This window comes from Streptomyces sp. E11-3, from assembly GCF_046540415.1.
Taxonomy (GTDB): Bacteria; Actinomycetota; Actinomycetes; order Streptomycetales; family Streptomycetaceae; genus Streptomyces.
Genome location: NZ_JAZGRL010000002.1, coordinates 1864527 through 1921479 on the forward strand (window position 1 = coordinate 1864527; position 56953 = coordinate 1921479).

At 71.8% G+C, this 56953-nt stretch carries 49 protein-coding genes and 3 tRNA genes (1 of these 52 running past the window's edge); 35 read left to right on the plus strand and 17 right to left on the minus strand.

What is annotated here, in order from left to right; all coding sequences use genetic code 11:
- Window positions 1-549, minus strand: a 549-nt coding sequence (locus U9R90_RS27560; protein ID WP_411059382.1) for a pirin family protein, incomplete at its 3' end; no start/stop codon positions are given.
- Window positions 550-588: 39 nt separating this feature from the next.
- Here U9R90_RS27560 and U9R90_RS27565 point away from each other — a divergent pair.
- The 5 genes from U9R90_RS27565 to fabF all read left to right on the plus strand — a co-directional run bounded on the left by U9R90_RS27565 (window position 589) and on the right by fabF (window position 5594).
- Window positions 589-1893, plus strand: a complete 1305-nt coding sequence (locus tag U9R90_RS27565; protein ID WP_411059383.1) for a PucR family transcriptional regulator — start codon at window positions 589-591, stop codon at window positions 1891-1893.
- Window positions 1894-1982: 89 nt separating this feature from the next.
- Window positions 1983-2903: an ACP S-malonyltransferase gene (locus U9R90_RS27570; RefSeq protein ID WP_411059384.1), complete on the plus strand. Its 921-nt coding sequence runs from the start codon at window positions 1983-1985 to the stop codon at window positions 2901-2903.
- A 17-nt stretch (window positions 2904-2920) separates the two neighbouring features.
- Entirely contained in the window at window positions 2921-3931 is a 1011-nt protein-coding gene (locus U9R90_RS27575) for a ketoacyl-ACP synthase III (protein WP_411059385.1), read from the plus strand.
- Between the two features lie 64 nt (window positions 3932-3995).
- Window positions 3996-4244 carry an acyl carrier protein gene (locus U9R90_RS27580; RefSeq protein ID WP_411059386.1) on the plus strand — a complete coding sequence of 83 codons (249 nt, stop codon included), beginning with the start codon at window positions 3996-3998 and terminating at the stop codon, window positions 4242-4244.
- Between the two features lie 87 nt (window positions 4245-4331).
- Window positions 4332-5594 (plus strand): beta-ketoacyl-ACP synthase II, encoded by a 1263-nt coding sequence (gene fabF / locus U9R90_RS27585; RefSeq protein ID WP_411059387.1) that lies wholly within the window; start codon window positions 4332-4334, stop codon window positions 5592-5594.
- An 85-nt stretch (window positions 5595-5679) separates the two neighbouring features.
- Here fabF and U9R90_RS27590 read toward each other — a convergent pair whose 3' ends face one another.
- Window positions 5680-6174, minus strand: a complete 495-nt coding sequence (locus U9R90_RS27590) for a DUF3145 domain-containing protein (RefSeq protein WP_411059388.1) — start codon at window positions 6172-6174, stop codon at window positions 5680-5682.
- A gap of 261 nt (window positions 6175-6435) precedes the next feature.
- Here U9R90_RS27590 and U9R90_RS27595 point away from each other — a divergent pair, with 261 nt between their 5' ends.
- Window positions 6436-7305: an SGNH/GDSL hydrolase family protein gene (locus U9R90_RS27595; RefSeq protein WP_411059389.1), complete on the plus strand. Its 870-nt coding sequence runs from the start codon at window positions 6436-6438 to the stop codon at window positions 7303-7305.
- A 44-nt stretch (window positions 7306-7349) separates the two neighbouring features.
- On the opposite strand, the gene U9R90_RS27600 is transcribed toward U9R90_RS27595, so the two are convergent.
- A complete protein-coding gene (locus U9R90_RS27600) occupies window positions 7350-9821 on the minus strand; it encodes a beta-glucosidase family protein (RefSeq protein WP_411059390.1) in 2472 nt (823 codons plus the stop codon).
- Window positions 9822-9969: 148 nt separating this feature from the next.
- Here U9R90_RS27600 and U9R90_RS27605 point away from each other — a divergent pair, with 148 nt between their 5' ends.
- Window positions 9970-10539, plus strand: a complete 570-nt coding sequence (locus tag U9R90_RS27605; protein WP_411059391.1) for a TetR/AcrR family transcriptional regulator — start codon at window positions 9970-9972, stop codon at window positions 10537-10539.
- A 48-nt stretch (window positions 10540-10587) separates the two neighbouring features.
- Here U9R90_RS27605 and U9R90_RS27610 read toward each other — a convergent pair whose 3' ends face one another.
- The gene (locus U9R90_RS27610; RefSeq protein ID WP_411059392.1) at window positions 10588-10968 is read right to left on the minus strand and encodes a RidA family protein; all 381 of its coding nucleotides are present in this window, start codon (window positions 10966-10968) and stop codon (window positions 10588-10590) included.
- A 13-nt stretch (window positions 10969-10981) separates the two neighbouring features.
- Window positions 10982-11785: an NAD(P)-dependent oxidoreductase gene (locus U9R90_RS27615; protein WP_411059393.1), complete on the minus strand. Its 804-nt coding sequence runs from the start codon at window positions 11783-11785 to the stop codon at window positions 10982-10984.
- Between the two features lie 48 nt (window positions 11786-11833).
- On the opposite strand from U9R90_RS27615, the gene U9R90_RS27620 reads away from it, so the two are divergent.
- On the plus strand, window positions 11834-12808 hold the full coding sequence (locus tag U9R90_RS27620) for a LysR family transcriptional regulator (protein WP_411059394.1): 975 nt from the start codon (window positions 11834-11836) through the stop codon (window positions 12806-12808).
- Window positions 12809-12898: 90 nt separating this feature from the next.
- Here the strand turns inward: U9R90_RS27620 and U9R90_RS27625 are convergent, their stop codons facing one another.
- Both U9R90_RS27625 and U9R90_RS27630 read right to left on the minus strand, forming a co-directional pair.
- Window positions 12899-13324 carry an organic hydroperoxide resistance protein gene (locus U9R90_RS27625; protein ID WP_411059395.1) on the minus strand — a complete coding sequence of 142 codons (426 nt, stop codon included), beginning with the start codon at window positions 13322-13324 and terminating at the stop codon, window positions 12899-12901.
- A gap of 69 nt (window positions 13325-13393) precedes the next feature.
- A complete protein-coding gene (locus U9R90_RS27630) occupies window positions 13394-14413 on the minus strand; it encodes an NADP-dependent oxidoreductase (RefSeq protein ID WP_411059396.1) in 1020 nt (339 codons plus the stop codon).
- A gap of 136 nt (window positions 14414-14549) precedes the next feature.
- Here U9R90_RS27630 and U9R90_RS27635 point away from each other — a divergent pair, with 136 nt between their 5' ends.
- Window positions 14550-14981, plus strand: coding sequence for a MarR family winged helix-turn-helix transcriptional regulator (locus U9R90_RS27635; RefSeq protein WP_411059397.1), 432 nt, complete (start codon window positions 14550-14552; stop codon window positions 14979-14981).
- Window positions 14982-15307: 326 nt separating this feature from the next.
- Here the strand turns inward: U9R90_RS27635 and U9R90_RS27640 are convergent, their stop codons facing one another.
- Together U9R90_RS27640 and U9R90_RS27645 are read right to left on the minus strand one after the other, a co-directional pair.
- Window positions 15308-16594 carry a helix-turn-helix domain-containing protein gene (locus U9R90_RS27640; RefSeq protein WP_411059398.1) on the minus strand — a complete coding sequence of 429 codons (1287 nt, stop codon included), beginning with the start codon at window positions 16592-16594 and terminating at the stop codon, window positions 15308-15310.
- Window positions 16595-16599: 5 nt separating this feature from the next.
- Window positions 16600-16752, minus strand: coding sequence for a hypothetical protein (locus tag U9R90_RS27645; protein ID WP_411059399.1), 153 nt, complete (start codon window positions 16750-16752; stop codon window positions 16600-16602).
- Between the two features lie 242 nt (window positions 16753-16994).
- Between U9R90_RS27645 and U9R90_RS27650 the strand changes: the two genes are divergently transcribed.
- The 10 genes from U9R90_RS27650 (at window position 16995) to U9R90_RS27695 (ending at window position 29188) form a co-directional block, all read left to right on the plus strand.
- On the plus strand, window positions 16995-17972 hold the full coding sequence (locus tag U9R90_RS27650) for a DUF3068 domain-containing protein (RefSeq protein ID WP_411059400.1): 978 nt from the start codon (window positions 16995-16997) through the stop codon (window positions 17970-17972).
- Between the two features lie 202 nt (window positions 17973-18174).
- The gene (locus U9R90_RS27655; RefSeq protein WP_411059401.1) at window positions 18175-19350 is read left to right on the plus strand and encodes a glycosyltransferase family 4 protein; all 1176 of its coding nucleotides are present in this window, start codon (window positions 18175-18177) and stop codon (window positions 19348-19350) included.
- Between the two features lie 252 nt (window positions 19351-19602).
- Entirely contained in the window at window positions 19603-20274 is a 672-nt protein-coding gene (locus U9R90_RS27660) for a class I SAM-dependent methyltransferase (RefSeq protein ID WP_411059818.1), read from the plus strand.
- Entirely contained in the window at window positions 20271-24911 is a 4641-nt protein-coding gene (locus U9R90_RS27665; protein WP_411059819.1) for an alpha-(1->3)-arabinofuranosyltransferase family protein, read from the plus strand. The genes U9R90_RS27660 and U9R90_RS27665 overlap by 4 nt, the downstream gene beginning before the upstream one ends.
- On the plus strand, window positions 24908-25093 hold the full coding sequence (locus U9R90_RS27670; protein ID WP_411059402.1) for a hypothetical protein: 186 nt from the start codon (window positions 24908-24910) through the stop codon (window positions 25091-25093). The genes U9R90_RS27665 and U9R90_RS27670 overlap by 4 nt, the downstream gene beginning before the upstream one ends.
- Window positions 25090-26514, plus strand: a complete 1425-nt coding sequence (locus U9R90_RS27675) for a condensation protein (RefSeq protein ID WP_411059403.1) — start codon at window positions 25090-25092, stop codon at window positions 26512-26514. Before U9R90_RS27670 ends, U9R90_RS27675 begins: the two co-directional genes overlap by 4 nt.
- On the plus strand, window positions 26511-27242 hold the full coding sequence (locus U9R90_RS27680) for a class I SAM-dependent methyltransferase (protein ID WP_411059404.1): 732 nt from the start codon (window positions 26511-26513) through the stop codon (window positions 27240-27242). The genes U9R90_RS27675 and U9R90_RS27680 overlap by 4 nt, the downstream gene beginning before the upstream one ends.
- Before the next feature lie 14 nt (window positions 27243-27256).
- Entirely contained in the window at window positions 27257-28162 is a 906-nt protein-coding gene (locus tag U9R90_RS27685) for a hypothetical protein (RefSeq protein ID WP_411059405.1), read from the plus strand.
- Window positions 28152-28379 (plus strand): Trm112 family protein, encoded by a 228-nt coding sequence (locus U9R90_RS27690; RefSeq protein ID WP_411059406.1) that lies wholly within the window; start codon window positions 28152-28154, stop codon window positions 28377-28379. The genes U9R90_RS27685 and U9R90_RS27690 overlap by 11 nt, the downstream gene beginning before the upstream one ends.
- Entirely contained in the window at window positions 28376-29188 is an 813-nt protein-coding gene (locus U9R90_RS27695; RefSeq protein ID WP_411059407.1) for an FkbM family methyltransferase, read from the plus strand. The genes U9R90_RS27690 and U9R90_RS27695 overlap by 4 nt, the downstream gene beginning before the upstream one ends.
- Here the strand turns inward: U9R90_RS27695 and U9R90_RS27700 are convergent.
- Window positions 29097-29756 (minus strand): hypothetical protein, encoded by a 660-nt coding sequence (locus U9R90_RS27700; RefSeq protein WP_411059408.1) that lies wholly within the window; start codon window positions 29754-29756, stop codon window positions 29097-29099. The two genes, U9R90_RS27695 and U9R90_RS27700, sit on opposite strands and share 92 nt — an antisense overlap.
- 136 nt (window positions 29757-29892) lie before the next feature.
- Between U9R90_RS27700 and U9R90_RS27705 the strand changes: the two genes are divergently transcribed.
- The 6 genes from U9R90_RS27705 to U9R90_RS27730 all read left to right on the plus strand — a co-directional run bounded on the left by U9R90_RS27705 (window position 29893) and on the right by U9R90_RS27730 (window position 40852).
- Entirely contained in the window at window positions 29893-31182 is a 1290-nt protein-coding gene (locus U9R90_RS27705) for an AMP-binding protein (protein WP_411059409.1), read from the plus strand.
- Window positions 31175-32518, plus strand: coding sequence for a carboxyl transferase domain-containing protein (locus tag U9R90_RS27710; RefSeq protein ID WP_411059410.1), 1344 nt, complete (start codon window positions 31175-31177; stop codon window positions 32516-32518). The genes U9R90_RS27705 and U9R90_RS27710 overlap by 8 nt, the downstream gene beginning before the upstream one ends.
- Window positions 32519-32620: 102 nt before the next feature.
- A complete protein-coding gene (locus U9R90_RS27715) occupies window positions 32621-32962 on the plus strand; it encodes a CU044_2847 family protein (protein ID WP_411059411.1) in 342 nt (113 codons plus the stop codon).
- Window positions 32959-34716, plus strand: coding sequence for a trypsin-like peptidase domain-containing protein (locus tag U9R90_RS27720; protein ID WP_411059412.1), 1758 nt, complete (start codon window positions 32959-32961; stop codon window positions 34714-34716). Before U9R90_RS27715 ends, U9R90_RS27720 begins: the two co-directional genes overlap by 4 nt.
- 42 nt (window positions 34717-34758) lie before the next feature.
- Complete coding sequence (locus tag U9R90_RS27725; protein WP_411059413.1) at window positions 34759-35784, plus strand: AAA family ATPase; 1026 nt, start codon at window positions 34759-34761, stop codon at window positions 35782-35784.
- Window positions 35774-40852, plus strand: coding sequence for an SAV_2336 N-terminal domain-related protein (locus tag U9R90_RS27730; protein ID WP_411059414.1), 5079 nt, complete (start codon window positions 35774-35776; stop codon window positions 40850-40852). The genes U9R90_RS27725 and U9R90_RS27730 overlap by 11 nt, the downstream gene beginning before the upstream one ends.
- Before the next feature lie 32 nt (window positions 40853-40884).
- Here U9R90_RS27730 and U9R90_RS27735 read toward each other — a convergent pair whose 3' ends face one another.
- Window positions 40885-42168 (minus strand): MFS transporter, encoded by a 1284-nt coding sequence (locus tag U9R90_RS27735; RefSeq protein WP_411059820.1) that lies wholly within the window; start codon window positions 42166-42168, stop codon window positions 40885-40887.
- A gap of 263 nt (window positions 42169-42431) precedes the next feature.
- Here U9R90_RS27735 and U9R90_RS27740 point away from each other — a divergent pair, with 263 nt between their 5' ends.
- Genes U9R90_RS27740 through U9R90_RS27750 form a run of 3 tightly spaced genes read left to right on the plus strand, consistent with a single transcriptional unit; the run spans window position 42432 to window position 45384 of the window.
- Window positions 42432-43469: a rod shape-determining protein gene (locus U9R90_RS27740; RefSeq protein WP_411059415.1), complete on the plus strand. Its 1038-nt coding sequence runs from the start codon at window positions 42432-42434 to the stop codon at window positions 43467-43469.
- A gap of 17 nt (window positions 43470-43486) precedes the next feature.
- Window positions 43487-43735 (plus strand): hypothetical protein, encoded by a 249-nt coding sequence (locus U9R90_RS27745; protein ID WP_411059416.1) that lies wholly within the window; start codon window positions 43487-43489, stop codon window positions 43733-43735.
- On the plus strand, window positions 43732-45384 hold the full coding sequence (locus U9R90_RS27750) for a GAF domain-containing protein (RefSeq protein ID WP_411059417.1): 1653 nt from the start codon (window positions 43732-43734) through the stop codon (window positions 45382-45384). Before U9R90_RS27745 ends, U9R90_RS27750 begins: the two co-directional genes overlap by 4 nt.
- Here U9R90_RS27750 and U9R90_RS27755 read toward each other — a convergent pair.
- Window positions 45373-45798: a heavy metal-responsive transcriptional regulator gene (locus U9R90_RS27755; protein WP_411059418.1), complete on the minus strand. Its 426-nt coding sequence runs from the start codon at window positions 45796-45798 to the stop codon at window positions 45373-45375. The genes U9R90_RS27750 and U9R90_RS27755 overlap by 12 nt on opposite strands.
- Window positions 45799-45854: 56 nt before the next feature.
- Between U9R90_RS27755 and merB the strand changes: the two genes are divergently transcribed.
- Window positions 45855-46793, plus strand: a complete 939-nt coding sequence (gene merB / locus U9R90_RS27760) for an organomercurial lyase (protein WP_411059419.1) — start codon at window positions 45855-45857, stop codon at window positions 46791-46793.
- 54 nt (window positions 46794-46847) lie between these two features.
- The gene (locus tag U9R90_RS27765; protein ID WP_411059420.1) at window positions 46848-48533 is read left to right on the plus strand and encodes a ribonuclease J; all 1686 of its coding nucleotides are present in this window, start codon (window positions 46848-46850) and stop codon (window positions 48531-48533) included.
- Window positions 48534-48644: 111 nt separating this feature from the next.
- On the opposite strand, the gene U9R90_RS27770 is transcribed toward U9R90_RS27765, so the two are convergent.
- Both U9R90_RS27770 and U9R90_RS27775 read right to left on the minus strand, forming a co-directional pair.
- The gene (locus U9R90_RS27770) at window positions 48645-48944 is read right to left on the minus strand and encodes a hypothetical protein (RefSeq protein WP_411059421.1); all 300 of its coding nucleotides are present in this window, start codon (window positions 48942-48944) and stop codon (window positions 48645-48647) included.
- A gap of 129 nt (window positions 48945-49073) precedes the next feature.
- Window positions 49074-50723 carry a serine hydrolase gene (locus U9R90_RS27775; protein WP_411059422.1) on the minus strand — a complete coding sequence of 550 codons (1650 nt, stop codon included), beginning with the start codon at window positions 50721-50723 and terminating at the stop codon, window positions 49074-49076.
- A gap of 248 nt (window positions 50724-50971) precedes the next feature.
- Here U9R90_RS27775 and U9R90_RS27780 point away from each other — a divergent pair, with 248 nt between their 5' ends.
- Window positions 50972-52189 (plus strand): serine hydrolase domain-containing protein, encoded by a 1218-nt coding sequence (locus U9R90_RS27780; protein ID WP_411059423.1) that lies wholly within the window; start codon window positions 50972-50974, stop codon window positions 52187-52189.
- A gap of 63 nt (window positions 52190-52252) precedes the next feature.
- Here U9R90_RS27780 and U9R90_RS27785 read toward each other — a convergent pair.
- The 3 genes from U9R90_RS27785 to U9R90_RS27795 all read right to left on the minus strand — a co-directional run bounded on the left by U9R90_RS27785 (window position 52253) and on the right by U9R90_RS27795 (window position 52643).
- Window positions 52253-52326, minus strand: a tRNA-Ile gene (locus U9R90_RS27785).
- 166 nt (window positions 52327-52492) lie between these two features.
- Window positions 52493-52565, minus strand: a tRNA-Asn gene (locus tag U9R90_RS27790).
- A gap of 5 nt (window positions 52566-52570) precedes the next feature.
- Window positions 52571-52643: transfer RNA gene (locus U9R90_RS27795), tRNA-Asn, on the minus strand.
- Window positions 52644-52804: 161 nt separating this feature from the next.
- On the opposite strand from U9R90_RS27795, the gene U9R90_RS27800 reads away from it, so the two are divergent.
- The 4 genes from U9R90_RS27800 to U9R90_RS27815 all read left to right on the plus strand — a co-directional run.
- Window positions 52805-53113, plus strand: a complete 309-nt coding sequence (locus tag U9R90_RS27800; protein WP_411059424.1) for a YtxH domain-containing protein — start codon at window positions 52805-52807, stop codon at window positions 53111-53113.
- 104 nt (window positions 53114-53217) lie between these two features.
- Window positions 53218-54651, plus strand: coding sequence for an FGGY family carbohydrate kinase (locus U9R90_RS27805; RefSeq protein WP_411059425.1), 1434 nt, complete (start codon window positions 53218-53220; stop codon window positions 54649-54651).
- Window positions 54652-54793: 142 nt separating this feature from the next.
- Window positions 54794-56527, plus strand: coding sequence for an ABC transporter ATP-binding protein (locus U9R90_RS27810; protein WP_411059426.1), 1734 nt, complete (start codon window positions 54794-54796; stop codon window positions 56525-56527).
- Window positions 56527-56953, plus strand: the start of a protein-coding gene (locus U9R90_RS27815) for an ABC transporter ATP-binding protein (protein WP_411059427.1). It continues 1508 nt past the right edge of the window; the window shows 427 of its 1935 coding nt (coding positions 1-427); the start codon lies at window positions 56527-56529; its stop codon lies off the right edge, out of view. The genes U9R90_RS27810 and U9R90_RS27815 overlap by 1 nt, the downstream gene beginning before the upstream one ends.

Here is a 56953-nt window from a genome sequence, read left to right on the forward strand (position 1 = left end):
CCCCAGCGACACCGCCCCCCGCACCACACACACGTACACCCGCACAGCCGAGGGCACCGCCGCACGCTCCCCCGGACCAAGCCGCCGCACATGAAGCAGCGCCCCCGCCCCCGGCACCGCGTACGGCGTGGCATCCGAGATCCCCCGGATCACCTCGTACGCCGGTTCACCCCCCGGCTCCACCGGCGCGAGCCAGGTCTGCACAAAGACCAGCGGGACATCCCCGTCATTGCGCTCCACATGCCGCACCCCACCCCCCGAACTCAGCCGCTGCACATCGCCGGGCCGCACCACCGACTCGTGCCCCGTCGAGTCCCGGTGGGTCAGCTCGCCCTCGACGACCCAGGTGACGATCTCGGTGTGGCTGTGCCGATGCTCGTCGAAGCCCGCGCCAGGGGCGAGACGCTCCTCGTTGCAGGCGATCACGGCGCCGAAGCGCAGGTTGTCGGGGTCGTAGTGCGGCCCGAAGGAGAAGGCGTGCAGCGACTCGATGCCGCTCCCCGGCTCCCCACCCCGATAGCGCTCAGCGGAGCGTCGTACGTCTATCACACCCCCACGGTAGGGCCTGCCCGCCGTGTAGCCGCCCGGATGAGGCAGTCTTGTCCCGTGCCCCAACCCGAATCGTCGCAGCCCGAACCGTCCCGGCCGCAGCCCGCGGCACGCTCCTCCCAAGCACCCTCGCCCTCTCCCGCGCACCCGTCCTCGTCCTCGTCCTCGCACGCGCACCCGCACTCGCCCTCCCACTCGGCAACCCTCAAGCGGCTGGAGAAATCGTCCGGCAGCCTCGCCGCGCAGGCCATCGCGCGGATGGACGAGACGCTGCCCTGGTACCGGGCGATGCCACCGGAGAACCGGTCCTGGATCGGCCTGGTCGCCCAGGCCGGCATCGCCGCGTTCACCGAGTGGTTCCGGCGCCCCGACGCCCCGCAGGCGATCTCCACGGATGTGTTCGGCACGGCGCCCCGCGAACTGACCCGGGCGATCACCCTGCGGCAGACCGTGGAGATGGTGCGGACGACCATCGAGGTGATGGAGTCCGCGATCGACGAGGTCGCGGCGCCCGGTGACGAGTCGGTGCTGCGCGAGGCGCTGCTGGTCTACGCCCGGGAGATCGCCTTCGCCACCGCCCAGGTGTACGCCCAGGCCGCCGAGGCCCGAGGCGCGTGGGACGCCCGCCTGGAATCCCTCGTCGTGAACGCGGTCCTGTCCGGCGAGGCGGACGAGGGCGCGGTGTCCCGCGCCGCGGCCCTCGGCTGGAACTCCCCGGAGCACGTCTGCGTCGTACTCGGCACCGCCCCGGACGGTGACAGCGAGCTGACCGTGGAGGCCATCCGCCGCGCCGCGCGCCACGCGAAGCTCCAGGTCCTGACCGGCGTGCTGGGCAACCGCCTGGTCGTCATCGCCGGCGGCAGCGACAACCCCCTCGCCGTGGCCAAGGCACTGATCGGCCCGTACGCCGCGGGGCCCGTCGTCGCCGGCCCGGTCGTGCCCGACCTGCTGGCCGCCACCAAGTCCGCGCAGGCCGCGGCCGCGGGGCTGAAGGCGTGCTCGGCCTGGCAGGACGCTACGCGCCCGGTTCTGGCGGACGATCTGCTGCCGGAGCGGGCGATCGCCTCGGACCCTGCTGCCAGGGAGCAGCTGGTGGAGGAGATCTACAGACCGCTGGAGGAGGCCGGCTCCGCACTGCTTGAGACGCTGAGCGTCTATCTGGAGCAGGCGAGCAGCCTGGAGGGCGCCGCGCGGATGCTGTTTGTGCATCCCAACACCGTTCGCTACCGGCTGCGACGTGTGACGGACGTCACCGGATGGTCGCCATCGGACGTCCGTTCGGCGTTCACGCTGCGGATCGCGCTGATCCTGGGGCGTCTGGCAGACGGCGATCAGCCTGCCTAGCCTTTTGTCGAGGACATACAATTCCCCTCGCGGTTCTTCGTCCCTGTCCCCACGGGCGGCACACACCGTCCACAAGAGAGAGTGTGAGAGTGCTCGTACTCGTCGCTCCCGGCCAAGGCGCTCAGACGCCCGGCTTCCTGACCCCCTGGCTCGACCTCCCCGGCGCCGCCGAACGTGTGGCGGCCTGGTCGGACGCCATCGAGCTCGACCTTGCCCACTACGGCACCCAGGCCGACGCGGACGCGATCCGCGACACGGCCGTGGCGCAGCCGCTGCTGGTCGCGGCCGGACTGCTGTCCGCCGCGGCGCTCGGCGACATCAAGGACATCAAGCCGTCCGCCGTCGCCGGCCACAGCGTCGGTGAGATCACCGCGGCCGCCTTCGCCGGTGTCCTGGACGACACCTCGGCGCTGAAGCTGGTTCGGGGGCGCGGTCTGGCGATGGCCGAGGCCGCCGCCATCACGCAGACCGGTATGTCGGCGCTGCTCGGCGGCGATCCGGACGTCAGCGTGGCGCACCTGGAGAAGCTGGGCCTGACCCCGGCGAACGTGAACGGCTCCGGCCAGATCGTGGCCGCGGGCACCCTGGAGCAGCTCGCCGCGCTGGCCGACGACGCGCCCGAGGGCGTGCGCCGGGTGGTGCCGCTGAAGGTCGCGGGCGCGTTCCACACCCACCACATGGCTCCCGCGGTCGCCACACTCGAGGCGGCGGCGCGGGATCTGGCTCCGGCCGACCCGACGGTCACGTACGTCTCCAACAAGGACGGCGAGGCGGTGGCCACCGGCGCTGAGGTGATCTCCCGCCTGGTCGGCCAGGTCGCCAACCCGGTCCGCTGGGACCTGTGCATGGAGACCTTCAAGGAGCTGGGCGTGACCGCCCTCATCGAGGTGTGCCCCGGCGGCACCCTCACCGGTCTCGCCAAGCGCGCCCTGCCGGGTGTCAGGACCCTGGCGCTGAAGACCCCCGATGACCTCGACGCGGCCCGCACGCTCGTCGCCGAGACGGCCTGACAAGGAGCCCCGAGAGCATGTCGAAGATCAAGCCCAGCAAGGGTGCGCCGTACGCGCGCATCCTCGGCGTCGGCGGCTACCGCCCGACCCGGGTAGTGCCGAACGAGGTGATCCTCGAGACGATCGACTCCTCCGACGAGTGGATTCGCTCCCGCTCCGGCATCGCCACCCGGCACTGGGCGAGCGACGAGGAGACCGTGGCCGCGATGTCCATCGAGGCATCCGGCAAGGCGATCGCGGACGCCGGGATCACGGCGGAGCAGATCGGCGGCGTGATCGTCTCGACGGTCTCGCACTTCAAGCAGACCCCGGCCATCGCCACCGAGATCGCCGACAAGCTCGGCACGGACCGTGCCGCCGCCTTCGATATCTCGGCCGGCTGCGCGGGCTTCGGCTACGGCCTGACCCTGGCCAAGGGCATGATCGTCGAGGGTTCGGCCGAGTACGTCCTGGTGATCGGCGTGGAGCGGCTGAGCGACCTCACCGACCTGGAGGACCGCGCGACGGCCTTCCTGTTCGGCGACGGCGCGGGCGCGGTCGTGGTCGGCCCCTCCCAGGAGCCGCAGATCGGCCCGACCGTCTGGGGCTCGGAGGGCGACAAGTCCGAGACGATCAAGCAGACCGTGCCGTGGTCGGACTACCGCGGCGCGTCGGCCGAGGAGCTTCCCAAGTTCCCGGCCATCACGCAGGAAGGCCAGGCGGTGTTCCGCTGGGCCGTGTTCGAGATGGCGAAGGTCGCCCAGCAGGCGCTGGACGCGGCCGGAATCAGCGCGGACGACCTGGACGTCTTCATTCCGCACCAGGCCAACATGCGGATCATCGACTCGATGGTGAAGACCCTCAAACTGCCGGAGCATGTCACGGTCGCCCGTGACATCGAATCCACCGGCAACACCTCGGCCGCCTCGATCCCGCTCGCTATGGAGCGGCTTCTGGCGACCGGCGAGGCGAAGAGCGGCGACACCGCGCTCGTCATCGGCTTCGGGGCGGGTCTCGTGTACGCCGCCACGGTCGTTACCCTCCCCTAGGCACCAGCCGGACTTTCCGGCAGGACGCCGACACACCACCTGATACATACGAAGGAGCGCCAACATGGCCGCCACCCAGGAAGAGATCGTTGCCGGTCTCGCCGAGATCGTGAACGAGATCGCCGGTATCCCGGCCGAGGACGTCAAGCTGGACAAGTCCTTCACCGACGACCTGGACGTCGACTCGCTGTCCATGGTCGAGGTCGTCGTCGCCGCCGAAGAGCGCTTCGACGTGAAGATCCCGGACGACGACGTCAAGAACCTCAAGACCGTCGGCGACGCCGCGGACTACATCCTCAAGCACCAGGCCTGAGCCTGACGCGCGAGTAACGCCACCCGGCGGTGGCGCCGTCTGTTCGGCATCCATCGCCCCATTCCAAGACGTGGAGAAAGAATTCCTGTGAGCTCGACCAATCGCACCGTGGTCGTCACCGGTATCGGCGCAACCACACCGCTGGGTGGCGACTCCGCATCGACCTGGGAAGGTCTGCTTGCGGGACGCTCCGGCGTCAAGCCTCTCGAAGGAGAGCGCTTCGCCGACCTTCCGGTCCGTATCGCCGCCCCCGCGGCGGTCGATCCGGCCGATGTACTGCCCCGCCCGCTGGCCCGCAAGCTGGACCGCTCGGCGCAGTTCGCGCTGATCGCGGCCCGCGAGGCCTGGGCGGACGCCGGCTACACCGCCAAGGCTGGTGAGGACGACAAGATCGTCCCCGAGCGCCTCGGCGCGGTCATCGCCTCCGGTATCGGCGGCGTGACCACCCTGCTCGACCAGTACGACGTGCTCAAGGAGAAGGGCGTACGCCGCGTCTCCCCGCACACCGTCCCGATGCTGATGCCGAACGGCCCGTCCGCCAACGTCGGACTCGAGGTCAACGCCCAGGCCGGTGTGCACACCCCGGTCTCGGCCTGCGCGTCGGGCGCCGAGGCCATCGGCTACGCCGTCGAGATGATCCGCACCGGCCGTGCCGACGTGGTCGTCGCCGGTGGCACCGAGGCGGCCATCCACCCGCTGCCGATCGCGGCCTTCGCCAACATGATGGCGATGTCCAAGAACAACGACGAGCCCGAGAAGGCCTCGCGTCCCTACGACAAGTCCCGTGACGGCTTCGTACTCGGCGAGGGTGCCGGGGTCGTCATCCTGGAGTCGGCCGAACACGCCGCCGCGCGTGGCGCCCGGGTCTACGCCGAGGTGCTGGGCCAGGGCCTGTCGGCCGACAGCCACCACATCGCGCAGCCCGAGCCGACCGGCCGCGGTGTCGCCGCCGCGCTGCAGAACCTGCTCGACACCACCGGCCTCAAGCCGGAGGAGGTTGTGCACCTGAACGCGCACGCCACCTCGACGCCGCAGGGCGACCTCGCCGAGATCAAGGCGCTGCGCAAGGTGCTCGGCGACGACATGGACCACATCGCCGTGTCCGGTACGAAGTCGATGACCGGCCACCTGCTGGGCGGCGCCGGCGGTATCGAGACCGTCGCCACGGTGCTCGCGCTGTACCACCGGATGGCCCCGCCGACCATCAACGTCGAGGACCTCGACGACGAGGTGGACGCGGACGTCGTACGCGGTGAGGCGCGCGCGCTGCCCGAGGGCACCATCGCGGCGATCAACAACTCCTTCGGCTTCGGCGGCCACAACGTGGTCCTCGCCTTCCGAAGCGTCTGATCACGCCCTACGCACGATGAAGGCCCGCCCGGAACGATCCGGGCGGGCCTTCCGCGTTTCTGCTCTCCACCTGCGTCGCCTGTGACTACACGACCTGGTGCAGCCAGCGGACCGGCGCGCCCTCGCCCGCGTACCGGAACGGCTCCAACTCGTCGTCCCAGGGCTTGCCGAGGAGCTTGGTGAGCTCGGACTCCAGCTCCGTCTCGCCGCGCTGGGCGCGGGCCAGCGCGGCACGCAGCCGGTCCTCGGGGATCAGGATGTCGCCGTGGACGCCGGTGACCGCGTGAAAGATTCCGAGCTCGGGCGTGGCGCTGTAGCGCTCGCCCTCGGCACCGGCGCGGGGCTCCGATGTGACCTCGAAGCGCAGCAGCTGCCAGCCGCGCAGCGCGGAGGCCAGCTTGGAGGCGGTGCCCGGCTCGCCCTGCCAGGAGAACTCGGCTCTCCAGGTGCCGGGAGACGCGGGTTGTCTGATCCAGTCGAGGCTCACCCGCACGCCGAGAACGCCCGCGACTGCCCATTCGACGTGCGGGCACAGCGCGCGCGGCGCGGAGTGCACATACAGAACTCCACGTGTCGTCACCGGGACCTCCGCAAAATCCAGGAAAATCCAACAAAACGGACAGATCTGACGTGATGTAATTTAGCGGAACCGAGGCAGTGGTGGGTCACTGGGTCGACTGGGGCCAAGCTATCGTGCGGCCGCGGCCCGAGTGTGACGTACCGTCGCTCCAGGGGCGAGGAAACACCAAGCTTTCACTCGGCAGGGCGCCCTGACTGTCGCAGAGGGGACGGGAAGATGGGGAAGAACGGCATACGCCGTACCGGTGCCACCGTCACGACCATGACGGTGGCACTCCTGGCCGGGATGTTGGTCGGCTGTGATCCCAGCGGGGACGCGGCCCCCGTACCGACGAACGACTCGGCCGTGGCCAAGAGCGCGCCCTCGGCGGAACCCACGCCTCAGTGGAACCCCGAACCGGCGTCGATGGCCGCCGTGGGAGACTCGATCACCCGGGCCTTCAACACCTGCAAGGTGCTCGCCGACTGCCCCGAGGAGTCCTGGGCGACCGGCACCGACGACGAGGTGCGGAGCCTGGCGACCCGCCTGCTCGGGAAGGACGCGGCCGACCAGAGCTGGAACTACGCCAGGTCCGGGGCCAGGGTGTCGGCCCTGACGGAGCAGATGAAGCAGGCCGCCGAGAAGTCGCCCGAGCTGGTGACCGTACTGATCGGCGCCAATGACGCCTGCCGCGGGGATGTGACCGCGATGACCCCGGTGTCCACGTTCCGGGCGGACTTCGAGGACGCGATGCGGGCGCTGCGCCGCGAGGAGCCGAAGACCCAGGTGTACGTGATGAGCGTGCCGGACCTGAAGCGGCTCTGGTCCGAGGGGCGCGGCAGCGCGGAGGGCCGGAAGATGTGGAAGCTGGGCATCTGCCCGGCGATGCTGGCCGACGCGACCGCCACGGACAAGGCGTCGATGCAGCGCCGGGACACGGTACGCGAACGGGTGATGGCGTACAACGAGGTGCTGCGGAAGGTGTGCGCCGATGACCCGTACTGCCGTTACGACGGCGGGGAGGTCTTCAACTTTCCCTTCACCACCGCGCAGTTGAGCAAGGTGGACTGGTTCCACCCGAGCAAGGACGGCCAGTCCGAGCTCGCGGAGGCCGCCTACCGCGGGGTGACCGCGCGAAAGCCCCCGGCGTAGGCGGCGAGGGCCAGGCCTGCCGGGGGTGTTCGCACGTCGACCGGTCAGACGGCGAGCTCTGCCCGCAGCCGGGGGTCCGTGAGGGAGCGGCTCGCCTGGACCTCGTACGCACCGCTGACGAGGGACCAGGCTCCCGCACTCTCGTCCCAGATCTCGAAGGCGCGGCGCGGGAGTTCGATGCGCGCCTCGACGCTCTCACCGGGCGCCGCCGCCACTGAGGCGAAGCCGGCCAGCCAGCGGGCCGGGCGCTCCACGGAGTCCTGGACCGGTGCCAGATAGATCTGGACGACCTCGCGGCCGGGGCGGGTGCCGGTGTTGCGGACCCGGACGGTGGCCGATGTGGGGGTCACCTCCAGGGACTCGTACGCCCAGTCGGTGTAGCCGAGTCCATGCCCGAAGGCGTAGGACGGGGCGGCGCCGGACTTCTCCCAGGCGCGGTAGCCGATGAACAGGCCTTCGGTGTAGGGGAGTTCGCCGTCGGTCGGGGTGACATCGGTGACGGGGGCGTCGGCCAGCGCGCCCCAGGTGGTGGGGAGGCGGCCGCCGGGCTCTTCGGTGCCGGTGAGGACGTCGGCGAGGGCGGCGCCGCCTTCCTGGCCGGGGAACCAGCTGAGCAGCACGGCCGCGACATCCTCGCGCCAGGGGAGTTCGACGGGCGAGCCCGCGTTGACGACCACGACGGTGTTCGGGTTGGCGGCGGCCACGGCGCGCACCAGGTCGTCCTGACGGCCCGGCAGCTTCAGGTCGGCGCGGTCGAAGCCCTCGGACTCGACGCGGTCGGTGGTGGCGACCACGACGACGGCGGTGTCGGCGTCCCGCGCGGCGGCCACGGCCTCGGCGATCAGCGCGTCGGCGTCGTGCTGCGGGTCGCGGTGGACCAGGGAGAAGCCGACGGCCTGGATCGGGGCGTCGACCGCCTTGGCGACGGTGTACGTGAGGCTCACCTCGGTCTCGGTGCCCGCGCTCAGCTCTACCTGGCCGCGCTCGACGGGCGCCCCGAAGAACGCCTCGAACGGGTCGGCTTCGGCTCCCAGGCCCTGCGCTCCGGTGTAGAGCTCGCGGCCCCCGACGGTGAGGGTGAAGCCGCCGAGTCCCCGGGTGCCGAAGGAGTGGACGCCGCTTTCTCGCGGGGTGAAGGTGCCGGTCAGCTCGACGGTGTGCAGCGCGTCGTAGGTGACACCGTCGGGCAGGTCGCCGCCGAGCCACTGGATCATGCCGCTGGGCGCGGTGGCGGTGCCGAGGGTGCGTCCCTCGGCGTCCCGGCAGACGACGCTCAGGACGAACCCCTGGTCCGCGACGGTGAGTTCGTCGTTGGGGTCGGCGCCGACGCGGTAGCTGAGTACGTCCTCGGGGAGCGCGGCGGTCAGCCCGTCCAGCGGCGAGACGATCCGCTCGGGGAAGACGGTGGCGGAGCCGCCGCCGAGCACCCGGGCGTCCCGTGCGGCGGCGCCGCTGAGCGCGACCTTGCGTACGTGCGCGGGGTCGATCGGCAGAGCGTCGCGCTCGTTGCGTACGAGGACGAGGGAGCGGCGGGCCACCTCGCGGGCCAGCGCTGCGCCGTCGACGGCGGCGGGTGGCTGGGCGACCACCGGCTCGGCGCCGTCGAGCGCCCCGACCCGCGCGGCGAGCCGCAGCACCCGGCGCACCGCGTCGTCGACGGTGGCCTCCGCGACCTCGCCTGCCCGGACGGCGGCGGCGAGCGCGGGCCCGTACACGGTCTGGGGTCCCGGCATGGCGACGTCGAGGCCGCCCTCGATCGCGCCCTTGGTGCTCCGGGCTGCCATCCAGTCGGAGACGTTGAACCCGTCGAAGCCCCACTCACCCCGCAGGACTTCGTTGACCAGGTACCGGTGCTCGGTCATCGTTGTGCCGTTGACCTGGTTGTAGGCCGTCATGATGCCCCACGGGTGGGCGCCTGTGACGATGGTTTCGAACGGCGCCAGGTAGAGCTCGCGCAGCGGCCTCGGCGGCACCGTGTTGTTCACCGTGAAGCGGTCGGTCTCGGCGTCGTTGGCGACGAAGTGCTTGACGGTGGTGCCGACCCCGCCCTCCTGAACGCCCTTCACATAGCCGGAGCCGATCTGCCCGGTGAGGTACGGGTCTTCGGAGTAGCACTCGAAGTGGCGTCCGCCGCGCGGCGAACGGTGCAGGTTCACGGTGGGCGCGAGCAGGACGTGCACCCCCTTGCGGCGGGCCTCCTGGGCGAGCAGCCGCCCGGCCCGCCGGGCGAGCGCCGGGTCCCAGGTGGCCGCGAGCGCGGTCGGCGACGGCAGCGCGACCGACGGGTCGTCGGCGCTCCAGCGCACTCCGCGTACCCCGACCGGGCCGTCGGACATCACCAGGGACTTCAGCCCGATCTCCGGAAGCTCGGGCAGGGTCCACATGTCCTGTCCGGCGAGCAGCCGGGCCTTGGCGTCGAGGTCGAGCTTGCCGAGCGCCGCCTCGACGACCGCCTCACGCTGCTGGTCTGCCGCCTTACGGTCCTGGTCTGCCTGGGTGCGCACGCTGTCCGCCATGGCCGTACCTCCTCATTGAAGCCGCTGCGATGCCCTCCATCCTGCCTCGCTTACCTGTAGACCGGTAGGTTTCGTTATCTGAGCGTTATTATCGGATGGCATACGGTCCTCTCAGCAGGTGTGCGGGGCCACGGGAGGGAAGCGGACGATGGCAGCCAGGGCCAGGAGCGAGGAGCGGCGCGCGGAAATCGTGCGCGCGGCCCTGGAGGTGATCGCCGAGCGCGGCTACCGGGGCGCGAGCCTGGGCGCGGTGGCCGAGCGCGTCGGTCTCACTCAGCAGGGCCTGCTCCACCACTTCCCCACCAAGGCGGCGCTCCTGGTCGCCGTCCTGGAGGAGCGCGACCAGTGGGACGCGGTACCGGCCCGCGAGTGGCGCCTTGACCTGCTGGCCTCCCTGGTCGACTACAACGCCATGCGCCCCGGCATCGTGCAGACCTTCTCGGCCCTGCTCGGCGAGAGCGTCACCGACGGCCACCCGGCACGGGACTACTTCACGGACCGGTACACCACGGTGCGGGCGTCCATGGCGACGGTCCTGCGCGCCGAGTACGGCGACCGACTACCGAGCGGCCTGACCCCGGAGCAGGCCGCGCCGCTGCTGGTGGCGGTGATGGACGGGCTGCAGTACCAGTGGCTGCTCGACCCGGACGCGGTGGACATGCCGGCGGCGTTCCGCGCCTTCCTGACGCTGCTCGAAGGGCACGTCGACAGGTCCTGAGCGGCCTCACTGAGACCGCTCGGCCGCACTGCTCTGTCGCCCAGGGCGTCAGGCGCCTATCGCGGCCAGCACCTCCACCTCGATCAGCGCTTCTGGCCTGAAGAGTCTCGACACCTCGACCGTGGTGCTCGTGGGTGGAGTGCCGGGGAAGAACTCCTTGCGGACGGCGCCGTATTCGGAGAGCCGCGAGATATCGGTCAGATAGCTCCGGATGTTGACGACGTCGCCGAGGGTCGCGCCGTGCGCCTTGAGGAGGGCGTCGATCGCCTCAAGGACTCGGCGGCTCTGGGTGGCGAGGTCGGCGCCCTCGGCTATCTGCCCGGAGAGCTGCAACAGGACGCCTCCGCCGGGGAGTTCCATCCGCGCTACCTGGGAGTACGGGCCGAGAGGCTGGGGTGCACCGGGCGGGCTGTCGAGCGTGATCTGCATGGCGAGCTCCTTGTCACTGGCCCGTGCGGATGCGGTGGGCCGCGCGGGCGAGGTCTTCGTGGGCGATGTCGTCCTGGTCGCGCATATGGGCCAGTACCGCCTCCATGACCGGCAGCCGGGCGGCGTCGGTCGCCAGGACCATGTCCTTCTCGGCGAGCGCGATGTCGAAGTGCACGCCCTGCGCCAGTGCGCGTTGGGCGGCGCCCGCGAGATGGCCCTTGAGCAGGGCCGCCTCGGCGGTCTGTGCGGGGACGCCCAGCGTGTCCGCGAGGTTCAGCGCCTCGGCGACCAGGGCCACGCCGCCGATGATCGCGGTGTTCAGCACCAGCTTGAGCGCCGCTCCCGAGCCGAGCGGGCCCGTGTGTGTCACGGTGCCGAAGCAGGCCAACACCTCTTCGACCTCGGCGATGTCACCCCCCGCCAGCACTGAGAGCTCGCCCGCGGCGGCCTTGTCCGTACTGCCGAGTACCGGGGCGTCGACCAGGGTCACTCCGTCGGGCAGGCCCGCCGCCAACGCGCGTACGGCGTCGGGGCCCACGGTGGACATCTCCAGCCAGTACGCCCCCGGACGCAGCGCCGGGACGACCTCGGCGGAGACGGCGCGGAGGGCCTCGGGCCCGGCGAGCATCGTGACCACGACGTCGGCGGCGCGGGCGGCCTCCGCCGGGGTCGGGGCCGCCCGCGCTCCGGCCTCAACCAGCGGGGCGGTCTTCGCGGCCGTGCGGTTCCACACCGTCAACGGGTGCCCTGCCGTGAGCAGGTGACGGGCCATCGGGGCGCCCATGTGGCCGAGTCCCAGGAATGCGATCTCTTTCATGCCTCAACGCTAGGACCGCACAAGCAGTGCGACAAGCGAATGTCTAGCATGCCTACCATGCAGACTCCGCATGGCTCAACGGGCACCTCCACCGCCGCCGCCAACGACCTCTCCACCGCCTGGCTGCGCGTCTTCCTCGACGTGGCGCGGCAGGGCTCCTTCACCGCCGCCGCGCAGTCACTCGGCTTCACCCAGTCCGCCGTCTCCCGTCAGATCTCCTCGCTGGAGTCCGCGCTCGGCGGTGCGCCCCTCTTCGACCGGCTCCCCCGCGGCGTCCACCTCACCGAGCACGGCCGGACGCTGCACCCGCACGCCGAGGCCGTGGTCGAGCGGCTGCACACCGCACGCCGCGACCTGGCCGCGCTGCGTGAACTGGCGGGCGGGCGGCTGCGGGTCGGCGCGTTCCCGACGGCCGACGCGGCGCTGCTGCCCCGCGCGATCGCCACGCTGCACGCCCGGCACCCGCAGATCCGGCTGACCCGCGAGGAGGGCCTCACCGCCGAACAGCTGGCCCGCCTCGACGCCGGGGAGCTGGACCTGGCCGTTGTCTCCACCACGGCGGGCTGTCCCCTGGACGCGTACGAACTGCACCATCTGGTCGACGAGTCGATGTATGTCGCCGTGCACCCCGACCACCCCCTGGCGGGCCGCCGCCGGGTCCGGCTCGCCGAACTCGCCGACGACGACTGGATCTCCGGCAGCCCGCGGATCGAGCGGAGCCTGCTGCATCCGTCGGTCCGCGACGGTTTCCGGCCGCGGGTCGCGCATCTGGCGGCGGAGTGGATCGCCAAGCAGGGCTATGTCGCCGCGGGCCTCGGCGTCACCCTGATCCCGGCCCTGACCGCGGAGTCCGTACGCCCCGACATCACGCTCATCCCCGTACACGAGGACGACGCCCCGGCCCGCACGGTGTACGCGGCGACCCCGCGGGGCCGGTCGCTGTCCCCGGCGGCCGTGGCGTTCGTCGGGGCGCTGCGGGAGGCGGTGGACGGCCCGGGTCTTGCCCGCGCACCACATGACTGAGGGCCGCATGACTGAGGGCCGCACCCCCGCCGAGGTGCGGCCCTTAGCCGTATACGCGGTGACACACCCACGCGGAGTGTGCGCGAAGGATCAGGCGAGCGCGAGGCCCACCGTGATGTTGCCGCGGGTCGCCTTGGAGTACGGGCAGACCTGGTGGGCCTTCTCGATCAGGGACTTGGCGGTGGCCGCGTCCAGGGTCGGGATGGCGGCCTTGATCGCGACGATGATGCCGAAGCCCTCGTCGTTCTGGCCGATGCCGACCTCGGCGGTCACGGTGGCGCCCGTGATGTCGACCTTCTCGTTCCGGGCGACGACGCCGAGCGCACCCTGGAAGCAGGCGCTGTAGCCGGCCGCGAAGAGCTGCTCGGGGTTGGTGCCGTCGCCGGAGCCGCCCATCTCCTTCGGCGGGTTGACGACGACGTCGAGCTTGCCGTCGGTGGTGGCGACGCGGCCGTCGCGGCCGTTCTCCGCGGTGGCTATCGCGGTGTACTTCACGTCGGACTGCTGGATGGCCATAAGAAGCTGTTCCTCCTGTTGTACGCCGCCGCGGCTCGCGCCCACGACCCCGACGGCTGCCACCAGAGCCTAGCTGGTCGGGCTGACGATCATCTTTCCGGTGTTGTCACCCCGGAGCATGCCCAGGAACGCCTCGACGCCGTTCTCGATGCCCTCGACGAAGGTCTCGTCGTACTTGAGCTCGCCGGAGGCGATCCAGCCCGCTACCTCGCGGACGAACTCGGGCTGCAGGTCCGCGTGGTCGCCGACGAGCATGCCCTGCAGGCGCAGCCGCTTGCCGATGACCATGGCCATGTTGCGCGGCCCAGGGGTGGGCTCGGTCTCGTTGTAGCCGGCGATCATGCCGCAGATCGTGACCCGGCCGTGCACGTTCAGGCGGCTGATGGCGGCCTCCAGGTGCTCGCCGCCGACGTTGTCGAAGTAGACGTCGATGCCGTCGGGGGCGGCCTGCTTGAGCTGCTCGGCGACCGGGCCGTTCTTGTAGTTGAAGGCCGCGTCGAAGCCGTACTCCTCGACCAGCTTCTTGACCTTCTCGTCGGAGCCCGCCGAGCCGATGACCCGGGACGCGCCCTTGAGCTTGGCGATCTGGCCGACCTGGCTGCCGACGGCACCCGCGGCGCCGGAGACGAAGACCGCGTCACCCTCCTTGAAGGAGGCGACGTCGAGCAGACCGGCGTACGCGGTGAGGCCCGTCATGCCGAGGACGCCGAGGTACGCGGAGGGCGGGGCCAGCGAGGTGTCGATCTTCTTGGCGTGCTGGGCCGGGAGGTCGGCGTGGTCGCGCCAGCCGAGGCCGTGCAGGACGTGGTCGCCGACCGCGAAGCCCTCGGCGTTGGAGGCGATGACCTCGCCGACCGCGCCGCCGTCCATCGGCTGGTCCAGCTGGAAGGGCGCGACGTACGACTTCACGTCGTTCATCCGGCCGCGCATGTACGGGTCCACCGAGAAGTGGTGGTTGCGGACCAGGATCCGGCCCTCGGCGGGGGCGGTGACAGGGGTCTCACGCAGGGCGAAGTCGGCCGGGGTCGGCCAGCCGTGCGGGCGGGCGACCAGGTGCCAGGCGCGGCTGACGGTGGGGAGTGCGGACATGAGGGTGCGGCCTCCTGGTGGTGATCCGTGTCTCGGCCCGGGGCCCGGTCCGATCACTGGGGCAATTACTTCAGGTACTGAAACAACCATGCTCCTGGATATTTCATATTGTCAAGTAAATGGGTAGAGTGGGGGCATGGCCAGCACCCGTACAGACCCCCTGACCCTTGAGGTGGTCGAGCTCATCGGCACCGTCGTGGCGCGCTACCACACGGAGTACGAGCTCGCCGCGGGTCAGCACTCGCTGACCGGCGCCCAGGCGCGCGTCCTCACGCTGCTCGCGATGGCGCCGATACCGATGCGGCGGGTCGCGGAGACCCTGAAGTGCGAGCCGTCCAACGTCACCGGCATCGTGGACCGGCTTGAGGCGCGCGGCCTGGTCGAGCGGCGCCCCGACCCGGCCGACCGCCGGGTGAAGCTGGCGGCGGTCACGGAGGCGGGGCGGCAGACCGCGCGGGACCTCAGGGACGGCCTGGACTTCGCGCGCGAGCCCCTGGCGGAGCTGACCCGGGACGACCGGGTGGCCCTGCGGGATCTGCTGCGCAGGATGCTGGGCGAGCGGACGTAAAGGCCCCGCAGGATGCTGGGCGAGCGGACGTAAAGGCCCCGCAGGATGCTGGGCGAGCGGACGTAAAGGCCCCGCAGGATGCTGGGCGAGCGGGCGTGAAGGCCCCGCAGGATGCTGGGCGAGCGGGCGTAAAGGCCCCGCAGAATGCTGGGCGAGCGGACGTAAAGGCCCCGCAGGATGCTGGGCGAGCGGGCGTAAAGGCCCCGCAGGATGCTGGGCGAGCGGGCGTAAGGGCCCGCGGGACGCCGGGCGAGCGGGCCCGATGGCGTCCGCGGGATGCCGGACGAGGAGGCGTAGGGCCTGCCCCCGAGGCAGGCCCCCGGGCCTCACCCGCCCAGCGCCCCCCGCAGCCGCTGTGCGCGCAGCACCAGCTCCAGTTCGAAGCGGCGGTCCGGGTCGTCGACCTCGTCGCCCCACAGCTCCCTGATCTGCCGCAGCCGGTAGCGGACCGTCTGCGGATGCACCCCGAGCCGGGCCGCGACCTCGGGGGCGCCGCCCCGGGTCTCCAGCCAGGCCAGCAGGGTCTCGGCGAGGCGGCGGCCGTGTGCCGGGCCGCAGTGGGTGAGCGGGGCCAGGCAGCGGCGGGCCAGGTCGTCGATCAGTTCCTCGGGCTGCAGGAGCACCAGCGCCTCGGTGTGCTCGGTGCAGAACAGCACCTCGCCGCCGGGCAGCAGCCCCCGCTCCATCAGGCGTACGGCCGCCTCCGCCCAGCGCAGCGACTTGGCCGCGTCGACCAGCGGCACCGGCGGTCCGATCGCGCCCGACCAGCCGGTCATGGCGCGGCGCAGCAACTCGGGGCGGCCCGCCGCGTCGGGTTCGGGCACGACCATCCGGGGCTGCTCGGTCTCCATGTCGAGCAGGACGCCCTGGCCGACGGCGGGCGCGACGGCCTCCCTGGCCGGGCGCAGCAGCACCCCGACGGCCACGGTCTGCGGCAGCGGCCAGCCGATTCGGGCGGCCCGCTCCCCCAGGGCGTCGGACGGGTCGGCGCCGCGGTGCTCGGCGAGCAGCAGTTCCATCAGCTTGCGCTGGAGGCGCAGCCGCTCGCCGGCCTGACGTGCCGCGGCTTCCGCGTAGCCGCGTACGGACTGGTCCACAAGGCCGTCCAGATACTCGAAGCCCGCCTCGGCCAACTCGTACATGGCGGGTGGCGGAATCTCCACCTGCTGTCCGATCTCGGCGAGGCGGCGCCAGGCGAGGCGCACCCCCAGCCGGTAGACGGCCTGCAATGAGTCGAGCGAGCGGCCGTGCAGGCCCTCGCCGCGGCCGAACTCCTGAAACACCTCGGGGTGGTAGCGCGGCCGGTTCCCGGCCAGGGCGATCTGCTGGAGGAAGCCCTCAAGCGCGCGGCGGATGCCCACGAGTGCCATCGGCTCGCCGTAGTCGTCCAGGACGAGCGGCAGCTGGGGGTACTCGCGGCGGATCTCGCGCAGGATGTCCTCAGCGAGCACCGGGATCTCGTCCATGGCCAGGGCAGCGAACTGCTTGAGCTGCAGTTGCGGCACCTCGCTCCAGGCGGTCCGTGACACCGCGACCTGCGGGCGCGGCGGACCGCTCTCCGGCAGGTCAGGGGGTGGCGAAGCCGGTACGGACGGGGGATGGCGCGCGGACATGGAGGTCAACGCTCCTGCTGCGCCGTCTCGTAAGTCACCAGCGGATTGTTCGGCTGGTCCGGTGTCGCGTTGAGCAGAGCCACGATGCCGAAGGCGGCACCTACGGCGAGCGCCGCGGCAAAAGCCGTGGTCAGCGCGGCGGCGAGCAGTCTGTGCATGGCTGGGTCAGCCTCTCTTTCGGGGCACCCACCAAGGTCCCCTGCCGGCCCCACCCGGCAGTTGCTCAGTGTCGACAATGGATTGACAGTTCGTCAAGGGTGCGCTTACGTTCCCGCCCCATAAAGGTATGCGCGGATTCTCTGCCGCCACTGCGCCATCGCGTGCCACCTGAGCCGCCTGAGCTGCCTCAAGTCGCCTCGAGCCGCTTCGAAAACCCTTCATCGAACCCTGGAGTGCCCTGATGCGCCGTACAGCCTCTCCATTGTCGCTGACCCTACTCGGCCTGGGCGTGTTTCTGCTGGTCCTGGCCCCGATGCTGTCCTGGTACGTCACGCCACGGGCCAAGGTCAATCCGATAGATATCGATGCGACAACGATATTTACCGGTAAAGGATCGTATTTCGACACAGGTGAGGTCAAAACGCTCACGGGCCAGGACCTCACGATCACCCGGAAGGTGCGCGGCGCCGTAGCCGAGAGCGAGAAGGCCGGCGCGGCGATCTGGGACGTGTCCACCTCGGTGGACCACGAGGGCACGCTGCCCGCCGAGGACCCCAAGGACTCGCTGCAGTGGACCCTGGAGCGCTGGGTGACCGACCGGAAGACCAACCGGCCGGTGCACTGCTGCAAGGAAAAGCCCTACATCGAGGGCGAGGCCTTTCTGAAGATGCCGTTCGACGTGAAGCCCCGCTCCTACCGCCTGTGGGACAGCACCGCAGGTCAGACGGTGGTTCTCGAGTACAAGGGCAAGAAGAAGATCCAGGGCTACGAGGGCATGCACTTCGCCGGCAAGATCGACAAGAAGGACGCGATCAAGACCGGTACGCGACAGGTCCCGGGCGTCCTTGTCGGGTCGAAGGCGGGCGGCCAGGTGATGGCCGAGGAGTGGTACTCCAACCACGCCATCGAGCTCGTCGCCGACCAGCGCACCGGTCGGGTCATCTACGCCCAGACCGGCCCGCGGAAGACCCTGCGGGCCCCCGGAGCCTCAGCGGACGGCGAAGTGGTGCTCCTCGAGAGCGAGAAGATCGCTTTCACCACGGAGACCCAGGAGACCCAGGTCAAACTCGCCAAGGACGGCACCAAGCTGCTGAAGCTGGTCAGCGAGACGCTGCCGATCGGTGGCGGCGGGGCCGGTCTGGCGCTCACCGTGACGGGTGGATTCCTGGTCGTGCGGGGCCGTGATCGCTCTTCGACGCAGGAACCCTCCACAATGTGATGAGACATCAGCCCTAAGTGGGTCCGAAATTATCACTTGGGTGAGTAGCCGCATCGAACAGCGCGGCGAAAACTGTCCATCCCCACCGAACACACACAGCCAGCTCACATCCAACTGGCAACCGGACCCGCACCCACCCGCACGGCCCCGCTCACCGCATTCCCCGCATACGTTCCGCACCCCGAGACGAGTTGGAGCACGGATGCCCCAGCACGTACCTCCTTCGCTACGCGACTCAGCCCCGCTGGGAGGCACAGCAGAAGGCGCTCCGCTCCGCGCCACCAGGACCGGAGCGGTTCCCCCACACCCGCGCCGTATCGTCTTCCTCGCCCACCGCGACCTCGGCAACGAGGCCGCGGGCGGCTCGGAACTCCTCGTCGACCAGCTGGCCGACGGGCTGACCCGACAGGGTCACCAGGTCACCCTGCTGTGCGGGGGCCCGGCGGCGTACCGCGACTACCGTGTCGTGTCCGCCGGCGGCGCCTACGGACACTTCCTCAAGGCCAGGTCCGCCTTCGCACGGCAGGTCGGCGACTGCGACCTGCTGGTCGAGGTCGTCAACGGCATGCCGTACCTGGCGCCGCTGTGGCACCGGGGTCCCACCCTGTGCCTGGTCAACCACGTGCACACCGACCTGTGGGGCATGCGCTACCCCGGTCCCGCCGCCCGGCTGGGCCGAAGACTCGAGCACTGGGCGCTGACCGGCGCCCAGCGCGGCAACCTGCTGGTCGCCGTCTCGCCGTCCACCGAGACGGCGCTGCGGGGCATCGGGGTGCCGAAGGAGCGCATCCGCGTCGTGCACAACGGCGTCGAGGAGCCGGGGCCACTGGCGCCGCGCTCCGAGGAGCCGCTGTTCCTGGCGATGGGACGGCTCGTCGAGTACAAGCGCATCGATCTGCTGCTGCGGCTGTGGGAGCGGGTCCGCCCGGTCACCGGCGGCCGTCTGGTGATCGTCGGCGACGGCCCCGAGCGTGAGCGGCTGCAGCGGATGGCAGGCCCGTCCGTCGAGTTCGCCGGGCATGTCTCCGAGGCCGAGAAGCACCGGCTGCTCTGCGCGGCCTGGATGCTCCTGCACCCCTCGGCCGTGGAGGGCTGGGGCCTGGTCGTCACCGAGGCCGCCACCCGTGGCACGCCCGCCATCGGCTTCGACGTACCGGGTCTGCGGGACTCCATCGAGGACGGTGTCACCGGGCTGCTCGCCCGTGGCGAGTCCTCGTTCGCCGCCGCCTGGTGCACCCTCGCGCTGTCCGCCGAGCGCCGCGCGGCGTTCGGCAAGGCCGCGGCCGACCGGGCGGCCGACTACCGCTGGTCGAACACCGTGCGCCAGTTCCGAGCGGTCGCCGCGGAAGCCGCCGCCACCGCGATACGGCGAAGGTGACCGTACGTGCCGAACGAGCCCATACCCCACCACAGCGAGCCCGCCGCGCCCCGCGCCGCGCGGCAGCCGTCGGCGACCGCGCCCGACGCCTCGCGCTCCCGGCCTCGGCCGACGAACACACAGGCGAAGACACCGGTGAAGACCAAGGCGAAGGCCACCGCGAAGGCCAAGGCGAAGACCCGCCCCGAGCGGTCTTTCGGCCGCTTCAAGGACCCGTCACTGCGGCGCTCCATCGCCCTGTTCCGCGCCTTCATGAACGAGCAGCAGGACCCCGAGCACTGCTACTCGCTGCTCGCCCAGGACGCCGCGGACCAGGTCGAGCGCCATGAGCGCCTGGACGGCAAGGTCGTCGTCGACATCGGTGGCGGCGGCGGTTACTTCACCGAGGAGTTCCGCCGCCGCGGCGCCCAGAGCTACCTCTTCGAGCCGGACGTACACGAGCTCGGCAGCGGACCCGGCACCGGAGCCGTACTGGCCGACGGCTATCTGCTGCCCCTCGCGGACGGCGTCGCCGACGTCTCCTTCTCCTCCAACGTGCTTGAGCACGTGGACGATCCACAGACTTTTCTCAGCGAGATGGTGCGGGTCACCAGGCCGGGCGGCCTGATCTACGTGTCCTTCACCAACTGGTACTCGCCCTGGGGCGGCCACGAGTGGGCCCCTTGGCACTACCTCGGCGCCGACCGGGCGGTGGCCCGCTACCAGCGGCGCACCGGCCGGCCCGCCAAGCACACCCTCGGCGAGAACCTGCACGCCATTCACATCGGCCCCACCTTGCGTCAGGTGCGGTCTCGCGACGACGTCACCGTCGTATCGGCACGCTCCCGGTACTGGCCGTTCCTGGCCGGTGCCGTCACCAAAGTGCCGGGTCTTCGCGAGTTCGCGACCTGGAATCTCCTTCTCATTCTTCGGCGGTGTCCATGACCACGGTCCAGACGACCCCTCAGCTGCCACCCCAGGCACCTGTCCCGACGGGGGGACCCGCGCAGGGCCCGCCTCCTGACGGGCCCCGGTCCCGGCGGTGGCTACTGGGGTTCTGGGCCGTGGTGTTCGTCCTCTTCCTGGCGGTCTCGCCGGGACGGATGACGTTCGAGACCAAGCTGGGGGTCGCCCTCGACCCCGGCAAGTTCCTCGGTGAACTGGGCCAGCTCTGGCAGAGCCAGGGCGGATTCGGCGGGTTCACCAACCAGTACATCGGCTACGCCTTCCCCTCGCTGCCGTTCTACTACCTGGCCGATCTGGTGAACCTGCCGGTGTGGCTGGCCGAGCGGCTGTGGATGTCGCTGATCGTGGCGACCGCGTTCTGGGGGGCGATGCGCCTGGCCGAGCGGCTGAACATCGGCAGTTCGCCCGCCCGGCTCCTTGGCGCCGCGGCCTTCGCGCTGTGGCCGACGTACACCATCGTCATCGGCTCCACGTCGGCGGCGGCGCTGCCCGGCGCGGTGCTGCCCTGGGTGCTGCTGCCGCTGACCAACGACAAGGTCAGCGCACGGGTCGCGGCGCTGCGCTCGGCCGCGCTGATCCCGTTCATGGGCGGCGTCAACGCGGCCTCGGTGCTGGCGTCGCTGCTGCCGGTCGCGCTGTATCTGCTGTCCCGGCCGAACGGTCCCCGTAAGCGCAAGCTGATCACCTGGTGGGTGCCGGGCGTTCTGCTGGCCACCGCCTGGTGGATCGTCCCCCTTCTTCTGCAGGGCATCTACGGCGAGAACTTCCTGCCGTACGTGGAGTCCGCGCAGACCACGACCGACACCATGTCGGCGACGGAGACCCTGCGCGGCGCCGGAAACTGGGTGGCGTATCTGCACTTCGGCGACGCCTGGCTGCCCGCGGGCTGGACGGTCGCCACCGCGGCCGTGGCCATCCTGGGCTCCGCGTTCGCCGCGGCCCTGGGCCTGGCGGGCCTGGCCCGGCGCGATCTGCCGGAGCGCCGCTGGCTGGTGCTGACGGTCGCGGCCGTCGCGCTGGTCACGCTGGCCGGGTACGGCGGTACGTTCGGCGGGCTCTTCCACTCGACGGTGCAGGACTGGCTGAACGGCTGGCTGGTGCCGTTCCGCAACATCTACAAGTTCCAGACCGGGCTCGCCCTGGCGCTCGCCCTCGGACTCATCCACCTGGTGGCCGTGGCCGCCGAGCGGCGCGGCGCCCGTCCGGTGCCCGGCCGCCGCTTCATGCCGGCGATCGCGGCGCTCCTGGTCATCCCGGGGCTCGCGCTCCCCTATGTCAACGGCTCGATCCTGCAGCCGGGTTCCTTCCAGGAGCTGCCCAAGTACTGGAAGTCGACCGCGAGCTGGCTGGAGGAGTACTCCCCCGACTCCCGTGCCCTGGTGGTCCCGGCCACCGCGCACGGCATCTACACCTGGGGCTCCCCCATCGACCAGCCGCTCGACGTGCTCGCCGAGTCCCGCTGGGCGCAGCGTGACTACGTTCCCTTCGGCACTCCGGGCAACCGGCGCGCCATGGACGCCGTGGAGCAGGCACTGCTGACCGGCGGTTCGGTGCCGGGGCTGCAGGACTATCTGAGCCGCTCCGGGCTGCACTTCGTCGTCGTACGCAATGACCTCGACCCGGACCAGGTGGGCTACGTACCCACCGCGACCGTGAAGCGGACGCTGGAGTCCTCGGGGTACGAGCGGGTCACCGGATTCGGCCCGCAGATGACCGGCGGCCGGATCGCGGACGAGACCCCGATCCAGGTCGAGGGCCTCTACCCGAGGCAGCGGGCGGTGGAGATCTACCAGCCCAGCGACCAGACCCGGCGCCCCGGCCAGGTCGGCGTGCAGCCGGTCGCCGACACGGCCGTGGTCAGCGGCGGCCCGGAGGCGCTGCTTCCGCTGTCCGCCGACCCGGCGATGCGCGACCGTCCGGCGGTGCTCACCGGTGACAACCACCCGGGGCTCGGCGAGCCGTCGCTGCTCGCGGTGGGCGACGGACTGCGGCGTGCGGACACCCGCTTCGGACTGGTCAACTCGGGCACCTCGTACACGTACACACGCGACGAGAAGAACCACAGCGGGAGCCTGCAGAACCCCGGCGAGAAGCCACTGCAGATCCTGCCGAACAAGGGTGTCGAGCATCAGACGACGGCCGTCATCGACGGCGCCAAGTCGGTGACCGCGTCCTCCAGTGGCAACTGGCTGTTCCATCTGCCGCAGTACGACCCGGTGAACGCCTTCGACGGCAACGGCGACACCGCCTGGGCCGAGGGCACCGCGGGCAAGCCCGAGGGCCAGTGGCTGCGCGTCGAGTTCGACAAGAAGACGGACATCCCGGCCACGCTGTCGGTCATCCCGCTGGCGCAGGACCAGGTGCGGGCCGCGCCCACCAAGGTGCGCGTGGAGAGTGACCAGGCCTCGGTGGTCAGCAGTCTGCTGCCGAACGGCACCCCGCAGAAGATCAAGGCGCCCAAGGGCGAAGCGGCCTGGCTGAAGATCACCATCCTCGATGTCGAGGAGGCACGTCCCGGACTCTCCGGCGCCGGATTCGCCGAGATCACCATCCCGGATGTCACGGTGAACCGGGTTCTGGAGCTCCCGAAGGACGCGGAGGGCGTCGACGCCGAGTCGACGACGTACTCGATGCACCGCGCCGCCGACCCCGGCGGTCTGGCCCCGAACTCCGCCGAGGTGGGCCTGCACCGGCAGTTCACCACCAAGAGCTCCGGCGAGTACACCTTCAAGGCGAGTGCCCTGCCGGTGCCCGGCAACGAGCTGGACGAGCTGCTGTACGGCGTGGCGCCCGAGCAGGACAAGCGCCTCAAGGTGAGCGCCGACTCCACGGCCGGGCTCGGCCCGAACGTCTCACCGCGCAACCTCACCGACGGTGACCTGACCACGGCGTGGATCGCCGGGGACAGCGCGGTGCTGCATCTGACCTGGCCCGACAAGCAGCCGGTCGGCGAGATCGTGTTCGCCGCGGCCGGCGGCCTGTCGACCCGGCCCGAGAAGGTCGAGATCAGCTCCCCGGACGGGGCGACCACCGCGGGTGTCGACGAGAACGGCATCGCGCGCTTCGAGCCGATCACCACCGACCGTATGGACATCACGATCACCAAGTCGGCGCCACTGACACTGCACAACTCCCTCGCGGACGAGCAGTTGCAGCTGCCGGTGGGGCTCACCGAGGTGCACGTACCGGGGCTCGACGACAAGTACCGCACCCCGCAGCCCGACCCGGAGCGCAGCTTCGAGGTCGCCTGCGGCGAGGGCCCCGAGGTCGCCATCGGCGGCGAGATGTACAGCACCAGCGCCAAGGGCACGGTGAGCGACCTGACGCAGCGCAGGCCGATCGAGCTGACGCTCTGCACGGGCGAAGACGCGGACGGCACGGTCTCGCTCGGCTCGGGCGAGCACCGGGTTGACGCGGCCGACAAGGGCCCGCTGGTCATCACGGACATCTCGCTGACGCAGGGCGCGGGCCTGGAGACGGCCTCCGGCTCCACGGCCGCGGCCGCCGACCGTGAGGTGAAGGTGAGCGACTGGGCGGGCGACCGCCGTGCGCTGACCGTCGGCGCGGGCGACGCCTCGTATCTCTCGATGTACGAGAACGCCAACGACGGCTGGAAGGCCACCCTCAACGGCAAGGAGCTGACCTCGCTGCGGCTCGACGGCTGGCAGCAGGGCTGGCTGATCCCCGAGGGCGAGGGCGGCACGGTCAAGCTGGAGTACCGGCCCGCCCAGGTGTACGAGGCCGGGCTGATCGGCGGCGGCGTCGCGGTGCTGCTCCTGCTTGGCCTGGTGCTGTTCCGTCGTAACGAGGAGAACGCTGACGGTCCTTCGCCGGTGCCGCCGGCTCCGGGGCTGATCCTGGGTACGGTCGTCCTCACCCTCATCGGCGTGGTGATCGCCGGGCCGTTCGGCCTGCTGGTCCCGGCGCTCGCGGTGGTGGCCTGGTGGCGGCGTTCGCTGCTGGTGCCGATCGCGCTGGTGGCGATGGCCGGGGCGGGCATCGCCGCGGCGATCGGTGCCGGTGAGGCGGTGTCCGAGGGTTCGGGCGCGTTCTCGCCCGCGGCCCAGATCCTGGCCCTGGTGGCGCTGTTCGCGGCGCTGGTGACGGGGCGCGAGGAGACGGAGGCGGCGCGGGAGCCCGAGGCGGCTCCGTCGGTGACGCCGGTTCCGGCCGGGTCCACGCTGCCGCTCGGCCCGTACGCACCGGGGACGGGACCGGCGACGCCGGTCGCCGCACCGGCGCCCGCACCGGCCCAGCCGGGTCCCCAGGTCCCGGCCGCCGACCCCGAGACGGCACCGCTGCCGCGTCGCCACCCGGACGAGGGCGAGGGCACGGGCACCGAGAGCCCGCAGGCCGCGGGGGCGACCCCGCCGCTGGGCACGGCCGCCGCGCACGGCGAGTCCGCCGCGGGTCCGTCCGTACCGCAACCGGCCCCGGACGACCCGGCGACGACCCGCTTCTCGCTCCACAAGCCGGACCAGTCAGACCAGTCCGGTGAGTCCGGCGCGTCCGGTCCGTCCGGTCCGTCCGGTCCGTCCGGCCAGGAGGAGACCCCGTCCGACACACCTCCGTCGGACACCCCGCCGCCCGACCCGAGGGAAGGTGACAGCAAGTGACCCGTCCCGTCCGTCCCGCCCGGGATTCCCAGGACACCCGGTCGACCCTGCGCACCGGCTGGGCACAGGCGCCCATACCGGGCACGGTGGAAGCCTGGACCCGTCCAACGGACCGGGCCGGACGGGGCGTACGGCGCACGCGCCACGCCGACACCGGCCACATCGGGGAGGCGCAGCAGTGACAGCCGTGCAGCAGTCGGCCCCGCGCCCGGGCGCTTCGGCGCCCGGCGCGCGGGTGCCGTTCCCCGTGGTGGACGAGGTCGCCCGGCACTGCCTTCAGGAGGAGGAGCCGGAGACCGTCCACATCGAGGTGCACCTGCCGGGGCGCCCGGATCCGGCGCGCCTGCGCAAGGCCTTCACGGGGGCGCTGGCGCGGCACCCGCGTGCTCTGATGCGGGAGGCGCCGGGCCGCTGGTACCGCAGGCGCTACGAGTGGGAGCTCACCCGGCTGCCGGATGTGGAGCCGGTGAGCTTCCCGCCGCCGGGACCGGACGCGCTCAAGGACGCGCGCGAGCGTTCGCTGAGAGACGCACCGCCGCTGTCGGCTTCGCCGCCGATCCGCCTGGAGGTGGTCGACAACCCGGATGACAAGGACGGCTGCGCCCTCATCCTCGTCATGAACCACACCGCCCTGGACGGCCCGGCCTGTATGCGGGTGCTGGCCACGGCAGCCGAGCTGTACGGCGGCCGGGACAACTCGCCCGCCGCGCCGCGGGTGCGCCCGCCCGGCACGCCCGAGGCCCGCAGGGAGCCCGACCACATGCCCAGCGGCTGGTCCCGGCCCGCGCATGTCGCCCCCGGCACACCCGAACGCGCCCCCGGCAACGGCATGCTGCTGGCCGAACTCCCGGTGCCGCACCGCCCGAAGGGCGCCCCGTACACCGTCAACGACCAGCTCATGGTGAGCACCGCGCTGACGCTCGCGCACTGGAACCGCGAGCACGGCCGCCCGGCGCGCCCGATGCGGATCACCATGCCCGTCGACGACCGCAGCCGCGGCGCCGACATGCCGATCGGCAACGGCACCCGGCTGGTCGAGGTCCCCTTCGCCGCGGCCGAGCTGGCGCAGGACCGCGCCACCGAGGAGGTGTCCCCCGACCGCATCCGGGAGTTGCTGCGCCTCACGTCGGAGCGCACCCGCACCCTCAAGGCGCTCAGCCGCCCGCAGCTGGGCCACGGCGCGGCGCTGCTCACCGCGCCGGTGCTGCCGGTCGCCTGGCGGGCCGCCCTCACCCGTGGGCTGCGCCGGGCTGCGGGTCCCTGGACCTCGACGACGCTGCTCAGCAACATCGGCCGGATTCCGTACCCGCTGGACTTCGGTGACGCGGGCCGGGCGAAGGCCGTGTGGTTCTCCGCGCCCGCCCGCGTCCCGCGCGGGCTCACGGTGACCACCGCGTCCACCGACGGGCGGCTGCATCTCGCCCTGCGCTGGTCCAAGACGCTCCTCAGCCACGGCGACGGGGCGCATCTGCGCGACCTGTTCGAGCACTATCTGCACGCCACCCAACTCCCAGCACCACCGACAACACCGACACCAGCAGCACCACCGGCACATCAGTCGCATCAGTCAGTTCAGTCGCAGCCGACCAAGGGGGACTCATGACCACCACGCTCCCGAAGAACGGACTGCGCGACTTCTACGAGGACCCGGCCGTCCCGGTCGCATCGGGCGACGCCCGCAGCCTCCGCCAGGCCAGGATGCTCGCCCAGGCGCTCGGCCCCGCGGGCGCGACGCCCGCCACCGTCCTGGACGTCGGCTGCGGCGACGGCACCGCGGCCAGGACCGCGGCCCCGCTGCTCGCGGGCCACCGGGTGATCGGCATCGACTGGTCGCAGGACGCGCTGAAGCGCGCCCAGGCCCATATGACCCATGTCGTACGGGGTGAACTGACCGACGGCGGGCTGCCGTTGGCGGACGGCTCGGCCGACGCGGTGCTGTTCAGCGAGGTCATCGAGCACCTGGTCGACCCGGACAGCGCCCTGGACGAGCTGCGCCGCGTCCTGAAGCCGAAGGGCCACCTGATGCTGTCCACGCCGAACCTGGCCGCCTGGTACAACCGCGCCCTGCTGCTCGCCGGGGTGCAGCCGGTCTTCTCGGAGGTCAGCCTGCGCGGCATCCACGGCCGCCCGGGCACCGAGGTGGTGGGCCATCTGAGGCTCTACACGGCCCGCGCGCTGCGCGAGTTCCTCACCGCGTCGGGCTTCGAGGTCGTACGGGTCGCGGGGGCGCCGTTTCACGGGGTGCCGCGTCCGCTGCGGCCACTGGACCGGTTGGCCTGTGTCCGACCAAGTGCCGCCTCGATCCTGCTCGTCCACGCCCGCAGGACCTGACCGTGTGGTGGGGGGTGGCTGCCGCCCTGCTGGCGAACACGCTCTACAGCGTGGGCTTCGTGCTGGAGAAGCGGGCGCTGTCGACGCTGCCTTCGCTGTCCACGCGGCGCCCGCTGACCCTGCTGCGGCATGTCCTGGGCACCCCGCTGTGGATCGGCGGATCGCTGGCCCTGGCCGCCGGGTTCGGGGCGCAGCTCGCCGTCTACCGGACGCTGCCGATCGCGGCCGCGCAGGGCATCTTCGTCTCCGGTCTCGTCCTGCTCGTCCTGCTGTCGTCCCGGCTGCTCGGCGAGCAGACGACGGGCCGCGAGAAGTACGCGATCGGCGCGATCCTGGCCGCGCTGCTGATGGTCGTCCTGTCGCTGCGCGAGGACTCGGACACGGTCAGCCAGCACGCGCCGACCACGCTGATCCTGCTGATCTGCCTGCCGTCGCTGGCCGCGGGGCTGTGGCTGTACGGGGCCGCCGAGCGCCGGTCGAAGCACCGGCACCGGCTGCCGTCCAGCGGCGTCGAGTACGGCGTCGCGGTGGGCCTGCTCTACGGGGTGAGCTCGCTCGCCATCAAGGGCGTGTCCAGCCATCTGACCACCTCCGATATCGGCGGTGCGATCCGCGACCTGCTGGCGTCGCCGTATCCGTATCTGCTGCTCTTCACCGGGGCGTTCGGGCTGATCATGTCGCAGGCGGCGCTGCAGCGCTCCCGCGCCTCACTGATCGTCCCCGTCTGTACGACGGTCACCGCTCTGTTCACCGCCGTGCTCGGCACGCTGGCCTTCGGCGAGCCGCTGCCCGAGGACCCGCTGCGGCTCGCGCTGCGGCTCGCGGGCACCGCGCTGGCCGTATCCGTCCTGCTGGCGCTGCCCCGGCACGACCCCCAACCCGACCCACCCACCAAGGAGCTGACCAGCCATGAATCCTGACGACCCGCTACTGAAGATACTCGCCTGCCCCCTCGACAAGGGCACGCTGCACCTCCTCTCCCCGGAGAACATCCTCTACAACCCCCGGCTGCGCCGCCGCTACCCGATCATCGACGGCATCCCGCAGCTGCTGCCGTCCTCCGGCGAGCAGGTCCCGGACGAGGAACACGAGAGCCTGCTGAAACGCATCGAGGCCACGGAACCGGAACTGTCATGACGCTCGCCGCGCGCATCGGGCCGCTGCTTCCGCCCCGGCTGGTCGGCGCGGCGGCAGCCTTCCTCTACCCGCGCTTCGAACCTGAGCTGGCCCACCTCGCCGACTTCTGCCCGCCCGACTGCGGCACGGCGATCGACGTCGGCGGCTGGTACGGGCCCTGGTCACGCCGCCTGGCCCGGCGCGCCCGGCGCGTGGTCACCGTGGAGCCGGTGCCGCATCTGGCCCGTACGCTACGGGCCGCCGTCCCCCGCAACGTGCGGGTCTTACAGGCCGCCGCCTCTGACCAGCCCGGCACCGCGCGGCTGTGGCTGCCGGCGGGCGACCGGGGCGAACGCGGCGTCTCCTCACTCGTCCGCCGGGACATCCACGCCCGCGCCGTGGACGTCCGCTGTGTGACCCTGGACGGACTCGACCTGCGCGACGTCCACTTCATCAAGATCGACGTCGACGGCAACGAACTGCCCGTACTGCGCGGCACCGTCCACCTCCTGGACCGGGACCGCCCGGCCCTGATCGTCGAGCTGGAGGCCCGTATCCAGCCGGTGGCCCCGGTGCTCGACCTGCTCGCCGAGCACGGCTACCGCGGCTGGGTGCTGCCCGGGGACAGCTGGATTCCGCTGGACGACTTCGACCTGGAGTCCCACCAGTCCCGTACGGCCCACGTGGTGACCCGGGGCCTGCTGCGCCGGGTCCTCCCCTTCCGCGGCCCCCGCTACGTCAACTCGGTCCTGTTCCTGCCGGACGGCCGCCGCCCTGGCGCACAGCTGGCTGACCGGCGCGACGCCGCCGCCGCGCGTAGGCGACCGTGACCACCCCGAGCAGGGGTCCCCAGAGCAGCAGCGGCAGGTAGCTGGCGTAGAACACCGCGGCCTCCCAGCCACCCACCGCTGAGGGGAAGTCGCTGGGGGTCGGTTCTCCGGTGAGGGTGAGGCCGGCGGCGTGGGCGGCGAAGCCGGCGGTCCACAGGGCCGTCAGCAGCACCGCGCCGAAGGCGGCCGGTACGACGGCGGCGGCGGTCGGTACCCGGCGCCCGCGCAGCACCGGGACCCAGCGCGGGAACACCTCGCCCCACGCCGCGATCAGCCCGATCGCGGCGAACGCGACCACCTCCGAGAACACCGACAGGAGGACCACGTACGCCTGGATCGGCAGCCACGACGGGAGATCCCCCGACCTGCTCGCGGCGCCCTCGTCGAAGATGATCCCCAATCGCCACAGGCTCGACGGCAGCACGGTGAACGGGACGGTGTACGCGGCGATCCGCGCCCACCGCTGGACCCCGGCGACCGGCGCGTGGGCGGCGGCCCAGGCGGCGCGCAGCCGCCCGGGCGGTGGCGGGGCCTGGGCGCGTATGGCGGGTACGACACGGCTGGTCATGGACGGTTCTCCGATCCGGCGGGGCGGCAGGTGCCCGGCCTGCTCCAAAGATCGCCGACGCCGGACCCGCGCGGATCACCTCGGCGACGGATCCGGCTCCGCCGCTCGGGGGACCCGGGACCGCCGCACGGCGCACATGCGAGGTGGGGTGGCCCGGCGGCCGGGCTGCGCCACCATGGACCCCATGCCCGACCGCCCCGCGACCCCGGCCACCCCCTTCACCCCTCGCCACTTCCAACTCGTCCTCCTGCGGCGCATGGCCGACCACAACCCCGGCCTCGTCGAGGACGCCCGCCGCGAACTCGGCGCCACCGTCGCCGAGANCCCCGCCCTCATCGTCTACACCTCAGGCACCACCGGCCCTCCCAAGGGCGCCGTACTGCCGCGCCGCGCCATCGCCGCGACCCTGGACGCACTCCAGGACGCCTGGCAGTGGACCGCCGACGACGCCCTCGTGCACGCGCTGCCGCTCTTCCATGTGCACGGGCTGATCCTCGGCATCCTCGGGCCGCTGCGTCGCGGCGGCGAGGTGCGCCATCTGGGGCGGTTCAGCACCGAGGGCGTGGCGCGGGAGCTGACGGACGGCGCCACCATGATGTTCGGCGTGCCGACCATGTACCACCGCATCGCCGAGTCGCTCGACGGCGACGACGCCGAGCTGGCCAAGGCCCTGTCCGGGGCGCGGCTCCTGGTCTCCGGATCGGCGGCGCTGCCCGTGCACGACCACGAGCGGATCGCGGCCGCCACGGGGCGACGTGTCATCGAGCGGTATGGGATGACCGAGACCCTGATGCTGTGCTCTTCCCGTGTGGCAAGTGTCCGGGTGGACGGTGAGGCACGCGCCGGGACCGTGGGGGTTCCGTTGCGCGGGGTCGAGCTGCGGCTGGTCGACGAGACGGGCTCCCTGATCGCCGATGACCCGGAGGTCATCGGCGAGATCCAGGTCCGCGGCCCGAACCTGTTCACCGAGTACCTGAACCGGCCGGACGCGACCGCCGACGCCTTCACCGCCGACGGCTGGTTCCGTACCGGAGACATGGCCGCCCGCGACCCCGACGGCTCGGTGCGGATCGTGGGACGCAAGGCCACCGACCTCATCAAGAGCGGCGGCTACAAGATCGGCGCGGGTGAGATCGAGAACACGCTGCTTGAGCACCCGGGCGTACGGGAGGCGGCCGTGACCGGTGAGCCGGACGCCGACCTGGGCGAGCGGATCGTGGCCTGGATCGTGCCGACGGACCCGCGACAGCCTCCAGGGCAGGAGGAGTTGGCCCGGCATGTGGCCACCCAGCTGGCCCCGCACAAGCGCCCCCGCGTCGTACGCCAGCTCGACGCCCTGCCGCGCAACGACATGGGCAAGGTCATGAAGCGTGCCCTGGGCGGCGGCGACACCGGCACGAGCGAGCGCGGTGGTCTCGATGGCTGACCGTATGACAGCGCGCGGGGCGATCGCCGAAGTCGCCGACGCCTTCACCGAGTTCCCCGCGCCGGACGGCGTGCACAAGGAGAACGGACCGCTCGACTGGCCGGGCTACGACGACTCGCGCGGCCGCGCCATGGAGCGCACCGGCGAGCAGGAGTCCGTCGTCTGCGGCCGAGCCGAGCTCGCGGGCCGCGCCCTGGTCCTGATCTCCTTCGAGTTCGGCTTCCTCGGCGGATCGCTCGGCGAGCGCACCGGCGACCGTCTGGAAGCGGCCTACACCTACGCCCGCGAGCACCGGCTGCCCGTCGTCTCGCTGATCGCGACGGGCGGCAGCCGCATGCAGGAGGGCATGCGGGCGCTGACCCAACTCCAGCGCGTGGCCAGGCAGTCGACGCTGACGCGGGCGGCCGGGCTGCCGCAGATCGCCGTCCTGCGCGACCCGGCCACCGGCGGCGGCTGGGCGACGCTGGGCGCCGGGGCCGATGTGGTGCTCGCGCTGCGCGGCGCCCAGGTCGGCTTCGCGGGCTCCCGGGTCCGGCCGGCCGACGCCGACCCGGTCGCGTACACCGCGGAGTCCCAGCTCGCCGCGGGCCATGTCGACACGGTCGTACGGCATGGGGAGCTGCGGGCGGCCGTGGCGCTGCGGCTGGCCCTGCTCACCTCGGGCGCCGCGCCGGGCACCACGCCCGCGCCGGCCGATCCGCCTGCCGCGCTCGGCCGCACGGACCTGCCCGCCACCGGCTGGGACGCGGTGCTGCGCGCCCGAGCGCCCGAGCGCCCGCGCGCCACGGCCTATCTGGACGCGTACTTCACCGAGCGCGCCTCGGTCCAGGGTGACCGCTGCGGTGGCGCCGATCCGGGGATGCTCTGCGGCTTCGGGCTGCGCGACGGCCGGACGATCGCGTACGCGGCCCAGTGCGGGACCGCGACCCGGCCGTCCGGGTACCGCACCGCGGCCCGCCTGATCCGGCTCGCGGAACGCCTCCGTATCCCGGTGCTGACCCTGGTCGACACGCCTGGCGCCGCGAACGACGCGGCGGCGGAGCGGGTGGGCGCGGGCGCGGCGATCGCCGACCTGTTCGCCGCGGTCGCCGACTGCGCGGTGCCGGTGACCACGCTGGTCATCGGCGAGGGCGGCTCCGGCGGCGCGCTGGCCCTCGCGGCGCCGGACAACACCTGGGCGACGCCGGACAGCTACTTCTCCGTCATCGCCCCGGAGCTCGCGGCGGCGATCCTCAAGCGCGACGTATCCCAGATCCAGGCGACCGCCGACGACCTGCGCCCGCGCCCGCAGGATCTGGTCGAACTCGGCGTCGTACGGGGCCTGGTGACGCCGTGAGTCGCCGGGGAAACGGCTGACAATCACAAGTCCCGCACGTCACAATGGTGTTGGCCGGTACGTGCGCGCCGACCAGGGCGCACGCAGATCAACGGGGGCGGCGTGGACGGACCGATGGAGTTCAAGACGGACGACGGCGTGGTCTTCGCCGTCGAACCCGCGGACAACGACTCCGGCGCCCGGCTCGTCGGACGCAACGGCGGGGACCGGACGCCCCGCGCCTTCACGGACTCCCTCGACGGCGTCCGGGCCGCCGCGGAGTCCGCGCTCCGCGTCTTCCGTGACGGTTCGCTCAACCCCGACTCCGTGGAGATCGAGTTCGGGGTGAAGCTCACGGCCGAGGCCGGTGCCCTGATCGCCAAGAGCGCCCTGGAGGGCCACCTGGTGGTCAAGCTGGCCTGGGCGCCCGGTAGTACCCGGTCGGCGGCCGACCCACAGCCGTGACCAGTTCTTCCTGGCACGCCCGGATCAGCTGCGGGGGCGAGCTGGGCGCCGGCTTCCTGGTCACCGAGCGCCATGTGCTGACCTGCGCCCATGTGGTCGCGCGCAGCCCTGCCCACCCCGTCACCGTGACCTTCGCGCACGGAACCGGGCAGCTCGGTGAGCTCCCGGCGGCGGTGGTCGCGCACGGCGGCTGGGATGGCCGGGAGACGGATCCGGGCGACCTCGCCGTACTGGAGCTGAGCCGCCCGGTGCCGGTCACACCCGCCGAGTTCGCGCCCCTGACCGACGCCTACGGCGACCCGCCGCGCAGGCTCCTGACGTACGGCTTCCCGCAGCACTACGACGAGGGCAGCCTCGCCGAATACCGCGCCACCGCCGACCAGTTGATCGCCGGCGAGTGGGTTCAGCTGGAGGCCTGGAGCGGGCATGGCCAACCGCTGGCCCCCGGGTTCAGCGGGGCCGCCGTGGTGCTCGCCGACAGCGGACAGGTGGTCGGCATGGTCACCGCCGTCGCGGGCGACCCCCGGGTGCGTACCGGACGGATGCTGCCCGCCCAGGTCATGGCCCGCTACTGGCCCCGCATCTGCGAGCTGATCCCGACACCGGCGTACGGGCGCCAGGACAAGGCGGAGCTGCGCGGGCTCGTCGAGGCGGCGGGCGCCCGGGGCGTGCGGCACGCCGGGTGCAGCCCGGACCAGCTCTACCGGGAAGCCGTGGGCGAGCTCGGCCCGCCGCTGCCGCCGCAGCGGTTCGGCACGCTCTGGGACGCCGCCTGGCATCTTCTGTCGGAGGTACCGGACACCGGATCGGTCCCGCGGTTCGCCGCCCGGCTCGCCGACTTCACCGAGGACGCGGGGGTCCGGCGCGCGCTGCGGTGCTGGCCGCGTGGACGACGTACGCACGAGCCGGACGTGTGCGGGAGACCCACGAAAGCTGCCCGGCGCTGGTCGCCCATCCTCGTGGAGATCGCGCACAGCGGAGCCGGGCGGAACCAGTTCCTGGTCGAGGTGTCCGCGTACCGCGCGGGCGGACGGTCCCTCGTCGGCTCCCGTACGCTGCCGAAGAGCCGGGTGCGCGAGTACGCCCTGAAGCGTATCGACGAGGCCTTCGGTGAACTCGAACCCGGCGCCAGCGAACTGATCGCCTTCGTACTGCCGCGCGAGTGGCTCAACCAGCCTGTGCACCAGTGGAAGCGGAGCAAGGACGACCCGACCCCGCTCGGCTGCTTCTCGCCGGTGGTCGTCCTCGACCTGGACCGGAGGCGCAGCAATCCGCTCCAGCACAAGATCCATCAGAAGTGGACGGAGCTCGACGGGCGGCCGTCGGCGGCGCTGCACCGCATCGAGTGCGGCAGCACCGAGCCCCCTGGCCCGCTGACGGTACGGCTGCGCACCAGCACCGACCTCGTCGGCTTCGCCGCCCCGCCGAAGCCCGCCCGCGTCAGAGGGCTCTTCGCGGCGAGTCTCAACGGCCCGGCCCCGGTGATGCTGTGGCCGCGTGCCGGCTGCCAGGGGGACCATGCGCCCGACGGCCGGGACACAGGGTGCTCGGGCAGCGCGTTCCTGGACGCACTCGCCGAGTACCTGGCGAAGCTGCCGCCCGGCGACATCCCGTACCACGTACTCAAGTTGCGGGAACGCGCGTATATGTCCGCCGAACCCGAGCAGCACTGGGCGCACGAGCTCGCCCTCCTGTGGGAGGACCCCAGATGCTTCCCCACGACGACCGGCCCCACGCACTCACCGGTCGGCTGACGCACACGCACCACGCACCCTGTACGAGGAGGAGAAGAACCGATGTCTCTGTGGCCGGTCTACACGGGCTCGAACGAGCCGCACGACGGCATCGCCGAGCTCCCGGACCCGCCGCCCTGGCGCGCCTTCGACGGCGCCCCGCTGCTGGCCGCACCCGGCCCCGACGGCGACGGCTCGCCCGACCGGGCACACCGGGCCCGCACCTACCGGGCCACGGACCAGGCCGTACAGCTGGTCAACGCCGCGCTCTATCTGCGCCGTCCGCTCCTGGTGACCGGCCCGCCCGGCAGCGGCAAGTCCAGCCTCGCGTACGCCGTGGCACGCGAGTTGAGGCTCGGCCCGGTGCTGCGCTGGAACATCACCAGCCGCACCACGCTGCACGACGGCCTCTACCAGTACGACCCGCTGTCCCGCCTGTACGCGGCCGGACGCGCCGCGTCGGCGCCCGCGCCCACTCCCGATCCGTCGGCGGGCGGCGGCGACCTCCAGGACCATCTGCGCCTTGGCCCTCTCGGCACCGCCCTGCTCCCGTACCGGCACCCACGCGTCCTGCTCATAGACGAGATCGACAAGAGCGACCTCGACCTGCCCAACGACCTGCTGCACATCCTGGAGGAGGGCCAGTACGAGATCCCCGAGCTGGTGCGCGCGGCCCGGCACACCCCCGAGGCCGAGGTGATGGTCGACGGCACCGACGAACGGGCCACCGTGCACGGCGGCCGGGTGCGCTGCAACGCCTTCCCCTTCACCGTGCTGACCAGCAACGGCGAACGTGAGTTCCCGCCCGCCTTCCTGCGCCGCTGCGTCACCCTGCGGCTCCGCCAGCCGCAGGGTGCGCACCTGGAGGAGATCGTCCGCGCCCACCTGGGCGAGCCCGACGGCCAGGCACGCGACCTGATCGACCGCTTCCTGGAGCGCGGCAGCGGCGGTGAGCTCGCCACCGACCAGTTGCTCAACGCGATCTATCTGACCGGCGCCGCGCGTGACCTGGACTCCGCGTCGCGGGACGAGCTGGCCGAACAACTGATGCCGTACCTGAGCCCGGAGCCGGAATCCGATGACTTCTGAGGCGAGGGGTGCGGGTTCGCCTGCGGGCGCGAGTGGGGGGTCGCCTGCGGGCCCGCCCGGAGGGCCGCCTGCCTCGCGGCCCACGGGACCATCCGGGGACCCGCCTGCCGACCCGTCTGGGGACCCGTCTGCGGATCCATCCGGGGACCCGCTCACAGACCAGCCTGCGGACCCGTCCGGAGAACCGTCCGGCGACCCGCCCGGAGGACCGCCTGCCTCGCGGCCTGCGGGGCCGCCCGCGCTGCCGCTCGGTCTTGGGCGTCTCGCCGACGTACTGGCTGAGACGGGCGGCGGCGTACGCCCGTCATCCCTGGAGCTGGCCGAACTGCTCTGGCTGGCCCGCCATATGGAGCCGCCGGAGCGGCCGGCCCCCACCACCACGGCAGACGCGTCTGTCCCCGCCTGGATCTGTCCGCCGCAGCCCGAGCCCGCGGCACCTTCGGGAACCGTCCCGCCCGCTCCCCCGCAGCCCGTGGCCGCGCCCCGCCCCCGTACCGCCGATGCCCGAGTCCCGCTCCGCCTGCCGGGCGGCACGGGTGGAGACGGGCGCAGGGTTCCCGACGGCGTGGGCGGCGGGCCGGGTTCCACTCTCCTCGCGCCCGCGCCCCCGATGCTCGCGCGTCCGCTCGCACTCCAGCGCGCCCTGCGCCCGCTGCGGCGTGCGGTTCCCTCGCCCGTGGGCCGGGAGTTCGACGAGGAGGCGACCGCGCACCGGATCGCCCGGCTCGGCGCGCCACCGCAGTGGTGGCTGCCGGTGCTGCGCCCCGCGAGCGAGCGCTGGCTGCGGTTACACCTGGTGTACGACGCCGGACCGACGATGCCCGTGTGGCGGCCGCTGATCCGCGAACTGCACACCGCCATCGCCCAGTCCGGGATCTTCCGGACCGTGGAGCTGCACCGCGCGCGGCCCGACGGTACGACGCACGGCCAGGGCACGGACGCGTACGCCGACGGACGCACCGTCACGCTGCTGATCAGCGACTGCATGGGCCCCCAGTGGCGGGTGGGCCCCGAGGGCCTGCGCTGGTACGGGACACTGCGCCGCTGGGCATCCCGGATGCCCCTGGCCATCGTCCAGCCGCTGCCCGAACGCCTCTGGCGCACCACCGCGCTCCCCGCGTCACCCGGCCTGCTCACCGCACCCGCGCCCGCGGTCCCCAACTCCGCCTACACTTTCGCGCCCTACTCGCCGGAGTCCCCGGCGCCCGGCCTTCCGCTTCCCGTGCTGGAGCCGTCGGCGGCCTGGCTGGGGAACTGGGCGACCCTCGTGTCGAGCCGTGGCGGCGCCCAACTGCCGGGGGCCGCGGCGCTCCTGGGACCGGACCCGGCGCCCTCCCCCGAGGAGGACGGGGGCGACATCACGCGCCTCTCGCCCGAGGAGCTCGTACTCCGCTTCCGGTCCCTCGCCTCCCCCGAGTCCTTCCGACTGGCGGGCCATCTCGCGGTGGGGCGCCCGGAGTTGCCCGTGATGCGCCTGATGCAGGCAGCACTCGAGCGGCACCCGAAGCCGCAGCACCTCGCCGAGGTGATCCTCAGCGGGATGCTGGTCACCACCCCGGGCCCGCCCGGTTCGTACACCTTCCGCCCGGGCGTACGCGAGATCCTCCTCGGCACTCTGCCCCGCAGCGCCCAGGGCAGGACCGCGGAGCTGCTCGCCCGGGTGGGCGCGGTGATCGAGGCGCGGGCCGGGGCCGCCGCGGGCGAGTTCCGGGCGGTGGCCGAAGCGGGCCGCGGGGACGGGGAAGCGGCGCCGGGCGAGGAGCCGTTCGCGACCGTACGGAGGGAGACGGTCGAGCAGTTGGCGGGCGCACGAACCTCGCGCTCGTCCGGACGGGTGCTCGGTCGGCGATACCGGCTGGTGCGGCAGATCGGGGCGGCCGAGGACGCCGAGAAGCAACAGCCGTCCGGGGCCAGTGGCGAACTGTGGGAGGCCCAGGACCAGGCGAGCAACGACCGCACAGTGATCCTCCAGCTCTTCCCGCAGGTCCAAGGAGGCAGCGACCACGCGGACTTCCTGACGGGAGCCGATGCGCTCTCCCGCTTCCGCCACGAGAACGTCTGCTCCGTGATCGGCTTCGGTTTCGAGGAGGGGACGCCCTACCTGGTCACGGAGTTCGAAAGCGGCTCGGACCTTCTCCCCCTGCTGGACGAGTATCCGGACGGCCTGCCCGGCAACCTGCTCATGACGATCGCCCCTCAGCTGGCCAGCGGCCTCATGGCTCTCCACGAGGCGCACCTGGTCCACGGCCGGGTCAGCGCCGCAAGCGTGCGGGTCGCCCCTGGCGGCCACCCCGTACTGTGCCGCTTCTCGCCTCAGCTCAGCGCCCAGGCGCTCGGGACTCCCTCTCGCACCGGGGCGTCGAAGGACCTGCGCGATCTCGGCGGCCTCACCCAGGACATGGCCACAGGCCCATGGACGCGTCACCTCTTCCGCCCCGAAGAGCTCGGTGAGCTCCCCGTCACCACCGCCCGCAAGCTCTGGGAGGCCGTCAGCAGTCTGCGGTCCGAAAGCGGGAACCAGCAGCGGCAGGGCGCCAGGCAACTCGCGGGCCTCGCCCTGTCCAGTCCCCCGCTCCCCGGCCGCGTCCACCGGCTTCTCGGCCACGTGCGAACCACCCAGGACGGTCACCCCCTCCCTGTCGGCCCACCCCAGCAGCAGGCCATGCTCGCCATGCTGCTGCTCGCCCGCGGCCGGACCGTGACCGCCGACGAACTGGTGCAGGGGATCTGGGGCGACAGCAGCCCCTGGAGCGCGCCGCGCATGATCCGCACCTACGCCGCCCACCTGCGCCGCGACACCCTGGGCGACAGCCTCCAGGGCTCCACGGACAGCGGCTACACCCTGGACCCGCTCGTCAACCGCCTCGACGTCACCACCTTCGAGGATCTCCACAAGGCGGCCCGCACCAGCACCGGCGATCCGGAACGCGCCCGCCAGCTCATGCAGGACGCCCTGGACCTCTGGCTCGGCGACCCCCTCGCAGGCGTCCCCGGCCCGGCCGCCGAAGCGGCACGCCTCCTGCTCCATGGCCTGCGCCTCACGCTGTACACACAGCGCGCCCAACTCGACTTTGACCTGGGCCTGTTCGAGCGGGCCGAGGCCGACCTCGCCGAGCTGCTGCTGGAGCATCCGGACAATGAGGACCTGCTGCGGCTGCGCATGGTGGCCCTGCGCCGGCTGAACCGCGCCGATGAGGCCCTCGACGCGTTCGAGTCGTACGCGAACCGAATCCTCTGGCCGAGCCAGGAACTGCTCTCGCTGTACAGCGAGATCCGCGGCGATGCGCAGCACCACGCCACGATCGTCTTCGAGTTCCCGGACCCCGATCCACTGCCCGAGGCGTACGCGGCACTGGGCCGGGCGGTGCAGCGGCTGCTCGGCGCCGGCGGGCTCGGACCGGGCCAGTACGAGGTGCTGACCCGCGGCAGAGGCCATGCGGTGCTTGCCGCTCCGGGGGTGTCCATGGCGGAGCCCCTGAGCGCCGTGGTCCGGGATCTCCCCAACGTGCAGGCCGATTTGGCGGGGCGCGCCCGCCTGTGGGTGACCTTCTGGCACGACGAGGGCCTCGAACTCGACCAATCCGAGCTCCGGGTGGCACTGGACACCGTCGACGCCCCCGCACTCGTGGTCGTCTCACCGGCCCTGTACCAGGAGTTGCTCACGGGGAGGCGCGTCGTCGATCCACAACGCTTCCACGGTCTGAGCGGCGGAACCGAGGGCGCCGAGCCGATCGCCTGGTACTGCCCGCTCGGCCCACCCGCCGAGCCCGCGCACGTACCGGAATCCACCCAGGCCTCCCCGGAGGCCGGGAAACGGGAGCTGCTGAGTGGGCCGTTCAGCCTGGCCGACTTCCTCGCCCAGGCCTCCGAGCCCCCCGATCCCGCCGGCCAGCGCGTCGCGCTCGTCCGCGCCACGCTCACCGGCGACTGGGCCCTCCTGGGCCCTGACCTCAGCGACCTGCCATCCAGCGGCACGTGGCCCACCTTGGCCTGCTACACGGTCGACCTCACCACCCACCGTGCGGAGCACGCAACCGGCCTGCCGACCTCCGAGCCCGACCGGCAGTTCGCGGTATCGGCAGTGCTCTCCTGGCAAGTCCAGGATCCCGTCGCCTTCGTACGCGGCGACGTACGCGACGTGTCCGCCCGGCTACGAAAGCACCTTCTGACGGAGGCCGCGGAGATCACCCGCCGCTACCCACTCCACAAGGCCGACGAGGCACTACGGGCCCTGCACGCCGGGGTCCGGCGCTGGCCGGTCCCGGGCCTCGCGGTGAGCTACATGATGCGCTCCCGTCCGGGGATATCCGCTGCCCCGGCCCGCTATCAGGCACCGCTCCCAGCCGAGACGCGCACCGACTCCCGTCCCAGCATCGACCTCTCCAGCGCCGAGTGCGTGATCGTAGGCTTCGACGGCCCCCTGACCCGCCTGTACGCGGGTAACTCCGCCCGCACCGCCGCATGGGACCTCGCCGCGCTCATCGCCGAGCGGCGCGACCCGGCGGAGGCGCTCGCGGGCACCCCGCTGGCGGAGGGGCTTCCCCTCCCCAAAGCGGCGGAAGGCGCCGTCCACCCCTTGGACGTACTCCGCGCGTTCGCCGGGCACCCGCTCGCCGACGAACTACGCCAGCGCCTCGACCGAATCGAACTGCGCGCCCTCACCACAGCCACCCCCACCCGCCACGCCCACCGCCTGGTCCGCGCCCTGAACTCCTCGGGCCGCCGCGTCTCCATCGCGTCCAACACCTCACCCGACGTCATCGCCCGCTATTTGGAGAGCCACACGCTCGTCGTAGCGGGCGGAGCGCACGGCCGCGCCGACGACCTGCGGCTGCTGATGCCGAACCCCGACTGCCTGCACCGCGCCCTGCACAACCCGGGCAGCCCCGCCCCCGTGGGCGTCATGATCGGCTCATCCCCGGCCGAGTTCATCGCGGCCCGGGCCATCGGCCTCCGCTTCATCGGCTACGCGTACAACGGCGCGACCCGTAAGCGGCTCCGTGAGGCAGGCTGCAAACTGACCGTCGACTCCCTGGAGCCATTGCTCAACGCCGTACGGGCCAGCTAGCCAGCGCCGCGCTGGGAAAGGGGGGAGGAAGCTCAGGCCTGCGGTGACCGCGCGTCATACCGCGCGAAGTTCCGCCACTTCAGTGCCAGCAGTCCCACCGCCACCACACACGCCACGCCGCCGCCCACCACCGCCACCTGCGGCGAGGTCAGGTCGGCCACCGATCCGGCCAGGAAGTCGCCGAGTCGCGGGCCGCCCGCGACAACGACGATGAAGACGCCCTGGAGCCGTCCGCGCATCTCGTCCGGGGTCGCCGCCTGGAGCATCGTCGAGCGGAAGACCATCGAGATGGTGTCCGCGCACCCCGCGACGGCGAGGAAGAACATGCCGAGCCAGAGGTTTCTGGTGAGTCCGAAGACCGCGATCGCGGTGCCCCAGGCGGCGACCGCGAGCAGGATCGCCAGGCCGTGCCGCCGGATGCGGCCGAGCCAGCCGGAGAACACGCCGCCGAGCAGGGCGCCCACCGCGGGCGCGGCGACCAGCAGGCCGGTCGTCTTCGCGTCGCCGCCGAACCAGACCACGGCGATCGCGGGGAACAGCGCGCGCGGGTGGGCGAGGACCATCGCGCACATGTCGGTGAAGAAGGTCATCCGGATGTTGGGGCGGGTGGCCAGGAAGCGCAGCCCGTCCAGGACCGAGGCCCGCCCCGCCGGGGCGCCCTCGGCCCGTATCGGCAGCATCGAGGGCAGCCGCCACATCGCGTACAGCGCGGCGGTGAAGGCCACGGCATCGATCAGGTACGCGGCCTGGTAGCCCCAGTAGCCGACGACCAGCCCGCCGAGCATCGGGCCGAGCATCATGCCGGACGTGGTGGTCACGGTGTGCAGCGCGTTCGCGGCGGGCAGCTGCTCGGGCGGCAGCAGCCGGGGGACCATCGAGGTCCTGGCCGGGGAGTTGAGGGCGGCGCACATCGCCTGGAGGGCGACGATCGTATAGAGCAGCCAGACCCGGTGGAACCCGGCGAGCGCCGCGCCCGCCAGCACCACCGAGAGCAGACAGAGTCCGGCCGAACTGGCGAGGCCCAGCTTGCGCCGGTCCACGGTGTCGGCGATGGCGCCGCCGTACAGCCCGAAGACGACCAGCGGGACCAGTGCGCAGAGACCGACGAGGCCGACGGAGAAGCTGGACCGGGTGATCTCGTATACCTGGAGGGAGACCGCGAGGGCGGTCATCGCCTGGCCGAGCCAGGAGACGGTGTGGCCGATCCACAGGCGCCGGTAGTCGAGCGAGGTCCGAAGAGGCGTCAGGTCCGCGAGGACGCGCGGCTTCTTACCCGATATGCCCGGTGGGGACGACGTGGCCGATGCGGCCGATATGCCGGGAGTGTCGGCGGAGGGCTCGGCGGCCGGGGCGGCAGCGGTCTCCGACGCGCCGTCAGGACCGTTTCCCGAAGTCGTACCAGTCACACGGGATGGTAACAGCGCGTCTGAGCCGGACAGTCGGTCCCGGACGAACCACCCGTGCGGCGGCACCCCGCCCGGCACACTCCAGCGCGCGCATCGCGCGCCACGCGCGCACGATGACAAGAGGACCGCCACCCGGCGGCTCCGCACGGTCTGCGCTCTCGGGAGGATCTGCCATGACCGTCAGCCTTGATCAGCTGCGCCGCTGCCATGTCGCCGTCGACCTGGGGGCCGCCAGGACACGGGTGTTCGTGAAGGGCGCGGGGCTCGTGGTCGACGAGCCGAGTGTCGCCGCGGTCAACACCCGTACCGGCGCCCTGATCGCGGTCGGTGAGTTCGCGGAGAAGATGACCGGACGCACCCCCGCCTATATCCGTGTCGTACGGCCGGTGTCCGGCGGCACCGTGGTCGACATCGAGATGGCGCAGCGCATGCTGCGCCATCTCATCGGCGAGAAGCTCCGCCGTACGCTGCGCCGCAAGCCGCGGCTGCGGGCCGCCGCCTGTGTCCCGCACGACGCCGATCCGCTGGCGCAGCGGGCCGCCACCGAGACCCTGATCGGCCTGGGCGCGCACCGGGTCGAGCTGGTGGACACGCTGATCGCGGCGGCGGTCGGCTGCGGCCTTCCGGTGGAACGGCCGGAAGCCACGATGATCATCGTGTGCGGCGCCGCGACCACACAGGTGGCGGTGCTGTCGATGGGGGCGATCGTGACGGCCGACCGGATTCCGGTGGGCGGCGACGCGATCGACCACGCCGTGGTGCAGCATCTGCGCCAGCACCACGAGCTGATGCTGCCCAGCCAGTCGGTACGGCCGCTGCAACTCGCGCTCAGCGGCAACGGGCTGACGCCGCAGGGGCCCGAGTCGACCGAGATCCACGGCCGGGACGTCGCCACCGGTCTGGCCCGCTCGGTGCAGGTGCGCACCGCCGCCGTACGGGACGCCATCCACACCCCGCTGACCGCCGTGCTCGACGGTATCGGCAGGGTGCTGCGGGACTGCCCGCCCGATCTGGTGGCCGACCTGGTCGACCGGGGGATCATGATGGTCGGTGGCAGCGCGCGGCTGCCGGGGCTCGACCAGATGCTGCGCAAGAACACGGGGATGCCGGTGCACATCGCCGAGCGGCCCGATGTCTGCTCCGTACTGGGGCTCGGCGCGATGCTGGAGGGCCGGATCGAGCCGATGCATCTGGACCCGCTGGCCGACTGAGCGGCGGGAAGCGCATCGTGAGCATGTCGCTGCAGCTCACCGGGGCCCTACTGGTTCTGGCGTCGTTCGTGCCGGGCCGGTGGGCCCTCCGTCCCGCCGGGCGCCGCTGGCTGAGTTTCCTCGGCGCCTCGCTGCTGGCCATCGACGCGGTGGCCAGGGAGCAGTGGGGGATCGTCCTGCTCGCGGGCGCGTGGGTGCTGTACTCGCTGTGGGGTCTGGTCGCCTGGGCGCGTGGCCGCCCGGTGGGCGGCCAGGAGCCCGCGTGACGCGCGGCTCCACGGGAGCGGAGGCCGCGGCACGGCGGGGTCCGGTGCTGCTTGAAGCGGTGCTCGGCGTCGGTACGGACCTCGAACTGCGGGCAACGCTCCAGCACTTGGTGGACGCCGCTACGGAGCTCACCGGCGCGGCGTACGGCGCGCTGGGCGTCGTCGACCCGGACCGCTCGGGCAGCGACCGGCTCACCGAGCTGTTCACGGCGGGCATGGACGAGGCGACCCGTACCCGGATCGGCCGGCTGCCGCGCGGAGACGTGGGGGTGCTCGGCGCGCTGATCAGGGACCGGCGGCCGCTGCGCCTCGCCGACCTGACCTGCGACCCGCGCTCCTGCGGAATGCCGGAAGGCCACCCCGAGATGCACAGCTTCCTCGGCGTCCCGGTGATGGTCCGCTCCGAGGTCTTCGGCAGTCTCTACCTGACCGAGAAGCGCGGCGGTCCGTTCACCGCCGAGGACGAGCGGTTGCTGCGGGTACTGGCCGCACAGGCCGGTATGGCGATCGGCAACGCCCTGCTGTACGAGACGGCCCGGCAGCGGCAGCGGTGGATCGAGGGGGCGGCGGCCGTCACCACGGCCCTGCTCACCGGCGACTCCCCCACGGACGCGCTGATGGTGGTCGCCGAGGAGGCACGCAAGCTCGCGGACGCCAGCGCCGGGGTGATCCTGCAGCCCACCGGCGACGGCGGCATGGAGATCGTCACCGCCTCCACCCACGACGATCCGGGCGCCCTGATCGGCACCACCATCGCTCCCGGCAGCCCGGTCCTCGAACAGCTGCTCGGCGGTGAGGCGGTGTTCGTCGACGACTCGGCGACCGACCCGCGGATGACGACGCCGGTACGGTCGCGTTTCGGCCCGAGCATGCTGCTGCCGCTGCAGAGTGGGGGCCGCCTGATCGGCACGCTGGCCCTGCCCCGTACGCGCGGCGCCCGCGGCTACACGGCCGTGGAGCGCCTGCTCGCCGGCCAGTTCGCCTCACAGGCCGCGCTCGCGCTCGTCCTGGCGGACAGCCGGGAGAGCCGGAAGCGGCTCGCGGTGTTCGAGGACCGTGACCGCATCGCCCGCGATCTGCACGACCTGGTCATTCAGCGCCTCTTCGCCACCGGCATGATGCTGGAGTCCACGCGGCGCAGGGCCAAGGAGTCGGACATCGCGGAGACCATCGGCAAGGCGGTCGACGAACTGGAGTCGACCATCCAGGAGGTCCGCACCACGATCTTCGCCCTCCAACAGCCCCCAGCCGACGCCCCGACCACCTTCCGCGGCAAGGTCCTGCGCGAGGCCGCCACCGCCGCGGCGGTCCTGGGCCTGACGCCCTCCACCCACTTCGCGGGCCCCGTCGACACCAGCGTCGGCGAGCGGACCGCTGGCCAGCTGCTGGCCGCACTGCGCCGCGCGCTCGCCGAGGCGTCACGGCGCCCGGGGGTCTCCGAAATCGAGATCACGGTCGACGCGACCGTGACCGCGACCCTTCCGGACGGCCGCGCCGGGGTCCGCCTGACGGTGACCACCGACGGCGCCCCGGAGGAGGCCGCAGGCACTCAGGACAGCGAGGGCACGGAGGGCGCTGAAGGCACGGAGGACACCAAAGACACCAAGGGCACCGTCGGCACCACCCTCACCTGGCAGTCACCCCTCTGACGCCCCGTCGCCACCACCCCCGCGCACAAGGATCCGGCAGATCTCGCCCTCCGGGCAGTCCGCGGGGTCCGTGGCCGCCGCCTTGGCCGCCAGGGCGCGTAGGTCCGCGCGGGCCTGGATCAGTTCGGTGATGCGCTCGTCGACCTGCCGCAGGTGGCGTTCAATCAGGGCCCCGACGTGGCCGCACGGCGCCTGGCCCGCGTCCCGGAGGTCGAGGACCTCACGGATCTCGGCGAGGGTGAGCCCCGCGGACTGGGCGCCTCGGATGAAGGACAGCCGTTCGGCGGCCTGGGGCGGATAGTCCCGGTACCCGGATGCCGTACGGGGCGGCTCGGGCAACAGGCCGGCCTGTTCGTAGAACCGGACGGTCTTGGCGCTGACCCCGGCGCTGTCCGCGACGCTGCCGATACGCATACCTTCACGGTACGCCCTTGACGTTCCAGCGCACTGGAAGGTCTAGCGTCGGTCACATGGAACTCACCGTACTGGCCGTGCCCGACTGTCCGACCGGACAACTGCTGCGCGAGCGCCTGGCGGTGGTCCTCGCCGACCACCCGGACACCTCCCTGACCTGGCACGAAACCACCGACGAGCGGGAGGCCGTACGCCGGGGGATGCGCGGTTCACCGACGCTGCTCGTGAACGGGCGCGACCCGTTCGTACGCGCCGGTGAGCGGGCGAGCGTGTCCTGCCGCCTGTACGGGCCCGAGGAGGACGCCGTGGCCGGCGCGCCCTCTGTGGCGCGGCTGCGCACCGTGCTCGCCGAGGCCGCGGCGGCGGAGCTGCTGGGCCGCGGCAGCCCCGTTGGCGGCAGGCTGGCACCAAAGGCGGGCGGCCTGCGCGCCGTACAGCAGGCCGTGCTCCGCTCCTTCGCCACCCACGGCCGCCCACCGACGCCCGCCGAGCTCGACGCCGCGGCCGCCCCCTCCGGCGTCCCCGCCGAGCAGGTGCTCCGCGACCTGTCCGCCGCCGACTACCTCAGCCTGGACGCCGACGGCACCCTCCGCGCCGCGTACCCCTTCTCACCCACACCCACCGCGTACCGCGTGGTGATCGCCGAAGGACCGCAGGTGTGGGCGATGTGCGCGATCGACGCACTCGGTATCTCCCCCATGCTCGGCCGCGACGTGACGATCCACTCGGCGGACCCGGTCACCGGGGACCCGGTCACCGTGACCTTCACCGGCTCCACGGTCACCTGGGACCCCGCGACCGCGGTTGTCGTGGTCCCGACCGGCGCGTGCCACGGCCCGGCCGTCGACGCCTGCTGCGAGGCGGTGAACTTCCACGCCGACGCCGCGTCGGCCGCCCGCAGGCGCGCCGCACACCCTCACTCCCCCGCCACGGTGCTGGACCAGAACCGGGCCGAGGCGGTCGGCCGGACGGTCTTCGGACCGCTGCTCACCTGAGAGCTTCGCACCCGCAACGTGTCACTCCATGCGACCCTCCGGTAGCGTCACGGTATGAGTCATCCGCATCCAGAGCTGAAAGCCGCCCCTCCCCTGCCCGAAGGAGGCCTGAGGGTGGTCGCCCTCGGCGGCCTCGGGGAGATCGGCCGCAACATGACCGTTTTCGAGTACGCCGGAAAGCTGCTGATCGTCGACTGCGGGGTGCTGTTCCCCGAGGAGCACCAGCCCGGTGTCGACGTGATCCTGCCGGACTTCACCTCCATCCGGGACCGCCTGGACGACATCGTCGCCATCGTCCTGACCCACGGTCACGAGGACCACATCGGAGGCGTGCCCTACCTTCTGCGCGAGCGGCGGGACATCCCCGTCGTCGCGTCGAAGCTGACGCTGGCGTTCTTGGAGGCCAAGCTCAAGGAGCACGGCATCAAGCCGCGTACGACACGGGTCCGCGAGGGCGACCGGCGCGGGTTCGGCCCCTTCGACTGCGAGTTCGTCGCGGTCAACCACTCCATCCCGGACGGCCTGGCGGTCGCGCTCCGTACCGGCGCCGGAATGGTGCTGCACACCGGCGACTTCAAGATGGACCAGTTCCCGCTGGACGAGCGCATCACGGACCTGCGCTCCTTCGCCCGGCTCGGCGAGGAGGGCGTGGACCTCTTCCTCACCGACTCGACCAACGCCGAGGTGCCCGGCTTCACCACCTCCGAGATCGACCTGAACCCCGCGATCGAGAACGTGCTGCGCACCGCACCGCGCCGGGTCATCGTGTCCAGTTTCGCCAGCCATGTGCACCGTATCCAGCAGGTTCTGGACGCCGCGCACCAGTACGGCCGCAAGGTCGCCTTCGTGGGCCGCTCGATGGTCCGCAACATGGGCATCGCCCGCGAGCTCGGCTATCTCAAGGTCCCTTCCGGCCTGATCGTCAGCCTCAAGGAGCTGGAGAAGCTCCCGGACCACAAGATCACCCTGGTCTGCACCGGGTCCCAGGGCGAGCCGATGGCCGCGCTCTCCCGGATGGCCAACCGGGACCACATGATCCGTATCGGCAAGGGCGACACGGTGCTGATGGCCAGCTCCCTGATCCCCGGCAACGAGACCGCCATCTACCGGGTGATCAACGGCCTGACCCGCTGGGGCGCGAACGTCGTCCACAAGGGCAACGCCAAGGTGCATGTCTCGGGCCACGCCAGCGCGGGTGAGCTCGTCTACTGCTACAACATCGTCAAGCCGCGCAACGTGATGCCGGTGCACGGCGAGTGGAAGCACCTGAAGGCCAACGCCGACCTGGCGATCAAGACCGGCGTCGCCCCGGAGAACGTGGTCATCGCGGAGGACGGCGTCGTCGTCGACCTGGTCGACGGACGGGCGTCCATCACCGGCAAGGTGCCAGCGGGCAATGTGTACGTGGACGGGATGACGGTCGGCGGCGCCACCGAGGCGTCCCTCAAGGACCGGCTCACCCTCGCCGAAGAGGGCGTCGTCACCGTCGTCGCGATCGTGGACGCGGACACCGGGGCGCTGGCCGAGGCGCCGGACTTCCTGGCCCGTGGCTTCGTCCACGACGACACCACCTTCGAGCCGGTGATCCCGGTGATCGAGAAGACCCTGGCCACCGCGGCCGAGGAGGGCGTGGGAGACGCGCACCAGCTGGAGCAGCTGATCGCCCGCGCCGTCGCGAACTGGGCCTTCCGCACCCACCGCCGCAAGCCGCTGATCATCCCGATCATCATCGACGCCTGAGAGCCTGTTTCTGAACCCCCGTCGTCCGCGCGGAGCGCTCTGAGCCTGGCCGGGACGCGGCTCGCCGGCCTCGTCCCGGAGGCGGTCCGCGTCCACGACGCGGAAGCCGGGTCAGCTCCCGCTCTGGCTGGCCGCCAGGCCCTTCTGCAGCTCCTCGCGGTTCATCACCGGCTGCACGTCGACCTTCGCGCCGAGGTGCACGAAGAACGGCTCGCAGACGACGGGCAGTTGTGAGCTGTCCTGCATGTCGAAGATGAGGATGCAGGACCGGTCGCCCTCGTTGCCGGTGAAGTAGGCCGCCTCCGGCTTGAGCCGTTCGAACATCGACTCAAACAGGTGCGGCAGCGTGCCGTTCTCGATCGCCACGTTCGAGGCCTGGGTGTCCAGGGTGGCTCTCAGCATGACCCTCATCGCACTCGCTCCTTCGGCACACCGCGGCCGGCGCAGTCACGGCTACGCACGCGGAAGCCCGGTGCCATCCCGATCAGCCTCTCGGCGTGCCCGGGGGAGCGCCAACATCTCACCCGCCGTCCGAGGCGCTCACTTCCTGCTGAAGGTGCCGAGATCGTTCGTGTCGAGGTTCTCGACCCGGACCTTCTCGGCGCGTGAGCCGGACCCGATGGTGAAGGTCACGCCGGACAGCCCGACGGCGTTCTCGCCGGTGGTCCGGTAGCTGAAGGTGTCACCGTCGTAGTGGCGCAAGGTGAACTGCTGCTCGTCCGGTCCCAGTTGCATGGTGAGCCGGTCTCCCCGGATGCTGACGGTCAGCGGGCCGTAGTGGTCGTTGGCGTACGTTCCGGTGTAGGCGCTGTTGGCTCGGGCAGGGGCGGGCCGTGCCGGGGGCTTCGTGTAATCGACCGAGGAGCGCTCGCCAAGGGTCTCCTGCAGAAGCAGCGGGCCGAGGAACGTCAGCCAGTCGACCGTCGGCCCGCCGGTCTGTGCGGTGTCGAGGAACTCGCTGGCGATCGCCTCGGGTACACCGACGGGAGAGCCGTTGGTGAGAACGACGATGCCGAGCCCTTCCGATGGCAGCAGCGTGACGTTGGTGGCCGCGCCCAGCCCGAAGGCACCGGAGTGCCCGAGCTTCAGCCTGCCCTCGTCGTCGTAGCTCACGTTCCAGCCGAGCCCGTAGAACCCGGTCCTGCCCGCCGGCGCGTGCGGTGGATTGGAGACGATGTGCGGCAGGTGGGTCTCGGCCAGCGCGGCGCCGTCGACGAGCTGCCGCCCCCCGAACTTGCCGTTGCCGAGTTGCAGGCGCAGCCACTTCGTCATGTCCCGGGCCGTGGAGCTGACGCCTCCGGCCGGGCTCTGGGCGTCCGCGTTCCGCACGTGCTCGGCCTGCCAGGTGTCGCCAGTCTTCACATGGGTGGCGGCCTTGTTGTCGGCCTTTTCGTAGTCGGCGAAGGACGAGCTGGTGGAGTCCATACCCAGCGGCCGGTACAGCTTCTCGGCGGCCAGCTCCTCCCAGCTGGTGTCCGCCGCCCGCGCGACGGCGACCGCGGCCTCGGTCAGCCCGAAGTTCGTGTACGCGTAGTGGGCGCGGAAGGGGGCCAGTGGTTCGTCCCGGAGGTGCTCCAGAATGTACGAGCGGTCGTAGCCGAGGTCCTCCAGGAGGTCTCCGGCGTGGTCCGGCAGCCCGCTGCGATGCGAGAACAGGTCGGCCAGCGTGACATGGCGGGTGACCCAGGGGTCCTTGAGGGCGAAGTCGGGGCTGTGCTCGACGACCGGGTCGTCCCAGCCGACGGTCTTCTCCCCTACTGCCGCGGCGACCACGGTGGACGCGAGCGGCTTGGAGACCGAGGCCATCTGGAAGACGGTGTCGGGTCCGATCCGACCCTTCGCACCGGCTTTCCGTACACCGAAGCCCTTCAGATGCAGCACCTCGTCGTCGTACACCACGCCCACGGCGACTCCGGGCACACCGGTCCGGCGCATGGCGTCCCGTACGGTGTCGTCGAGCCGGTCCACCGCGGTGTCCACCTCGGCCCGCGTGATGCTCGGCGGTGGCTGGGCGGGCGGGACGCTGGGCAGCGGCGACGCCTTGGCGGCCGCCCCGGTGGCGGGGGTGTCAGCGGTGTCGGAGTCGGAGCCTGTGCAGCCGCCGACAAGGAGCGCGGCCAGGCCAAGTGCCGTGGCCGCTGCCGTGCGGGTGCGAAAGCGGCGGGAGTGCGTACGGTCGAGGCGAGCCATGCACCCATAGAAGGTCCTGGCCCGACACGTGTCGCATCGGCGAGCCATTCGGAGGACCCGGAGAGGACCGGGAGGGGACCCGGCCCCGGCTCCGGAGAGGAACCGGACCCGCGGGGACCGGGTCCGAGGGGACCACGTCCGAGACGGGCCATCGCCCTACGCCCGTTCAGACGCAAAGCTTCCGCCACACGGACGCGAGACGGTGTCGTACGCCTCCCGGGTGCGGTCGCCCGCCCCACAGTGCCCGCATGACACATACCCGCAAAGCCTGGCTGTGCGTGGCCGCGCTGCTCGCGTTGACCCTGAGCGGTACTCCCGCCCTCTCCGCGACACCGTCGTCGACACCGCCGCCCGGGCATCAGGACCGCGCCTGTGCGGCCACGCCCAAGGCGCACGGGCAGGCCCGGAAGATCGCCAAGATCGTGCGCCAGACCCGCAAGGAGCTCGGGCTGAATGCCGCGCTGGTCAAGGTGACCGTGCACGGGCGCGAAGTCGTCACCACCGCCACCGGCGAGACGATGACCGGCGTCCCCGCCACCACCGACATGCACATGCGGGTCGGTGGGGTGGCCATCGGCTATCTGACCACCGTCCTGCTGCAACTCGCCGACGAGGGCCGGGTCAGCCTGGACGAGCCGGTGTCCCGGTGGCTGCCCCGGCTGCCGCATGGCGACAAGATCACGCTGCGTATGCTCGGCAGCTCGACATCGGGGCTGTACGACTACGTGACCGACCCCGGTTTCCTCGAAGCCGTTCACGACGACCCGTTCCGGCAGTGGACCCCCCGTGAGCTCGTCGCCATCTCCACCGGTGAGCCGCTGTGGTACGAGCCGGGCACCAACTGGAGCTACTCGCACGCCAATTTCGTGCTCCTGGGAGCCGCTCTGGAGAAGATCACGGACACCCGGCTGGACCGGCTGCTCCACCAGCGCATCATGCGGCCGCTGGGCCTGCGCGAGACCCGTAACGCCTTCACCCCCGAGATGCCACGGCCGGTCCTGCACGCCTTCAGCACCGAGCGCGGCACATACGAGGAGTCCACCTTCTGGAACCCGTCCTGGACGATCGCGCCCGGGGCGGTGCTGACCTCGGACATCTGCGACGTGGCCCGTTCGGCGGAGGCCATCGGGTCGGGGAAGCTGATCTCGCGGGAGGCGTACCGCACCCTCCTCAATCCCGGCACCGTCGGCAAGGGCGGCCCGACCGAGACCTGTCCCGCCACAGTCTGCCGGGCGCAGACCGAGGCCACCCACTACGGGCTCGGGATGGTCGTCAGGAACGGCTGGGTGTTCCAGAACCCGGTGTTCAACGGCTACGGCGAAGTGATGGCCTACCTGCCCGAGAAGGGCGTGGCGATCGCGGTGGCCACGACGACCGGCCCCTCCTCGCCCGCGGGCAACACCGCGGAGGCGGTGGCCTCACGCATCGCGGCCGCGCTGACGCCGGACCATCCTCTGTTCGGCTAACGGCAGCAAGCCATCCAACCCGCTTTTCACAGGTCAGATCGTTTCTGCACGGGAGGCGCTGAGTGGGGCGGGTGGGACTCGAACCCACGGCCGACGGATTATGAGTCCGCTGCTCTAACCGGCTGAGCTACCGCCCCAAAGCGGCGTGTCGCGTACACGTGTGCGCGCCGTCTGCCGCAGCATAGCCGCTCATACGATCTCTCGCGTCGGATGGTCGGCTCTGCACGCCCATGAGGACTTCACCGCTGCCCGCGCGGTTCCCCCGGACATGAAAAAGGACCCCTGAGGGGTCCTCTTCATCTGCTCTCCCGACTGGACTCGAACCAGTAACCTGCCGGTTAACAGCCGGCTGCTCTGCCAATTGAGCTACAGGAGATCGAGCTCCCCCGACTGGACTCGAACCAGTAACCTGCCGGTTAACAGCCGGCTGCTCTGCCAATTGAGCTACAGGGGAACGCCTCGTTGCAGCAAACTCCACCTACCTGGGGTTTCCCGGGCGGCGTGCGTTCGCTGCGACACATACATTAGCGCAAGCAGGGGGGTGCTCCGCCAATCGGTATCGGCAGGCGGCGCGGCAAGGAGCGAACGACCGGACGGAAGGGAAGGGTGGCAGCCATGCGGTACAAGCTCACGTTCGTCGCCGGACTGGCCATCGGATACGTCATCGGGACCCGGGCGGGCCGGGAGCGCTACGAGCAGCTCCGCAAGTCCGCGCGGGAGCTCGCGCAGAACCCGGCCGTGCGGAACGCGGCGGAGTCCGCGGCGCAGGGCGGCCGCCAGTTCGCGGGCAAGGCCTTCACCTCGGTGAGCGACAAGGTCGGGGACCGGATGCCCGACTCGGTGGCCGAGCGGGTGCGTTCGCTGCGCGAGAAGACCCAGCGCGGCCAGGGCGCCGAGGACGACTGGGGTACGAGCAACACCTGACGAGGCGGGCCGTACGGCGCGTGTCGGTATGGTCCCGGAGTGCCGAGGTGATCCGTGGTGCTCCGGGGGTCCGGCTTGGGCTGGCGTAGGGCAAACTCTCTGGCATGGGGATAGTCGCCGGTCTGGACAGCTCGTCCGAGTTCACACGCATCATCGTCTGCGACACCGACACCGGTGCCGTACTGAAGCAGGGCTACGCACCGCATCCGCTCGACGGGCGCCCGTCGGACGTCGATCCGCAGGCCTGGCTGCTCTCCCTGGGCGAGGCCGCCGCCGGGGGGCTGCTCGAAGGCGTGCAGGCCATCGGCGTCTCCGCGCAGCAGAACGCGGTCGTGCCGCTGGACTCGCAGGGCAACGCCGTACGCCCCGCGATGACCGGTAGCGACAAGCGGGCCCAGGTCGCGGCGGCGGACCTGATCGACGCGCTGGGCGGGCGGCAGGCCTGGGCCGAGGCCGTGGGCTGCGTACCGCAGGCGGCGCAGCCGGTGGCCAAGCTGCGCTGGCTGGCGCGGACCGAGCCCGAGGCGGCCCAGCGCACCGCCCTGGTGATGCAGGCCCACGACTGGCTGGTGTGGCAGTTGCTCGGCCGGCCGGCGCGGCAGACCGCGGACCGCGGCGGTGCGTCCGGCACCGGCTACTGGTCGGCGACGTCCGGCGCGTACCGCCCTGACCTGGTGGAGCTGGCGCTCGGCCACCAGGTGGCGCTGCCCGAGGTGCTCGGCCCCGCGCAGGCCGCCGGGACCACGCCGGAGGGGCTGCTGATATCGGCGGGCACCGGCGAGACGATGGCCGCGGCCTTCGGGCTCGGCATCGGACCGGGCGACGCCGTGGTGTCGCTCGGCGCGTCGGGGTCGGTGATGGCCGTACACCACGAGGCGCTGCCCGACCCGAGCGGAATGATCACCTCACTCGCGGACGCGACCGGGATGCAGCTGCCGGTGGTGCACACGCTCAACGCGGTGCGGGCCCTGCGTGGCACCGCGGAGCTGCTTGGCACCGATCTCGAAGGGCTTTCCGCGCTGGCGCTCAAGTCGACGCCCGGCTCGCACGGCCTGGTGCTGCTGCCGTATCTGGAGGGCGAGCGCACCCCGCAGCTGCCGCACACCGCGGGCACCCTGAGCGGGCTGCGCCGTGAGTCGATGAAGCCGGAGCATCTGGCGCGGGCCGCGTTCGAGGGCATGCTCTGCTCGCTCGCGGACGCGCTGGACGTGCTGCGCGGGCGCGGCGTCGAGGTGCGCCGGGTGTTTCTGCTGGGTGCGGCGGCCGAGCTGCCCGCGGTGCAGGCCGCGGCGCCCATGCTCTTCGGCGCGCCGGTCGTCGTACCGCAGCCGGCCGACTACGCGGCGATCGGCGCGGCGCGGCAGGCCGCCTGGGCGCTCGGCGTCTCCCAGGGCACGCTGGCCCCGCACTCCCCGCCGGCCTGGCAGGGCGCCGCGGCGCAGGTGTTCGAGCCGGGCGACGAGTTGGCGGTGGGGCAGGCCGTACGGCAGCAGTACGTGGCGGTGCGGGAGCAGACCCATCCGGGGGCGTTCGCCTGACAGGTTCGCCTGACAGGGGAGACGAAGGCCAGAGGCGCCGGTGGCAGTTCTTGACCAGGGATTGAGCTATTTCGTTGGGCTCTGGTCAACGGTCTGTCGCAGGATGGGGGAAACCGGCCTCGGCGACTGCGATAGGTAGCGCGTGCTCACAAGACTCCTGCGGACCCACCTCGCTCCGTACAAGAACGCCATAGCGTTACTGGTGCTGCTGCAGTTCCTGCAGACCTGCGCCACGCTGTATCTGCCCACCCTCAACGCCGCGATCATCGACAACGGTGTGGTGAAGGGGGACACGGGCTACATCCTCGGCTTCGGTGCCGTGATGATCGCGATCACCGTGGTCCAGGTGGTCTGCAACATCGGGGCCGTCTACTACGGCGCGCGGACCGCCGCGGCCCTGGGGCGGGACGTGCGGGCCGCGGTCTTCGACCGGGTGCAGTCGTTCTCCGCCCGTGAGGTCGGCCAGTTCGGGGCGCCGACGCTGATCACCCGGTCGACCAACGACGTCCAGCAGGTGCAGATGCTGGTGCTGATGGCGTTCACGCTGATGGTGTCGGCCCCGATCATGTGCGTAGGCGGCATCGTGATGGCGCTCAGCCTGGATGTCCAGCTGTCCTGGGTGCTGGTCGCGGTGGTTCCGTTGCTCGGCATCTGTGTGAGTCTGATCGTGCGTCGGCTGCGGCCGCTGTTCCGTCTGATGCAGGAGCGCCTGGACACGGTGAACCGGGTGCTGCGTGAGCAGATCACCGGCAACCGCGTCATCCGGGCCTTCGTCCGCGACGCGTATGAGAAGGAGCGCTTCAAGGGCGCCAACAGCGAGCTGACCGATGTGTCGCTGGGGACCGGGCGGCTGCTGGCGCTGATGTTCCCCATCGTCATGACGGTGGTCAACATCTCCTCGATCGCGGTGGTCTGGTTCGGTGCGCACCGGATCGACAGCGGTGGGATGGAGATCGGTGCGCTGACCGCGTTCCTGGCCTATCTGATGCAGATCGTGATGTCCGTGATGATGGCCACCTTCATGTTCATGATGGTGCCGCGCGCCGAGGTCTGCGCCGAGCGCATCGAGGAGGTCCTGGATACGTCGTCGAGTGTGGTCCCGCCGAGTGCGCCGGTACGGGAGCTGCGACGGCACGGGCATCTGGAGATCAGGGCCGCCGGGTTCTGCTATCCCGGTGCCGAGGAGCCGGTGCTCAAGGAGGTCGGGGTGATGGCCAGGCCCGGTGAGACGACCGCGGTGATCGGCTCCACCGGCAGCGGGAAGTCCACGCTGCTCGGCCTGGTGCCGCGGCTGATCGACGCCACGTCGGGGCAGGTGCTGGTCAACGGCGTAGACGTACGCGAGCTCGACCCCGTACTGCTGGCCCGGACCGTGGGACTCGTACCGCAGAAGCCGTATCTCTTCTCCGGCACGGTGGCGACCAATCTGCGCTACGGCAATCCTGACGCCACCGACGAGGAGCTGCTCAAGGCGCTGGAGGTGGCGCAGGCGCTGGAGTTCGTGGAGCGGCTTGAGGGCGGTCTCAACGCGCCCATCTCGCAGGGCGGGACGAATGTGTCCGGCGGGCAGCGGCAGCGGCTGGCGATCGCCAGGACGCTGGTGCAGCGGCCCGAGATCTACCTGTTCGACGACTCGTTCTCGGCCCTGGACTACGCGACGGACGCCGCGCTGCGGGCCGCGCTGGCCCGCGAGACCGCCGAGGCGACCGTACTGATCGTGGCCCAGCGGGTCTCCACCATCCGGGACGCCGACCGGATCGTGGTCCTGGACGAGGGCCGGGTGGTCGGCAGCGGCCGCCACCACGAGCTGATGGACGGCAACGAGACCTACCGGGAGATCGTGCTCTCCCAGCTGACGGAAGCGGAGGCAGCCTGATGGCCGGCGGTCCGATGGCGGCGCGGATGGCGGCCGGCGGCGGTCCCGACCAGCGCTCGATGGACTTCAAGGGCTCCGGGAAGCGACTGCTCGCGCAGTTCCGGCCGGAGCGGATCACGATGTACGGGATGCTGCTCGCCGGCGTGCTCAGCGTCGCGTTCTCGGTGGTGGGGCCGAAGATCCTGGGCCAGGCGACCGACCTGGTCTTCGCCGGGATCGTCGGTCGGGACATGCCCGACGACGCCTCACGGCAGCAGGTGATCGACCAGACGCGCGAGCGCGGGGACGACGGCGTCGCCGACATGCTCTCGGGGATGGACTTCACACCGGGCCAGGGCATCGACTTCGCGGCGGTGGGCCAGGTGCTCGGCCTGGCGATCGGGGTCTTCCTGGTGGCGGGGCTGCTGATGGCGGTCGCCACGCGGC

What these genes read in the sequence shown, in the direction of transcription:
- U9R90_RS27610 (WP_411059392.1), bottom strand. Translation starts at nt 10,968, where the DNA reads ATGCAGATCACGCTCGACAGCCCGCCCGGTGCACCCCAGCCTCTCGGC.
- U9R90_RS27615 (WP_411059393.1), bottom strand. Translation starts at nt 11,785, where the DNA reads ATGAAAGAGATCGCATTCCTGGGACTCGGCCACATGGGCGCCCCGATG.
- U9R90_RS27655 (WP_411059401.1), top strand. Translation starts at nt 18,175, where the DNA reads ATGCCCCAGCACGTACCTCCTTCGCTACGCGACTCAGCCCCGCTGGGA.
- U9R90_RS27690 (WP_411059406.1), top strand. Translation starts at nt 28,152, where the DNA reads ATGAATCCTGACGACCCGCTACTGAAGATACTCGCCTGCCCCCTCGAC.
- U9R90_RS27765 (WP_411059420.1), top strand. Translation starts at nt 46,848, where the DNA reads ATGAGTCATCCGCATCCAGAGCTGAAAGCCGCCCCTCCCCTGCCCGAA.
- U9R90_RS27600 (WP_411059390.1), bottom strand. Translation starts at nt 9,821, where the DNA reads ATGGCGGACAGCGTGCGCACCCAGGCAGACCAGGACCGTAAGGCGGCA.
- U9R90_RS27595 (WP_411059389.1), top strand. Translation starts at nt 6,436, where the DNA reads ATGACGGTGGCACTCCTGGCCGGGATGTTGGTCGGCTGTGATCCCAGC.
- U9R90_RS27710 (WP_411059410.1), top strand. Translation starts at nt 31,175, where the DNA reads ATGGCTGACCGTATGACAGCGCGCGGGGCGATCGCCGAAGTCGCCGAC.
- U9R90_RS27660 (WP_411059818.1), top strand. Translation starts at nt 19,603, where the DNA reads ATGAACGAGCAGCAGGACCCCGAGCACTGCTACTCGCTGCTCGCCCAG.
- U9R90_RS27730 (WP_411059414.1), top strand. Translation starts at nt 35,774, where the DNA reads ATGACTTCTGAGGCGAGGGGTGCGGGTTCGCCTGCGGGCGCGAGTGGG.
- U9R90_RS27680 (WP_411059404.1), top strand. Translation starts at nt 26,511, where the DNA reads ATGACCACCACGCTCCCGAAGAACGGACTGCGCGACTTCTACGAGGAC.
- U9R90_RS27780 (WP_411059423.1), top strand. Translation starts at nt 50,972, where the DNA reads ATGACACATACCCGCAAAGCCTGGCTGTGCGTGGCCGCGCTGCTCGCG.
- U9R90_RS27640 (WP_411059398.1), bottom strand. Translation starts at nt 16,594, where the DNA reads ATGTCCGCGCGCCATCCCCCGTCCGTACCGGCTTCGCCACCCCCTGAC.
- U9R90_RS27580 (WP_411059386.1), top strand. Translation starts at nt 3,996, where the DNA reads ATGGCCGCCACCCAGGAAGAGATCGTTGCCGGTCTCGCCGAGATCGTG.
- U9R90_RS27575 (WP_411059385.1), top strand. Translation starts at nt 2,921, where the DNA reads ATGTCGAAGATCAAGCCCAGCAAGGGTGCGCCGTACGCGCGCATCCTC.
- U9R90_RS27635 (WP_411059397.1), top strand. Translation starts at nt 14,550, where the DNA reads ATGGCCAGCACCCGTACAGACCCCCTGACCCTTGAGGTGGTCGAGCTC.
- merB (WP_411059419.1), top strand. Translation starts at nt 45,855, where the DNA reads ATGGAACTCACCGTACTGGCCGTGCCCGACTGTCCGACCGGACAACTG.
- U9R90_RS27695 (WP_411059407.1), top strand. Translation starts at nt 28,376, where the DNA reads ATGACGCTCGCCGCGCGCATCGGGCCGCTGCTTCCGCCCCGGCTGGTC.
- U9R90_RS27650 (WP_411059400.1), top strand. Translation starts at nt 16,995, where the DNA reads ATGCGCCGTACAGCCTCTCCATTGTCGCTGACCCTACTCGGCCTGGGC.
- U9R90_RS27565 (WP_411059383.1), top strand. Translation starts at nt 589, where the DNA reads ATGAGGCAGTCTTGTCCCGTGCCCCAACCCGAATCGTCGCAGCCCGAA.
- U9R90_RS27755 (WP_411059418.1), bottom strand. Translation starts at nt 45,798, where the DNA reads ATGCGTATCGGCAGCGTCGCGGACAGCGCCGGGGTCAGCGCCAAGACC.
- U9R90_RS27770 (WP_411059421.1), bottom strand. Translation starts at nt 48,944, where the DNA reads ATGAGGGTCATGCTGAGAGCCACCCTGGACACCCAGGCCTCGAACGTG.
- U9R90_RS27740 (WP_411059415.1), top strand. Translation starts at nt 42,432, where the DNA reads ATGACCGTCAGCCTTGATCAGCTGCGCCGCTGCCATGTCGCCGTCGAC.
- U9R90_RS27620 (WP_411059394.1), top strand. Translation starts at nt 11,834, where the DNA reads ATGCCTACCATGCAGACTCCGCATGGCTCAACGGGCACCTCCACCGCC.
- U9R90_RS27805 (WP_411059425.1), top strand. Translation starts at nt 53,218, where the DNA reads ATGGGGATAGTCGCCGGTCTGGACAGCTCGTCCGAGTTCACACGCATC.
- U9R90_RS27645 (WP_411059399.1), bottom strand. Translation starts at nt 16,752, where the DNA reads ATGCACAGACTGCTCGCCGCCGCGCTGACCACGGCTTTTGCCGCGGCG.
- U9R90_RS27700 (WP_411059408.1), bottom strand. Translation starts at nt 29,756, where the DNA reads ATGACCAGCCGTGTCGTACCCGCCATACGCGCCCAGGCCCCGCCACCG.
- U9R90_RS27800 (WP_411059424.1), top strand. Translation starts at nt 52,805, where the DNA reads ATGCGGTACAAGCTCACGTTCGTCGCCGGACTGGCCATCGGATACGTC.
- U9R90_RS27725 (WP_411059413.1), top strand. Translation starts at nt 34,759, where the DNA reads ATGTCTCTGTGGCCGGTCTACACGGGCTCGAACGAGCCGCACGACGGC.
- U9R90_RS27775 (WP_411059422.1), bottom strand. Translation starts at nt 50,723, where the DNA reads ATGGCTCGCCTCGACCGTACGCACTCCCGCCGCTTTCGCACCCGCACG.
- U9R90_RS27605 (WP_411059391.1), top strand. Translation starts at nt 9,970, where the DNA reads ATGGCAGCCAGGGCCAGGAGCGAGGAGCGGCGCGCGGAAATCGTGCGC.
- U9R90_RS27625 (WP_411059395.1), bottom strand. Translation starts at nt 13,324, where the DNA reads ATGGCCATCCAGCAGTCCGACGTGAAGTACACCGCGATAGCCACCGCG.
- U9R90_RS27665 (WP_411059819.1), top strand. Translation starts at nt 20,271, where the DNA reads ATGACCACGGTCCAGACGACCCCTCAGCTGCCACCCCAGGCACCTGTC.
- U9R90_RS27630 (WP_411059396.1), bottom strand. Translation starts at nt 14,413, where the DNA reads ATGTCCGCACTCCCCACCGTCAGCCGCGCCTGGCACCTGGTCGCCCGC.